The organism is Citricoccus sp. GCM10030269, assembly GCF_042665635.1.
GTDB lineage: Bacteria > Actinomycetota > Actinomycetes > Actinomycetales > Micrococcaceae > Citricoccus.
Map to the genome: position 1 here is coordinate 514,564 of NZ_JBHTCV010000002.1, position 55,275 is coordinate 569,838.

Sequence of the window (55,275 nt, forward strand, 5' to 3'; positions counted from 1 at the left end):
GCTGGTCTGCAGGGAGTCACAGAGCTGGGTGAGGGGTGCGATGTTCTCGTCGTGCAGGGTGTTCTGGCATTCGGTGACGTAGTCGGGATCTGACATTCGGCGCATGGGTGCTATCCCTTATTCGTCGGGTGGTGCTCTGGCCAACGTCTGCTGGCCTGCTACCTCCAGTCTACGAGTCACTCATGTGGTCTTGACCCGGACCGAGGACCACTCTTCGGACAGTGGAATGTTCGCGGTCAGTTTGTGGCCGCGGGCCTCGACGTCTTTCCAGATGGTGTCCCGGTTGATGTCAGACCGGCCGCCTTTGGGATAACCGATCCACAGCACCCGAGCGCCGAGCGCCGGCTCCATCCAATCGTCCAGCACACCGTCGAGGGACTTCTGGTCCTGGGCGAACAGCACGACGGCGGTGGCCTCGGTGATCTCGTCGGTGAGGGAAATTCCTTCTGGCAGGGGGTCCAGCAAGGCGTGCAGGCCTTGGTGACCGCCCCCGAGATACAAGACGTCAGACGGTTTGAGGAACAGTTTCTGGGCGGTCGTCTTCTTCGGTGTGGCGGGCTCGGCGGGTTGCGCTGGGGTCGTGGCCATGGGGCCATTCTGCCCGGTCTCGCGTCATGCTGGGAGGGGGACCTTGCAGCGTCCGGCCGACGGCTAGTCTTCTGCTGTCATCACGCGGAGGGGACCCGCACGGAGGACACGACCATCATGGTTCGTTCAGGGAAGAGATTGTCGGTGGCCACCAAGGTCATCGCCGGAGTAGCGACGGTAGCCGTCGTCGGTGGTGTCGCCGGGATCGCGGTAGCACAGTGGGGTGGTTCGGACGACGGCCGCGACCGGGCCACGGTGGTCAGAGTGATCGATGGCGACACTCTCGACGCGGAGGTCGATGGTGAAGTACAGCGCATTCGGCTGTTGAACGTGGATACGCCCGAGACGAAGCATCCGGAGAAGCCGGTTCAGTGCCTGGGTCCGGAGGCCACCGAGTTCCTCCAGAATCTGTTGGCACCGGGTGAGCAGATCGAGCTCGTGTACGACGTTGAACGCACTGATCGCTATGACCGGACCCTCGCGGGTGTCTACAAGGACGAGTCGTTGGTGAACGCCGATCTGGCGGAGGCCGGACTGGGCGTTGCGGTCGTCTATGAGCCGAACGACCGCTTCTATCCGGAAGTGCTTGAGGCGCAGGAGCGGGCCGTCGACGCCGGCGCGGGGCTTCACGACCCTGATCTTGGCTGCACGTTGCCTGCGTTGGCAGAAGCCCTCCCACCGTTGGAAGACCTGCCGGCCGGCATTCCGACGGATGCTGCTGGGGTCACTGCGGCGCTGTCGGCCGCTGCTCCGGTGATCGCTGCCGGCGAGGCATTGGAGGCGGCGTTGGGGCTGGTTGAGTCGGGCGACCACGTCGTCCTGTCCCGCGCTTATGGCGCTGTTGCGACCAAGCTGAGGCCCCGGGTTGACTCGGCGTTGCCTGCGGCGGTGGCGTACCAGAAGGACTTGACTTCCCAGAAGACGGAGATCGCCGAGGCCGAGCGCCGGGCCGCCGCTCAACGGGCGGAGGAGAAGAAGGCCGCCGAAGAACAGGCCGCGGCCGAGAAGAAGGCCGCTGAAGAACGAGCCGCTGCTGAGAGGCGTGCAGCTGAGGAAGCCGAGGAAAAGGCCGCCGAGGAGGCGCGGCGGGAAGCAGCCCAGCAGGAGGCAGCCCGGCAGGCAGAGATAGAGCGCCAAGCCCAGCAGCGGGAGCAACGCCAACGCAATAATTCCGGCGGGAACACCGGCCGCTCGCAGCAGCAGACAACGCCTCGCCAACCGGCCCGCCAGCCGGCATCGGGAGGGTATGGAACGGACGCTGACTTCCCGGGGTACACCGGTCCGCGCTGTTATGCCCCGGGTGGCCAGTCCTGGAAGCCCTGCTGAGCAACCGGGGTCGGGCCCGGAGCGGAGTCACGCGTCCTTGGAGGACGTCCCCTCACTGAGGCTCAGGCGCAGGACGCGACCGTCGGCTTCCAGTTTGTCGCGGGCGTCCTTCTTCTTCTGGACCGCCTTGATGTCGCGCGGGGGCAGCTGGATCATTTCCTCGGCCTCGATCCCGGCCTGCAACTGCCGGGCCCGCTCCACTTCGGCATCGACCTCTGCGCCGAGCAGCAGGACGATGTTGAAGATCCAGAGCACGAAGAGCAGCGCCATCACGGTGCCGATGGCCCCGTAGGAGCTGTAGCCGGCGAACTGCCGCAAGTAGATGGACAGGGCCACTCCCGCGATGGCGATGCCCACGATGGCCACGATGGACCCGACACCGATCCACGTGAACTTGGGCTCTTTCACATTCGGGGTGAAGTAATACAGCATCGCAATCATGGTGATCACCAGGGCCAGAATGAACGGCCACTTGACCCAGGCCCAGATCGGCAGGAAGGTCTGCGTCAGGAAGTTCAGGGTGCCGCCGAGACCCAAAGGATCGGCCAGCGGTCCCAGCGTCCCGGTGACCAGGGTTTCGTTCAGCGCCAGCGAGACGAGAATGAGCACCACGCCGAGCAGCATGCACAGGGTGGTGAGGAGCATGATCATGGTCTGCCGGACGAACCCGCGGCCCTCCTCAACCTCATAGACGGTGTTCAGACACCGGGAGAAGGCTTTGACGTACTTGGAGGAAGACCACAGTGCGATGGCGATACTGACGATCAGGGCGATCACCCCTCCGCTCGCCGAGCCCATCATCGTCTCGACGAGATTGATCACCAGTGGCTGGTAGTCGGCGGGGACGTATTGCTGCACAAGGTCGTCCACCAGCGTCGTTACGGTGTCGGCGTTGTTCGCCAAGACCAGCGTGATGATCGAGAAGATGGCCAGCAGCGCCGGAGCCAGGGACAACACCGTGTAGTACGTCAGCATGGCGGCCAGATCGGTGGCTCCGTCACTGCCGAACTCTTTCAGTGCCCTCTTGAAGGCGTACTTCCAGCTCTTGCCTGTCAGCTTGGGCGGATCATCCGGCTTCTCACCGTGATCCGGCGCCGGAGCGTCGGCCGCTTCGAGCGTGGCGTCGATGGGATCCTTGATGGGCACGGGGTGTCCTTTCGTCTCCTGGTCTCACACGTCATCTTGACCCCTTGGGGGCCGAGCGCAAAAGGTTCCAGCGCGAGAGCGTCGCCGGGAGTCAGCCTCGGATAGGGTTCGAAGTCATGATCAAGTACCTGGGATCCAAGCGCGTGCTGGTGCCCGTGCTGGGTGCCATGGCCACCGCGATCGGCGCCCGGTCCGCCGTCGACCTGTTCTCCGGCACCACGCGTGTGGCCCAGGAATTCAAGCGACGGGGTCTGTGGACCACGGCCTCGGACCGGGCCACCTACACCGGGGTGCTGGCTGAGTGCTACATCGCCACCGAGGCCCGGCAGATCGACCGTGCCCGACTTACCGAGATCTTGAGGGACCTGCAGTCCACGACGCCGGTGCGCGGCTACGTGACGCGCACGTTCTGCGAGCAAGCCCGGTATTTTCAACCCAAGAACGGGATGCGGATCGACGCCATCCGCCAGCGGATCGAGGACGAATACGTCGGCACCGCGTGGTACCCGATTCTGCTGACCTCGTTGTTGGAGGCCGCCGACCGGGTGGACTCGACCACGGGGATCCAGATGGCGTACCTGAAGTCCTGGGCGCCACGGTCCCGGCGGGATCTGAGCCTGCGTACGCCGGACCTGCTGGACGGACCCGGCGCGGTGGTGGTGGGGGATGTCATGCAGACCGTGGACACCCTGCCGGAGGCGGATCTCTACTACGTGGACCCGCCGTACAACCAACACCGGTACTTCGCGAACTATCACGTCTGGGAAACCCTCGTCCGGTGGGACGAGCCGGAGCACTACGGAGTGGCCTGCAAGCGCGTGGACGTCCGCGAGGACGATCATCGAAGCGTCTTCAACTCCAAACGCACCATGCCCGCTGCGCTCGCCGACGTGCTCGCCCGCATCCGCTCCGAGGTGGTGATCGTCTCCTACAGCGACGAGGCCTGGATCACACCGGAGCAGATGGAGGGATCTCTGCGCGAGGCCGGACACGAGTCGGTCGCTGTCCTCGGATTCGACTCCAAGCGATACGTCGGCGCGTCGATCGGCATTCACTCGCCGACCGGCGAGAAGGTGGGACGCATCTCCCATCTTCGCAATACCGAGCACCTCTTCATCGCGGGTCCGGCGGCCAAGGTCGAGGCGGCCAGCGCCGCCGTAGCCACCGCTTCGCCGCCCGCATCCCCGTCCGCGGCTTCCTCGCGAACTCTTTCTCGTCCCCTACCGGCACCACGACAGGAGAGATGACCGTGACCGTCTCCAACTACCCCACCCCCGAGCCCCACGTCTATGAGTTCGAACTCGGTCTGCGTTGGTCGGATCAGGACCTTCTGGGCCACCTGAACAACGCCAAGATCGTCACGCTGGCCGAGGAAGCGCGAGTACGGTTCCTCGCACACCTCACTGCCCAGCAGCATTCATCGGAAGGGGAGGCCCGGAGGGTGGTGGCTCGGCAAGTGATCGACTATCACGCTCAGGCCATGTACGCCCCCGCGATCACGATGCGAGTGGGGGTGTCCCGCAGCGGGACGAAGTCCTACACCCTGCGACATCAGGGCATCCAAGACGGGCAGGCGGTCTTCACCGTCGATGCCGTCCTGGTCACCTTGGGTGAGGACGGGCGCTCCCGAGCACTGACGGAGAACGAACGCGCCGAGTTGGCGGCATGGATGTGGCCGGAGGACTAGGCCTCCGGCCACATCTCAGCTTCGCCGTCAGTCGCCGCTCGGCGGTTCAGTAGCGGGGAAGGGTTCTTCCTCCAGCTCGGGGGCGAAGTCCTCGTCCTCGTGGTGAGCGGGGGTCTCCACCGGGTCGTCGGCGACCTCCGCACCGATCTGCACGTCTTCGTCCGAGAACTGGGGCTGTGGTTCGTCGAGGAGGACTTCTTCGGGCACTTCTGGGTCCACATGTTCCATGGTGACTCCTTCATCCGACGTCCGGGGATCCCAGTGTGGCAACCGCCGTCCGATCGGGCAAGCACACGGTGCTGCCCGGGATCAGGAGGGCGCGAAGGTCGGTTCCCGACTGGCCGGTGAGGTGGTCGGTGAGCCGGCCGTCGAGTGTGCTGGGGAACTGGCCGAGAGGAAGCGGCGGTACGCCGGCAGGGTGAGGAAGTCGGGGTATTCCTCGGCCAGCGCGGAGCTGGCGAAGACCTCGAGCGCGTCGTCGAATCGATCTCCCTCAGCGCGCTCGATGGCGGCGAACTCCTCCTCCATCAACTCCTGAACCCATTCCCGCGTCACGGTGCGCTGCGTGCCATCCTCGAGCGCCGCCGTCGAGCCGGCATTGATCCATTGCCAGATCTGGGACCGTGAGATCTCCGCGGTGGCCGCATCCTCCATGAGGTTGTGGATAGCCGCGGCACCGTGACCGCGCAACCACGACTCCACGTAGCGAAGGCCCACTTCGATGTTCATCCGAACACCCCGCTCGGTGATCGACCCGGGGGTCTGGGACACCGCCAACAGGGCGGCGGCGTCGGGAACCACATCCTCGCGCCGGTTGGCACGGATCTGGTTCTGCCGATCGTTCAGCACCTCGTCGAAGACCTCCATCGCCACTGGCACCAGGTCGGGGTGGGCGACCCACGAGCCGTCGAAACCGTCTGCGGCTTCGCGGGTCTTGTCCGCCCGCACCTTCTCCAGTGCCGCCGCATTGGCCTCGGGGTCCCGTCGGTTCGGAATGAACGCCGCCATCCCGCCGATCGCGGAGGCCCCGCGACGGTGGCACGCCCGGACCAGCTGATCGGTGTAGGCGCGCATCATCGGAGCTGTCATGGTGACCTCGGCCCGGTCCGGCAACACGAACTCCTCACCGCGGTCGCGGAAGTTCTTGATGATGGAGAAGATGTAGTCCCAGCGTCCGGCGTTGAGCCCGGCCGCGTGATTGCGCAGCTGGTACAGGATCTCCTCCATCTCGAAGGCCGCCGTGATGGTCTCGATCAGAACGGTGGCGCGCACGGTGCCCTGCGGGATGCCGAGGGCGTCCTGAGCCACCACGAACACGCAGTTCCACAGCCGGGCCTCGAGGTGATTCTCGAGCTTCGGAAGGTAGAAGTAGGGTCCACGGCCGCGGCGCAGCAGTTCCTTGGCATTGTGGAAGAAGTACAGCCCGAAATCCACCAGTGCCCCGGCCATGGGCTCACCGTCGACCACGAGGTGGTCTTCGTCCAGGTGCCAGCCGCGAGGGCGGACGATGATGGTCGGGCGGTCCACGAGCTGCACACCGCCCAGGGTGTACTCCTTGCCTTCCGGGGTGGTGAAGTCGATCCGTCGACGGATGGCGTCCCGCAGGTTCACCTGGCCGTTGAGCACGTTCTCCCACGACGGCGAGGAGGAGTCCTCGAAATCGGCGAGCCAGCACTTGGCCCCAGAATTCATGGCGTTGACGGTCATCTTCCGGTCGACGGGACCGGTGATCTCGACGCGCCGGTCCTTCAGTCCCGGAGCCAAGGGCGCCACTCGCCACGAATCATCTTCACGGATGGTGCGGGTCTCCGGCAGAAAGTCCGGCGTCCAGCCCTCGGAGATCCGCTGACGAGTCTCTTCACGCCGATCCAGCAACTCGAGCCGACGGCCATTGAAGCGCCGGTGCAGCGTGGCCAGAAAATCCAGTGCGTCGGGGGTGAGGATCTTCTCCTGGCGCGGCAGATGTGGTCCCGTGATGGTCACGCCGTTGAGGGAGATCGGTTGGTCGGTGGCATACATGGGGTCTCCTCGTCGTCGTTCAGCAGTGCGGTTGCCGGTCGATCAGAACTGACCGGCCTCAGTGGAACCCGTCAGCGCCAAGGTCGAGGCGTCGGGGTTGAGAGCGGTCGAGATGGCGTCGAAGTAGCCGGTGCCGACCTCGCGCTGGTGCTTGGTGGCCGTGTAGCCGGCGGATTCGGCGGCGAACTCGCGCTCCTGCAACTCCACGTACGCGGACATCTGGCGCTCGTGATACCCCTTGGCCAGATCGAACATGGAGTGGTTCAGCGCATGGAAACCGGCCAGGGTGATGAACTGGAAGGTGTAACCCATCGCGCCGAGCTCGCGCTGGAACTTCGCGATGGTGGCGTCGTCCAGGTTCTTTCTCCAGTTGAAGGACGGTGAGCAGTTGTAGGCGAGCACCTGGTCCGGGAACTCGGCCTTGACCGCCTCGGCGAACTGTCGGGCCAGGTCCAGGTCCGGGGTGCCGGTCTCCATCCAGATCAGGTCGGAGTACGGAGCGTAGGCCTTGGCCCGGGCGATGCACGGCTCAATGCCGTTGCGGACCTTGTAGAAGCCCTCGGCGGTGCGCTCGCCGGTGAGGAACTCCGTGTCCCGCTCGTCCACGTCGGAGGTGATCAGGGTGGCGGCTTCGGCATCGGTACGGGCGATGATGACCGAGGGAACACCGGCGACGTCGGCCGCCAGGCGCGCCGCGTTCAGGGTGCGGATGTGCTGACCGGTGGGGACGAGGACCTTACCGCCCAAGTGACCGCACTTCTTCTCGGAGGCCAGCTGGTCCTCCCAGTGCACTCCCGAAGCGCCCGCGGCGATCATGGACTTCATCAGCTCGTAGGCGTTGAGAGGGCCGCCGAAGCCGGCTTCGGCGTCGGCGACGATCGGGACCAGCCAGTCCTCCACGGTCTGGATGCCCTCCGCGAACTCGATCTGGTCGGCTCGCAGCAGAGCGTTGTTGATGCGGCGAACCACCTGGGGAACCGAGTTGGCCGGGTAGAGGGACTGATCGGGGTAGGTGTGACCGGAGAGGTTGGCGTCAGCGGCAACCTGCCAGCCGGAGAGGTAGATGGCGCGCAGTCCGGCCTTGACCTGCTGCACGGCCTGGTTGCCGGTCAGGGCGCCGAGGGAGTTGGTGTACGAGCCCTCAGCATGTTCGGAAGTCAGCTGGTTCCAAAGCTTCTCAGATCCGCGGCGAGCCAGGGTGTGCTCTTCCTGCACGCGGCCGCGAAGCTGCACGACGTCCTCGGCCGAGTAGGCACGCTCAGTGGTGGCCCACCGGGGATGGTGGTCCCAGTCGTGCTGGATCTGCTCGGCTGACGCCGGGGTGCGCGGGGTGTCCTGCTCGGTCATGGCGGTCTCCTTCGGGGTGTGCCGGCCACGTGCGGGCCGTGGTCCACGTGATGTCGTTCTGTTTCTCGAAGCCGGCTGCTTCGATGAATTCCAGTCTTGACGGGAAGGTGCCGCACTGACCCAGGGAAACGATGAAAAAATCTCCGAAGTCTGACATGTGTCAAACAGTGCGTAGTTTGCAACCAGATTGGGCACGTGCTGCGATTCCGATGCGAAAACTGTGAAGAAGTGCGAGTTCTCCGTTGAGGCGGCTCACCGCCGTCGCGTGGACGGTGTCCGCGGAGGCAACGGTGGCGGCACTCGCGCGCTTAGTGAATACCGGGTGGCACTAGTAAGTTGGAGCGCAGATCGTAGACCCTTCACGTTCGTCCACTGCCAAGGAGAGTTCTCCATGAAGATTGCCGTTCTGGCGAAGCAGGTCCCGGACACCTGGTCGGACCGGAAGATCGACCTGGAGACCGGGATGCTGGATCGGGACGCATCAGAACCGGTGCCGGACGAGATCAACGAGCGTGCCTTGGAGACCGCCCTGCAGTACAAGGACGGCCACCCGGACACTGAGATCGTGGTGATCTCCCTGGGATTGGAAGGCACCACGAAGACGTTGCGGAAGCTGTTGTCCATGGGCGCGGACTCTGCCGTGCTGATCACGGACCCGGCCATGGCCGGTTCGGACATGGTGCAGACCGCCCGGGTGCTGGCCGCTGGTGTGCGTCAGGCCGGCGGGGAGTTGGTGGTGGCCGGCAATGAGGCCACCGATGGCCGCGGCGGCATGGTCCCGGCCATGGTGGCGGAGATCCTCGGCTGGCCGATCTTGCCCGGACTGGACGAGGTCGCCATCGCTGACGGTTCCGTTTCCGGAACGGCAGAGGTCGACGGCGGCACGGTGAAACTGAGTGCCCCGCTGCCGGCAGCGGTGTCCGTGACGGAGAAAGCGGCGGAAGCGCGCTTCCCGAACTTCAAGGGCATCATGGCGGCCAAGAAGAAGCCGATGGAGACGTGGTCGCTGGCGGACTTGGGAATCGACGCGGGGCCGGAGGCGGCAGCCGTGCGTTCCGTGATGGTCTCGGCCACCGCGCGGCCTCCGAAGGAGGCTGGACCCAAGATCACCGATGACGGCACCGCAGCGGCTCAGCTGGCCGAGTACCTCACCTCTCATCGGCTGGTTTGACACTCTCGTCAGGCCCTTGACCGATCTTCAGACGCCCCTGCTGACGTGAAGGAAGACCCCATCATGGCAACCACCCCAGCCTCCGGAAAAGCCGGGAACGTCCTCGTGCTGATCGAGACGACGAGCGACGGGACGCCGAAGTCGACCGCCGCGGGACTGCTCGGAGCCGCTGCCATCATCGGCACGCCCGTGGCCGTGGCCGTCACGAGCCCCGGCCGGGCCGGTGCCCTGGCCGATGATCTGGCGGCCCTCGGCGCCACGCATGTCTACCTGGCCGAGGCCGAGAACGCCGGCACGGAGTTGGGAACGGCGCAGGTCGGAGCCTTGGCGGATGCGGTCAACACCTATGCTCCGTCCACGGTGCTCGTGGCGAACACCAACGATTCCAGGACCGTGGCCGGCCGGCTGGCGGTGGTGGCCGACGGCGCGGTGGCCGCGGACGCCGTCGGGCTCCTCTACGACGATGAGGGGCAAGAGGTGATTGTCAGGCATGCCGTCTTCGGTGGCGACTACACCACCGAGTCTGCGGTGGAGGGTGGTCTGATGATCGTGACCGTCCGACCCGGTGCCATCGATGACCGCGCCGAGCCCGTGAGCGATCCAGAGGTTGTCACGGCCGGGGTCACCACTCCCGCAGCCCCCGGTGCCCGGATCGACGAGGCCACTGATGTGCCCGCGGAAGCGGGACGCCCCGTGCTGCGGGGTGCCAAGGCCGTGGTGGCCGGCGGTCGTGGCCTGGGGTCCAAGGAGAACTTCTCCCTGGTGGAGGAGCTCGCCGATGCCCTCGGTGCGGCGGTCGGCGCATCCCGGGCCGCCGTCGACGCCGGCTACGTCCCGCATTCCTCGCAGGTCGGCCAGACGGGTATCTCGGTCGCTCCGGACCTCTACGTGGCCCTGGGCATCTCCGGAGCCATTCAGCACCGATCCGGGATGCAGACCTCCAAGGCCATCGTGGCCATCAACAAGGATGAGGATTCGCCGATCTTTGAGATCGCGGACTTCGGCATCGTCGGGGACGTCTTCACCGTGGTCCCACAGCTGATCGAGGAGCTCAGGGCCCGGCGCAGCTGACGGCGGTGACCGTTGTTTCCATGCACCCCCTGACGAAGGACGCCACAGCCCATGATGAGCGAGCAGAGCCCGGACGGCCCCCCGCGTCGGCGCCGCATGGGCGGATCCCCGTCGCCGGCATCCCCTCCACCGGCGTCTCAGGCTCCGGAATCCCAGCCGCCGGCCGAAGAACCCGCCGTCAAGAAGAAGCGAATGGGAGCGCCCGCGTCACCGCGAACCGAGCGCACCACGGAGACCCGCTCGCCTGACTCATCCACCGAGTCTGCGCCCTCAGCACCGGCCGGCAGGACGCGGATGTCCGGACAGCCGGGCCGGACGCGGATGGGTTCCGCGCCGACTCCACCCCCTACGCGGCCCCGGCAGAGAATGGCGGCCCCGGCCGCTCAGCCGGAGACGCCGACTGTCGCGGACCGGCACCAAACAGACCGGCACCACGCTGAGCAGCATCAGCCCGGCCAACAGGAGCCCGGCCCACAGGAGCCGAGCCCACGGCACAAGGTTCGGTGGAGGAAGCCGCTCGCCGTCATCGTGGGCCTGGTCGTCGCCGCCCTGGTCGTGGTGTTGGCGGCGAGGGGGCTCCGGACCCTGGAGGGTGTGCACGAGTTCATCGCCACGTATGACGGCCATTCTTCCCAGCCGGACGCGGCTCCGGCGGGCATCCCGGCGTGGTTGGGGTGGCAGCACTTCCTGAACACGTTCCTTCTGGTGCTGATCGTGCGTACAGGATGGCAGGTTCGCACGGAACGCAAGCCTCCGGGCCAGTGGACGGCTCGGCCGAACTCGTTCTTCTCGCCGAAGGGGAACAGCCCGAAAAAGGTGTCCCTGACGCAGTGGCTGCATCAAGGCCTGGACGTTCTCTGGGTCGTCAACGGGCTGATCTTCATCGTGCTGTTGTTCGCCACGGGGCAGTGGATGCGGATCGTGCCCACGGACTGGGACGTCTTCCCGCACATGGTCTCCACCGGCCTGCAGTACGCCTCCCTGGACTGGCCGACCGAGAACGGCTGGGTGCATTACAACGCGCTGCAGCTGGTGACCTACTTCCTGACCGTCTTTGTCGCCGCCCCGCTGGCGATCCTCTCCGGAATCCGCATCTCCACTTGGTGGCCGGAGCGAGCCCCCAGGCTCAACCGGTGGTATCCGGTCGAGTGGGCGCGAGCCGTGCACTTCCCGGTCATGATCTACTTCGTGGGCTTCACCGTCGTGCACGTCTTCCTGGTGTTCTTCACGGGAGCCCTGCGCAATCTCAACCACATGTACACCTCGCGAGACGTCGTGGACGGGTGGGGGCTGGTGATCTTCCTGGTCTCCCTGGTGGTCATCGCGGCCGCCTGGTTCCTGACCAAACCACTGTTTACCGCCCCGGTCGCCGCTCGCATGGGAACGGTGACCAGATAACCGGGAACCCGAAAGGACCGTATGAGCACCGAGACATCACCACCGGCGGACACCGCGACCTCCGAGACCGAACCGGAGGTCATCGTCCGGCGGGCGGGGCGGCTGGGACATCTGATCCTGAATCGGCCGAAGGCGTTGAACTCCCTCACCTGGAACATGGTCGTCACCGTCCGCGACACTCTGGAGGCCTGGCGCGACGACGACAGCGTCACCACCGTCCTCGTCTCAGGAGCGGGGGAGAAGGGACTGTGCGCCGGCGGTGACGTGGTCGAGGTCTACCGCTACGCTCTCGACGGCCGGCCGGAAGCCGCGGACAGCTTCTTCGGTGACGAATACACGATGAACGCGCTCATCGCCGACTACCCCAAGCCCTACGTGGCGTTCATGGACGGCATGGTCCTGGGCGGCGGCGTCGGGATCTCGGCCCACGGGTCTCATCGCATCGTCACCGAGCGGACGCGCCTGGGCATGCCGGAGACCGGCATCGGCTTCTTTCCCGACGTCGGCGGGGCCTGGCTGCTGTCCCGGGCGCCGGCCGGCTTCGGGATCCACCTCGCGCTGACCTCTGCGCACATCACCGGGGCGGACGCCGTCGCCCTGGGATTCGCGGACACGTGGATCCGGTCGGATCAGTTGCCGGATCTGGCCCGCGCATTGGAGACGACGGACGCGGATGCGGCCATCGACGCCGTCGCGTCCACGCCGGACCCGGCGCCTCTGCTGAAGCACGGTCGCTGGATCGAGAGCTGCTACGCCGAGCCGAGCGCCGAGTCGATCGTCGCCGCGTTGCAGTCCGATGGAGACGCGGCCGCCGCGGAGGCGGCCGCCCAGATCCGGGGAAAGTCACCGACGTCGGTCAAGATCGCGTTGGAGCACGTCCGGCGATCCTCTCAGCTGGTGTCCGTTCAGGAGGTGCTCGAGGTGGACGCCCGGCTGGCCTATCACCTGGTACGCGGCCACGACATGATCGAGGGGATCCGGGCTCAGCTGGTGGACAAGGACCGCAATCCGCAATGGGAGCCGCCCACGCTCGAGGAGGTCCGATCGGAAGACGTGGCCACCGTGTTCACTCCGAAGGAGCACTCATGACCGAACAGACCGAGTACGAGACCATCCTGACTGAGACGGACGGCCGCGTGGCCACCATCACCCTGAACAGGCCGGAGGCGCTCAACGCGCTCAACGCACGCCTCACCGAGGAACTGCTCGACGCGGCCACCGGCTTCGACTCCGATCCGGGCATCGGTGCCATCGTCCTGACCGGCTCCGAGAAGGCGTTCGCCGCCGGAGCGGACATCACGGAGATGGCTGCTCTGAGCTTCACCGAGGCGTACACCTCCGACCTGTTCGGCGCCTGGAGCCGCCTGTCAGAGGTGCGGACGCCGATGATCGCCGCGGTGGCCGGACACGCCCTGGGTGGCGGCTGCGAACTGGCCATGATCGCGGACATCATCATCGCTGCGGACAACGCCAGCTTCGGTCAGCCGGAGATCAAGCTCGGCATCATTCCGGGCATGGGCGGCTCCCAGCGGCTGATCCGCGCCATCGGCAAATCCAAGGCCATGGAGATGGTGCTGACGGGACGGACCATGAAAGCCGAGGAGGCCGAACGGGCTGGACTCGTGTCCCGGGTGGTGCCGGTGGCGGAGCTGCTGAGTGTGGCGACCGATCTGGCCGCGACCATCGCCGGGACGTCCAAGCCCATCAGCATGTTGGCGAAAGAGGCGGTGAATACCGCGCAGGAGTCCACTCTTCAGGAGGGGCTATTGCTGGAGCGTCGCCTGAATCATGCCTGCTTCGCGACGGAGGACCAGAGCGAGGGGATGGCCGCTTTTCTGGAGAAGCGTGCGCCTCGTTTCACCCACCACTGAGCAGGCCCGCGGAGAATAGACCATGCGGCCGCCGGAGCGCGGTAGAAACGCCAGCCGAATTGATTTCTATCTCACAAAATGAGAGAATAAATTGGTCAATTTCCTGGAGGTCGCCGTGATGGCCGGCTCCGGGATGGCGGTTCGGCGTCAGCAACAGGAAGGTCCATTCCACCCATGCGTCTGGTTCCCGGTCAGTTTGTAGTTCACCCCCACCACGGCCCCGCGATCGTCCTTGATCGCCAGGTTCGCCAGCTCAAGGGAGAGGACGTGGCCTACGTGGAACTGGAGGTTCAGGACAAGGGGCTACGGATCTCCGTTCCCGAGTCGATGGTCAAGGACATCGGCGTCCGGGACGTGAGCAGCCACACCCAGGTGCGCAAGCTGATGTCCCTGCTGGCCAAGCCGAGTGAGCACGTGGACGAGCAGTGGTCGCGCCGGCTCAAGGCCTTCCAGGAGAAGCTGGCCACCGGCGACCTGCCCCGGGCGGCTGAGGTCGTTCGTGATCTGCATCGGCGGCAGGCTGAGAAGGAACTCTCCATGGCTGAACGGACGCTGTACCGCGATGCCGTAGAAGTCCTGGCCGCCGAAGTGGCGATCGTGCTGGGCGTCTCTGTGGTCGAGGCCGAAGAGGTCATGGTCCAGGCGATGGAGGGCACGCCGCTGAAAGATCTCGGCCTGGATCGGGGCAAGGACGGCAAGCGAGACAAGCAGGCCGCCTGACACTGACCCGCGCGCTCATATCACGGGTAGGGACGTTCCGCAAAAGTAACAGAACGGTAACTATCTGTGAGGCTGCTCCAGGTGGCCTGAGCCGGCGTCGGGCATCCGCGCCAGCCATGGGCTGTAGCGGCGAAGTGCAGGGAACTCGGCCGCCGTGCTCAAGGGGCGCTGGACCGTGAATATCGCCGAGCCCGGCTTGAAATCAAAACTCATCCCGTTAGGTTTGACGGGATGGCAGATGATGCAGACACAGCACTGATCACACAACCGGCAACACCCGTACTCCGGCCTCCGCAGACAGCGGACGGAGCTGCCCTGTGGCAGATGACCAAGGACTCACAGGTTCTCGACCTGAACTCCTCTTACTACTATTTGCTGTGGTGCCGCGACTTCGCCGACACCACCGTGATTGCGGAGTTGGAGGGCCAGCCGGTGGGGTTCGTCACCGGGTACCTGCGGCCGGATGCTCCTGGAACCCTGATGGTGTGGCAGGTGGCGGTGACTGAGGCCGCGCGAGGCCACGGTCTGGCCTCCCGCATGCTGGACGAACTCATCTCCCGAACCTCCGCAGAGGCCCTCGAGACCACCATCACGGACGACAATGCGGCGTCGCAGCGTCTGTTCGCCAGTCTGGCCGAGCGATTCGGGGCCGACCACGAAATCACCCCGCTGATCACTGCCGAGATGTACCCCGACGGGCACGACACCGAATTCCTCCACCGCATCTCTCCGCTCGCGGAGTAGAGATCGGCCGAGAGATATCGGACCACGGCGGGAGAGCCGCACGCCTGCCGGCCGCGAGAGCGGCATCGACGTCAACGTCATCACCCACTCGCCACGATTCCTCACGACCACCCATGTCACGGACCTACCAAGACATGCCAAGAAAGGGATGAACCATGGATACCACCATCTTCTCCACGATCGAATCTGAGGTTCGCAGCTACAGCCGCGGATGGCCCGCCGTCTTCACTCAGGCCAAGGGCTCGACCCAGACCGCCGAGGACGGCACCGAGTACCTGGACTTCTTCTCCGGTGCCGGCGCACTGAACTATGGCCACAACCACCCGACCATGAAGGCCGCCCTCGCGGACTACATCGCCAGCGACGGCCCCGTGCACTCGCTGGACATGATGACCCCGGCCAAGCGTGATTTCCTGCAGACCTTCCAGGACGTCGTCCTGCAGCCGCGCGGGCTCGACTACAAAGTCATGTTCCCCGGTCCGACGGGCACGAACACCGTCGAGGCGGCCCTCAAGCTGGCCCGCAAGGTGACCGGCCGCCAGCACATCCTGTCCTTCACCAATGCCTTCCACGGCATGACCCTCGGCTCGCTGTCCGTCACCGGCAACTCGATGAAGCGCAAGGGTGCGGGCATTCCGCTCACCAACAGCTCCAAGATCCCGTACGACGACTACTTCAACGGCGAGACCGAAGACTTCATGTGGCTGGAGCGCGTCCTGGAGGATTCTGGCTCGGGCGTGGACAAGCCCGCCGCGATCATCGTCGAAACCGTTCAGGGTGAGGGCGGCCTGCGTGCGGCGCGGCTCGAGTGGCTCAAGGAGCTCTCCCAGCTGTGTGCCAAGCATGAGATCCTGCTGATCGTCGACGACGTCCAGGCCGGCTGCGGACGCACTGGCACCTTCTTCAGCTTCGAAGAGGCCGGTTTCACCCCGGACATCGTGTGCATCTCCAAGTCGATCTCCGGTTACGGCCTGCCGATGGCCCTGACCCTGTTCCGCCCGGAGCTGGATGTCTGGACCCCGGGTGAGCACAACGGCACGTTCCGCGGCAACAACCCGGCCTTCGTCACCGCCACGGCCGCCCTGAAGGAATTCTGGAGCGACGACTCCTTCCAGAAGGGGCAACTGGCCGAAGCGATCTCGATCGTGCAGGACGGCCTCGAGCAGATCAGCTCCGCCGTGGAGGGTTCCTCCGTGCGGGGTCGAGGCCTGCTGACCGGTCTGCACTTCGAGGACATCGAGGTGGCCGAAAAGGTGGCCGCTGAAGCGTTCCAGAACGGCATGCTGGTGGAGACGTCCGGCCCGGACGACGAGGTGCTCAAGCTGATGCCCGCGCTGACCACTCCGAAGGACGAACTGGAGCGCGGTTTGGGCATCATCGCCACCGCCGTCGCCACGGTCACCGGTACTGACGTCGAGTACCGGCCCGGCGACCGAGAACTCGTGGGATCCTAACCACCCACGTCGACTGAAAGGAATCAACCATGCTGGTCACCCATCTGAATGACCTGGACGACACCGAGCGCGACATCAAATCCGAGACCTGGCGATCGCGCCGGATGGTGCTGGCCGGAGAAGGCGTCGGCTTCTCCTTCCACGACACCGTGATCTACGCGGGCACCACCTCCACGTTCCACTACGCGAACCACATCGAGGCCGTGTACTGCGTGCAGGGTGAGGGAACCTTGACGAACGAGGTCACCGGTGAGGTGCACGAGATCAAGGACGGCACCATGTACCTGCTGGACGGTCATGAGAAGCACACCGTCCGCGCCACCACCGAGCTGCGGATGGCCTGCGTCTTCAACCCGCCGGTGACGGGTCGCGAGACTCACGACGAGAACGGCATCTACCAGCTCGTGCTCCAAGAGGGCTCGGATCGCAAGGTGCCGAAGAAGGCCAATGTCGAGACTCAGGCCATGGCCTGATCGACCCTTCTGACTGTTCCTCGGCAGCACATGTCGGGGTGTTAAGCCTCGTGGCCCGGGACCCCACCGCCGTATGCGGTGGGGTCCCGGGCCACGGTGGTGCTCAGCGCTGGGGCATAGTAGGGTCCAGACCGCGGCGAGGAAAACCGCCAAAAGCACTAAAGAAAAGAGAACCGCAGGATAGGAGGAGACCGATGACTGCAACGGCAGTGCAGAACAGAATCGACACCTACCCCACCCGGAACAATGGTGAGGTCAAGGTCATGCCCCGCGAGGACGCGGTGGTGTGGGGGACCGCGAATGACGGTCCCATGGACCAGGCGACCCTGGACGGCTACGACGCGAAGGGCTATCTGACGATCGACCGGTTGGTCAGCGACGAGGAAGTCGCCGAATTCCACCGGGAGCTGGAGCGCCTCTCGAAGGATCCGGATGTCCGCGCCGATGAGCGCTGCGTCATCGAGGCAAGCAGCCAGGAGGTCCGGTCGGTGTTCGACGTGCACCGGATCAGCCCGGTGTTCAAGAGGATCGCCAATGATCCCCGGGTGGTCGATCGGGCCCGTCAGTTGCTGGGCTCCGACGTCTACATCCACCAGTCCCGCGTGAACTTCAAGCCCGGCTTCGAGGGTAAGGAGTTCATGTGGCACTCCGATTTCGAGACTTGGCACGCGGAGGACGGCATGCCGCGGATGCGGGCCGTCAGCATCTCCATCTCGATGACGGACAACTACTCCTACAACGGGCCCCTGATGATCATGCCCGGCTCGCACCGGGAGTACATCTCCTGTGACGGGGCCACGCCCGAGGACAACTACAAGAAGTCTCTGGTCATGCAGGGCGCCGGCACGCCGAGCAAGGAGATCCTCAGCGACTTCTACGACCGGTACGGCATCGACGTGCTCGAAGGCCAGGCCGGCGGCGCGGTGATGTTCGACAGCAACTGCATGCACGCCTCGAACGGCAACGTCACGCCGTACCCGCGGTCGAACGTGTTCATCGTGTTCAACTCCGTGGAGAACACCATCGAGGAGCCCTTCTCCGCGCCGAAGCCCCGCCCGGAGTTCGCCGGTTCGACCGATTTCACCCCGGCCGGCCAGCGCTGACCGTCCCGGCTGAGGTCTAGCGCCGCACCTGACCCGAAGACAGCTTCCCGAAGCACCTTCCCGACGGCGGCGCTCATCGGCCCGGGTGCCCACCACGTGATGTGGTGGGCACCCGGGCCGAAGTCAGTTAACAGCGTGACGGTCCTGTTGACGACCGTCCCGGATCAGCGGGTCTGGTCCGGCTGGACGGTGGCCGCCTCCCGGACGAGAGTGGCGTCCTCCGGGTGCTCGGCCAGGTACTGCTGGTGAACCTCGTCCACGTGCAGGTCGGAGCCTTCGACGGACTTGGGCACCATCGACACCGCGATGAAGGAGACGATGGCCAGAGCGGCGATGTACACGCCGATGGTCCAGCCGGCGCCGGTTTCGTTCAGCAGCAGCTGGGCGATCATCGGGGCGAAGGCGCCGCCGATGATGGAGCCGAAGGCATAGCCGATCGAGACGCCGGAGTAGCGCACATTGGCCGGGAACATCTCGGCGTAGAGCGCCGACTGCGGACCGTAGGACGGGCCGAGGCCCATGGTGAGGATCACGATGGCCAGGGCGAACAAGGGCAGTGAGGCCGTGTCCATCAGGAACCACATGGGGATGGCCCAGAGGATGATGATCCCGTAGCCGATCTGGAACGTGCGGATCTTGCCGATCTTGTCCCCGAGGAAGCCGCCGAACATGGTGAACACCAACCAGCCGATGCCGCCCACGAACGTGGCCACCAGCGTCGCTTCGCGAGGCATGCCCAGGACTTCGGCGCCGTAGGAAGCGAAGAAGGCGATGACCAGATAGCCGGCGGCATTGTTCGCGGCGAAGATCAGGGCCGCCAGAATGACGCTCTTCTTGTGGGTCTTCAGGAGAACGCCCAGGGGTGCGGCAGACTCCTTCTTGCGCAGCTGCATCTCCTTGAACACCGGGGACTCGTCCACCACGCGGCGGATGAGGTAGCCGACGACGATCAGCACCACCGAGGACAGGAACGGGATGCGCCAACCCCAGGACAAGAAGGCCTCTTCACTCATCGAGCTGGTGAGGATCCACATGAAGCTGGTGGCCAACAGCATGCCGATCGGAACACCGATCTGCGGGTAGGAGCCGAAGGCGCTGCGCTTGTTCCGCGGGGCGTGCTCGACGGACATCAGGGCCGCGCCGCCCCATTCGCCTCCGGCGGAGAAGCCCTGGACCACGCGCAGGAAGACGAGAATGATCGGGGCCCACACGCCGATCGTGGCATAGGTGGGCAGCAGTCCGATGAGGGCGGTGGCGCCGCCCATGCCCACCAGGGTCATCACCAGCACCAACTTGCGGCCGTACTTGTCACCCAAGTGGCCGGCGACGACGGCGCCGAGGGGCCGGAAGAGGAAGCTGATGCCGAGGGAGGCCCACGAGACGACCTGGGCCAGACCCGGGTTCTCGTTGGAGAGTGGTCCGAAGAACAGCGGCGCCAGGACGAAGGCGGCCGCCTGAGCGTAGATGAAGAAGTCGTACCACTCGATGGTGGTACCCACGAGAGTTCCGGCCAGGACCTTGCGTTCCTCGGCCGTGCGTCCCCGGGGGGATGCCAGGGTGGCGTCTCGATCTGCCATGGTGTACTCCAGTTGATTGAGTGCGGGACGGACTGAGCGATCCTTGGTGACCGACCGTTCAGTCACCGAGAAGACTATAAGCCATGGCTGTGATCGGCACCACATGCGGGAGGTCGCCCGGGTTGCGTGGTCTCGGCGTGTGATTCGGCGTCCGGTGTCGCCGTGTGCCTCCGTGCTCGCCCACCCTGTTCTGCGGTTGACCCTGCGCCGACCGGGTGTGACCCTGTAAAGTGAACGATTGGTCGGTAATTCTGGCGTCGATGAAACGGAGTCCCCGTGAGCGAAGCATTCCTGGTCGGAGGTGCCCGCACCCCCGTGGGCCGGTACGGGGGTGCGCTGTCCTCGGTCCGCCCTGACGACTTGGCGGCACTGAGTGTCCGCGCGGCCGTCGAGCGTGCGGGGATCGATCCTGCCGAGGTGAACGAAGTCATCTACGGCAACGCCAACGGCGCCGGCGAGGAGAACCGCAACGTGGCCCGGATGGCCTGGCTGCTCAACGGCTATCCGGAGCATGTCTCCGGCATCACCGTCAATCGTCTGTGCGCCTCCGGCATGAGCGCCATCGAGATGGCCAGCTACATGATCCAGGCCGGTGCGGCGGACGTCGTGGTGGCCGGTGGGGTCGAATCCATGTCTCGGGCACCGTGGGTCATGGAGAAGCCGACGAAGCCCTTCGCCAAGCCCGGAGAGGTCGAGGACACCTCGATCGGCTGGCGGTTCACCAACCCCGCGTTCCTCTCCGGCGAATACTCCCGCGGCGGCAAGATGACCTATTCCATGCCGGAGACCGCGGAGGAGGTCGCCCGGGTCTACAACGTCTCGCGCGAGGACTGTGACGCCTTCGCCGCGCGCTCGCACGATCGGGCCCTCGCGGCGATCGATGCCGGCCGGTTCGCTTCGGAAATCGTCCCGGTGACCGTCACCGGTCGCAAGGGGGCAGAGACGGTCGTGGACACCGATGAAGGTCCGCGCCCGGGTACCACCACCGAGGTTCTCTCGGGGTTGCGACCCGTCGTCGACGGTGGATCGGTGGTGACGGCCGGCAACGCCTCGTCCCTCAACGACGGCGCCTCGGCGATCGTCGTCGCCTCCGCAGCTGCTGTGGAACGGCTCGGATTGTCACCACGGGCACGGGTGCTCGCCGGCGCCTCCGCGGGGCTGGCGCCGGAGATCATGGGGATGGGGCCCGTGCCCTCGACCCGTGCCGTGCTCGAGCGCACCGGTGTCGAGGTCGGCGACCTCGCCGCCGTCGAGCTCAACGAGGCCTTTGCCTCGCAGTCCCTGGCCAGCATGCGCGAGCTGGGCCTGGACGCCGGCATCGTCAACAACGACGGCGGCGCGATCGCCCTCGGCCACCCGCTCGGATCGTCCGGGTCCAGGATCGTGATCACCCTATTGGGTCGCCTTGAGCGGGAGGCCGGCTCAGGCGCCCGCGGTCTGGCGACGATGTGCGTCGGTGTGGGCCAGGGTGCGGCGCTGCTGGTGGAGGCCGTCTGATGGGCGAACTGTCGGACGAGAGAGTCACCACCCTGCTCCTGGACGAGCAGGCGGACCGGTTGGTGGTCCGGCTGCACCGTCCCGACGTGCGCAACGCCATCGATCAGACGATGGTCGATGAGCTGCATGCTGTCTGCGATCACCTCGAGCACCACCCGAAGGTGCTCATCCTCACCGGCACTCCCTCGGATCGGGAGACTGGAACGAAGGGCATCTTCGCCTCGGGAGCCGATATCGCCCAGCTCCGGGAGCGCCGCCGCGACGACGCCCTGGCCGGGATCAACTCCACGCTGTTCGAGCGCATCGCCAAGCTACCGATGCCCGTCATCGCCGCGCTGGACGGCTACGCGCTGGGAGGCGGGGCCGAACTGGCCTACGCCGCGGACTTCCGGATCGGCACCGAGGCGCTGCGCATGGGCAATCCGGAAGGCAATCTCGGGATCATGGCGGCGGCCGGGGCCTCCTGGCGCTTGAAGGAGCTGGTGGGCGAACCTCTCGCCAAGGAGATCCTGCTCGCCGGGAAGGTGCTGACCGGTGCCGAATGCCTCGCGGCCGGTCTCGTCACGCAGCTCGTGGAGGCAGAACGGCTAATGGAGGCCGCCCACGGACTGGCTGACCGCATCGCCGCGCAGGACCCCCTGGCCGTGCGCATCACCAAGTCGGTGTTCCACTCGCCGCGGGAGGCACACCCGCTCATCGACACCCTGGCGCAGGGGATGCTCTTCGAGTCCCCGGCCAAGTTCGAGCGTATGCAGGCGTTTCTCGACAAGCGCGAGAAGCGCGACCAGCCCGACAAGACCAACCAGACCGAAAAGTAGGCGTTCATGGAAGACAAACACCAGGCGTTCGACAAGGTACCGAGCAAGGTCGGCGTCCTCGGCGGCGGACGTATGGGCGCCGGCATCGCTCATGGCTTCCTGATCAAGGGCGCCGACGTCGTCGTGGTGGAGCGCGATGACGCCGCCGCCACGGCTGCGCGGGAACGGATCGAGAGATCGACCGCCACCTCGCATGAGCGCGGTGCGCTGGACCAAACCGTCGAGGCCGTTCTCGGACGCTTGACGGTGTCCACGGACCGGTCTGATTTCAGTGACCGCGAGCTCGTGGTCGAGGCCGTTCCGGAGGACTGGGGCCTGAAGACGTCGTCCTTGCAGTCCGTGGAGGCCCACCTGCCCGAGGGTGCCGTGTTGGCCTCCAACACCTCCAGCCTGTCGGTGACGGGGCTGTCCCAGGAACTGACGCGTCCGGAGAACTTCTTGGGCCTGCACTTCTTCAATCCGGTGCCGGCCTCCACCCTGGTGGAGGTCGTCGTGGGCGCCCGCACGGCGCCGGAGGTGGTGGAGGCCGCCCGCACCTGGACGGCAGGACTGGGCAAGACCGCCGTCGTGGTCAATGACGCACCCGGCTTCGCCTCCTCACGCCTCGGCGTGGCCATCGCCCTCGAGGCCATGCGGATGGTCGAGGAGGGGGTGGCCAGCGCCGAGGACATCGACAATGCGATGGTGCTGGGCTACAAGCACCCCACCGGGCCGCTGAAGACCACCGACATCGTCGGGTTGGACGTGCGCCTGGGTATCGCCGAGTACCTGGCGTCCACGCTCGGCGACCGGTTCGCCCCTCCACAGATCCTGCGGGACAAGGTCGCCGCCGGCGAGCTCGGCCGCAAGACCGGACAGGGCTTCTTCAGCTGGGACTGACCGAGTTGGGACTGACCGAAGTGGGATTGACTGAGGAAGCCGAGGAGGCCGTGGACACCATCGCCGCCGCCGCTGCAGCCAAGGGGTTCTGCAGTTCCCCGGCATAGGCCAGGGATCCTGCGGGGTCCGTCAGGTCGACCATCTGCCGGTTGTTGCGCAACTGCAGGCGGTTCAGGCAGGACAGCCGGAAGGTCGGCTCCAGCAGGCCCAATGCGTCGAAGCGTTCGGCCGTCTCGGGGTGCCGGGACCGGTAGTCGGTCAGGCGCCCGGCCACCACGGCCCAGAACTGTTCCTCGGTGACCAGGCCCTCGCGCTCGAGCAGTGGGGCCAGGAACCGCAGGAAGCAGTCCACGATGTCCGTCAGGATGGAGAGCCCGTGGTCCTCCGGAGCGACGTCGGCCCGGAGCCGTTCGACGCCCGGGGGCAGGTCCGTCCGGTCCCCGAGGACCGCGACCTCCTCTGCCAGGTCTTTGAGCAGCACCCGTTCGGGGGCGCCGTCACGCAGCACCAGGATCACGTTCTCCCCGTGCGGCATGAACACGAGGTCATGGCGTACCAGGCAGTGGACGATCGGCACGAGGTAGGCGTCCAGGTACCGCTCCAGCCACTCGGTGGCCGCCAGCCCGGAATGCCGGATATAGGCGGCGGCCAGGGAAGCGCCGTCGGCATCTGTGTGCAACAGGGACGCCATGGTGGCCAGTTGCTCTCCCGGGCCAACGCGCGTGGCCGGTGACTCACGCCAGAGGGCCGCGAGCATCTTCCGGTAGGGCGAATCCTGCTCGGTGGCCGCATGGAACAGCGGGTTGGCGTATCCCACGGCTGCGACCTCGCGCAGCAGTTGGACACGCCCCGGGTCCAGCTCGGGGTCCTCGGCGAACAGTCCCTGGAGCCAATCGTTGATCGCCGGCGTTGAGTCCATGTATTCGGCGGACAGCCCCCGCAGAAACCCCATGTTGAGGACGGACAGGGCCGTCTTGACGTAGTGGCGTTCCGGGGCTGAGCGGTTGAAGAACGTCCGGATGGACTGCTGCGGTTGGTACAGGTCCTCCGTGGCCCCCAGATGCACCAGGTGCCCCGTGGCCACGTCCGCGGCGAAGGTCACGGAGAGGCGGTGGCGCCACTGCCAGGGGTGCACCGGCAACGGCAGGAAGTCCGCGGCGTCCAGTCCGTTGTCCCGGCATACCTGCTCCAGCCGGGTGCGGAACGCGGCTCGCAGCTCGGTGCCGAGCTCGGCCTGGAGCAGCCCGTCCAGGTCCAGCCCGTCCACGGCGGTGAACCGGGTCCGGGACACGTGGGCCGCCACCCATTCCAGGGGCAGGGCCGAACCCGTTTCCGGGGCCAGCTCGAGATAGTCCTGCGAGCTCAGGCCCAGCCGGCCGTTGTTGGCCACGAAGCAGGGATGGCCTTTGGTCATCGCAGCCTCGGTCCGCTGGAAGTCGGCCACGGCGTCGCCTGTGCCGGTGGCCAGCTCCGCTGCGGTGGCCACCGAGTGGAGCTGCTTGTAGCAATGGGAAGCCAGGGTGCTGCCGATCTCCTCCAGGTACACCGGCAGTTGTGCTGCGGACAGGCCGAGCACGTCGCGGAAGGCCGTGACGAACCGCTGGACGTCCGGCACCGTTGGCGCCCAGCCGGCGTCGGGACCGGTCTGCTCCTCACAGCGCAGCGAGGCGGCGTCGATGTCCCAGTGGTCCAGGGCATAGCGCCGGGCCTGGAACCGGTAGCGCACTCCGGGACCGTCCAGGTGCCACGAGCCCTCCCTGAGTACGGGTTCGAGGAGACGCTCATGCGCGAACTCGGCGAGGGCCTTGGCCAAGAGGTGCCGGTTGGCGGTGGCCCAACGTGCCGGGGACACGTGGGCGACGGTCTCCGCAGGCCCACCCGTGGCGGTCGCGAAGTCCGCCCGGGTGCAGAAGGACAGCACGGCCGTCTTGGCCGGGACACCGTCCGCCGCGGGCAGCTCCAGCCGCTCCACGGGGCGGAACCCACACCGTGCATTGAGCGCTTGGATTGCGGTGTTCCGGGCATCCGGTTCGACCACGACGCGCAGCACCGCCGGATCCGCGAAGAGATGCGCCAGCGCGGCCTCCATCGCGGCGGCGCTGTAACCGGGCTCGCGACCAGTGGTGCGGCTCGCGGCCTCCGGCCCACCACGGCCCGGGGTGGTCGGGGCGTGGGCGTCCGCGGTGCCCGGCACCGGCAGGAGCAAATGCAGCCCCGCGTCCCCGTGCCGCCAGGCGTAGTGGCCGGCCAGCACGGAATGGGCCGGGTCATAGGTCTCGAGCAGGAAGGCCGGCGACCCGCCGCGGTGCTCGTCCAGGGCGATCAGCGCGTGGTGGTGCGGATCGGCGGCGATCCGCTCGTGCTCAACCCGGACCTGCTCCACGCTGGCTTCGGTCAGGCCCCAGAAGCGGGCTCGCTCGGTACTGACCCAGGAGTGCAAGAGTTCGGCATCGGCCGCCGGGACGACGGGGCGGAAAGAGAAGCGGGGGGTCATCGGAGGGCCTCCTGGAAGTCTGTGGAAAGGGTGGGGTCGAAGGTCGGGTGGCCACCCGGCGTCCCGAACTCTTGGAAGGCGATCCGTCGCTCCACCACGTAGTGCTCTCGTCCGCACAGGCGGTTGACGAGGACGGAGTTGCGGTAGGCGCCCATGCCCAGGTCCGGTGCCGTGAATCCGTGGGTGTGCAGTTCGGCGTTCTGGACGAACACGTCGCCGTGCACGCCGATGCCATATCCGCGGTCCACGTCCCAGCGACCGTCCGGCAGGCGGGACAGTCGTTCCTCGACGCCGGCCAGGAAGTCCGGCTGACGGTAGCCATAACCGGTGGCCAGGACGACGGCGTCGACCTCGGTCTCGTGGAGTCCGTCGTCGTCGCCGTGGCGCAGGGACAGCACCAAACGACCGCTGTGACCACCGGGTGCAGCTGACTCACCGGGCTTGGTGCTCTCCCGGACGCCCTCGAGTGCGGTGGCCGTCCGCAGCGTGGCCGGGGCGGGTCCGTGCACGCTGGCAGCGTAGAGACGGTCGTAGATGCTGTTCAGCAGCTCTGCGTTGACGCCCTTGTACAGACCCTGGTGCTCCGCGCCGAGTCGGTCCCGGACGGATTGGGGCAGAGCGGTGAAGTGGTCGATGTAGTCCGGGGAGGTCATCTCCAGGGTCGGCTTGGTGTACTCGAGCGGGAAGAAACGGGGGGACCGGGTCAGCCACTGCACGTGCCGGTGTTCACCGGCTCCGGTCAGCAGGTCGTCGAAGACCTCGGCGGCGCTCTGCCCGCTGCCCACGACGGCGATGCGCTGGGCCGCCAGCAGCCGCTCCCGGGCGGGGAGGTAGCCGGAGGAATGGACGACGCGCGGGTCGGAGCGCAACGTGCCGGGGACGGCGTCGGGCATCAGGGGTTCGGTGCCGGTGCCCAGGACGAGGTTCCGTGCGGCCAGGGTGGTCGGTCCTTCCGGGGTGAGTGCGGTGACGCGGTACGCCGTGCCGTCATGCTGGATGTCCGTCACGCGGTGCCCGTACCGGACGGGCAACTGCTCGGCGGCCCAGGCGAGGTACTTCGCATACTCGGAGCGCAGGGCGTAGAAGTCCTCACGGATGTAAAAGGGGTAGATCCGTCCGGCGTCCTTGAGGAAGGCCAGGAAGGACAGCGGATGGGTGGGTTCCGCGAGGGACACCAGGTCGGCCAGGAACGGCACCTGCAGACGCGTGCCCGCCAGCATCATCCCGGGATGCCATTGAGGACTGTCGCGACTCTCCAGGACCACGACGTCCACGCCGGCGGGCCCGGCCAAGGCGGCGAGACCCAGATTGAACGGCCCGGCGCCGATGGCGATGGCGTCGTGGACCACGGGGGCGCTCATGCGGTCACCTCCGTTCTCGCCACGGCACGACCATGCCGGACCACGGCCTCCAGGATGGCCTCGACGTCCGCCACAGTGGTGCGCGGATTGAGCAGGGTCAGCTTCAGGTGGCGGCGGCCGGTCACGGTGGTGGCCGCGACCATGGCCTCGCCGGAGCGGTACAGCGAGCGCCGGATGAGGTCCTGCAGCCGGTCGACGACGGAGGCGTCCACCCCGAGTTCTCGCGCGGGTTCGAAGCGGAACACCACGGTTCCGAGCTGGACCGGGGCGGCAAGCTCGAGCTCGTCGGTGTCCTCCACCAGCCGGCCCGCCTCGGCGGCCAAGTCCACGGTGGCATCGAAGAGCTCGCCGAGGACGTCGGAGCCCAGAGAGCGCAGCGTCACCCACAGCTTCAGGGCGTCGAAGCGCCGGGTGGTCTGCAGCGACCTGTCCACCTGGTTGGGGCTGTCCGGATCTTGGTCCGGGTTGAGGTACTCCGCGTGGTGCGTGATGTGGGCGAACCGGCTGCCCTCGGCCACCAGCAGCGCGCTGGAGCCGATGGGCTGGAAGAACGACTTGTGGAAGTCCACGGTCACGGAGTCGGCGCGCTCGATTCCCGCAAGCCAGTGCCGGCGTGTGCTAGAAGCGAGCAGTCCGCAGCCGTAGGCGGCGTCCACGTGGAACCAGGCGCCCTTGCTCCGGGCCGCCGAAGCCAGGTCGTCCAAGGGATCGATGGCCCCGAAGTCCGTGGTGCCCGCGGTTGCGACGACGGCCAGAGGGCGCAGCCCCCGCGCCGCATCCAGGGACATGGCCCGGTCCAGGGTCGCCGGGTCCATGCGGTGGTTCCGGTCCACCGGAATCGCCACGACGGCGTCCTCACCCAGGCCGAGGTGGACGGCGGACCGCACGATGCTGAAATGGCTGTCTCGGGAGGCATAGATGCGCCAGCCGGCCAGCCGCTCCGGAAGGGGGCCGTCGGCGGGGGAGACGGCCCGGTTGCGGGCCATCAGCAGGGCCTGCAGGTTCGACTGGGTGCCGCCGCTGGTGAAGATCCCATCCGCTGCTGGTCCCAGTCCGGCCAGATCTGCGGCCCAGCGCACCAGTCGCCGCTCGATCAGGGTGGCGCCGGCGGACTGGTCCCACGTGTCCATCGAGGTGTTGATGCTCGTGACCAGCGCCTCCGCGGCCACGGCCGGCAACGCCACGGGGCAGTTCAAGTGGGCGGCGTACCGGGGGTGGTGGAAGTACACCGCGTCGTCCAGATAGAGCGAGGATGCCTCCGCCAGAGCGGCCTCGGTCGAACCGAGCGGTGCCGCGAGGTCGACGCCGGAGGCGGACTCCTGAAGCTCCGACGGGTCCCGTCCCGACGTCGGTGATGGTGCCCTGACGATCGCCGCAGCGGCCAGCAATGCGGCGGTGCCCGTGTCCTGGACGAAACGGTACGCATTGTCGGCCGAGAGGAGGACGGAGTCCGCTGACGGCTGCCGCTGGGCGTGGACGTCCGGGGCCGGTGCCGGGCCGATCAGATCGGCCCCGGCTGCCGGTGCGGTCTGCACGGTGAAGCTGGGGGCTGTCATACTATCCCTTCGTTGGTGAGGTTAGCCTTACCTAACCAGCCCCTATTAAGCACAGACTGATGGGTCGAAATTCAACGGTACTTTTGGCCAGTGTTGTGCGGCCGCGAGGGCTGGTCGGTCCGCTGGTCCGCTCGGAAGATGTGCGCTGGGCCACGCTGCTGTTAGGGTGGTTACATTACTGACTGATCGTTCAGGAAGGTTCCAGTCGGATGACCACTCAGACAGCCATCTCCACCGTCCCCAGCTATGTCCTCGACCAGTGGTGGGCTCCCGCCGAGGACTCCCGGACCGCCGAGGTCCTCGACGCCAATACGGGCGAACCCCTCGCACGCTTCGGCGCCGAAGGGCTGGACCTGGGTGAAGTGCTGGCCCACGCCCGCAGTGTGGGCCAACGGGAGCTCGGCGCCCTGACGCTGCACGAGCGGGCCCTCAAGCTCAAGGAACTGGCGATAGTCCTCAACGACCGGCGAGAGGAACTCTATGAGCTCTCTCACCGGACCGGGGCGACCGTGGTGGACAACAAGGTGGACATCGACGGCGGCATCGGCGTGCTCTTCACCTATTCCTCCAAGGGACGCCGCGAGCTGCCGAACTCCAACGTCCTTCAGGACGGTCCCGCCGAGTCACTGTCCAAGGATGGATCGTTCATCGGCACCCACATCTACACGCGGCTGCCCGGCGCCGCCGTCCAGGTGAATGCCTTCAACTTCCCGGTCTGGGGCATGCTCGAGAAGTTCGCCCCCGCCTTCATCGCCGGCGTTCCCACGGTCGTCAAGCCGGCCACTCCCACGGGCTACGTGACGGAGGCCGCCGTGCGCATCATGGTCGAGTCCGGGATTCTCCCCGCCGGATCACTGCAGCTCGTCTCCGGCTCCGCCCGCGGAATGCTCGATGTCATGGACTACCGGGATCTGATGGCTTTCACCGGCTCGGCGTCCACCGCTCAGGCCCTGAGGACCCACCCCAACGTGGTGACCGGCGGCGTCCGATTCACCGCCGAGACCGATTCCCTCAATGCCGCCATCCTGGGTCCCGACGCCGTTGAGGGCACCCCGGAGTTCGAGGCGTTCGTCAAGGCCGTGGTCACCGAGATGACCGTGAAGGCCGGGCAGAAGTGCACCGCCATCCGGCGGACCATCGTTCCAGACAGCCAGCGCGACGCCGTCGCCCGGGCCATCTCCGACCGGCTCGCCCAGCGAGTGGTCATCGGAGACCCGCGCGCCGAAGGCGTCACGATGGGCGCTTTGGCCTCCCTTGAACAGTTGGACGGCGTGCGCGGCGCGGTGGAGGACCTCATCGCCGCCGGCGGCGAACTCGCCTACGGCACTCTCGATGCGCCGACGGTGCGGACCGCTGCCGGCGACGAGGCCGTCGTCGACCACGGGGCCTACTTGTCACCGATCCTTCTGACGTGGGCGAACGCCGAGTCGGACGTCCTGCACTCGCGTGAGGCCTTCGGTCCCGTGACCTCACTGCTCGGCTATACCGATGTGGCCGACGCCGTGCGTCTGGCCGCGCGCGGCTCCGGCTCCCTGGTGGCCACCGTGTGCACCAACGACCCGGACGTGGCTCGAGAGATGACCACCGGCATCGCCGGTCATCACGGGCGGGTGCACCTGCTCAACCGGGAGACCGCCAAGAGCTCCACGGGCCATGGCTCGCCGGTTCCGCACCTGGTGCACGGCGGACCCGGCCGTGCCGGCGGCGGAGAGGAACTGGGCGGTGTGCGCGCGATCAAGCATCACATGCAGCGCACCGCTCTGCAGGGTTCCCCGAATCTCGTGACCGCCGTGACCGGAGTGTGGCAGCCCGGGGCCGACCGTCGGCTGGCCGGATCGCCCGCCTACGGTGCCGACCCCAGTGCCGTGCACCCCTTCCGCAAGTCGCTGGCCGACCTGCGCGTCGGTGACGCTCTGGCCTCCGATCTCCGCCAGGTGACTGAGGAGGACATCTCCGCCTTCGCCGAATCCACGGGGGACACGTTCTACGCGCACGTCAACCCGCAGGCCGCCGAGGCCAATCCCTTCTTCCCCGGGATCGTCGCCCACGGTTACCTGCTGGTCTCGTGGGGCGCCGGGCTGTTCGTGGAGCCGGCGCCGGGTCCGGTCCTGGCGAACTACGGTCTCGAGAACCTGCGGTTCATCACGCCCGTGGCCGCCGGTGACTCCATCCGGATCACCCTGACCGCGAAGAAGATCACCCCCCGGGTCACCGATGAGTACGGCGAAGTGACCTGGGATGCGGTCATCCACAACCAGCACGACGAGATCGTCGCCACCTATGACGTGCTGACGCTGGTGGAGAAGCAGGACTCCCTCTACGCCGACTGGACGGACTGATCGGCCCGACCGGCACTGCCGACACGGCACTGCCCACACGGCACTGCCCACACGGCACTGCCAACACGGCCGGAACCGACCCGGCGTGCTCGGCCGCAGCTGACCGACTCGGTCAGCTGCGGCCCCGGAGGCCGTCGATGATCATCGCGATGGTGGTCTCCTCGACTTCCTCCGGGGTCGCCGGACCGTCGGGGCGATACCACTCGACGAGCGAATTGACCATGCCGAACATCAGGCGGGTGGTGGTCCGAGGCTCCACATCGTCGCGAACCTGTCCCTCAGCCTGGGCGGCGATCACCAGGTCGGTGACTTTGCGGTCGACGGTCCGCCGGCGCTCGAGGGCGTCACGCTCGATGTCCGTGTTGCCCCTGAGGCGTAGGAGCAGAGTGACGTAGGGCTGCCGTTCCAGCAGCACCCGGATGGTCGAGCGCAGGATGAACTCCAGGCGCTCGATGGTTCTGCCCGACTGGGCGCGTTCGTCCTGGTCGATGGCTTCCAAAGGGACCAGCGCCTGATCCAGGGCGAGGCGCAACAGGTCGCCCTTGGAGGGCACGTGGTGGTAGATCGCGGACTTGCTCACCCCGAGCTCTTCGGCCAGCATGCCCATCGAGGTGGCGTCGTAGCCATGACGGTTGAACACCGTCACCGCGACTTGGAGCACCGACTCCTGGTCATACCCGGGGCGGCCTCGCCGCGGTGCGGTGGACGCGGTGGCTGCGGTGGGCATGGTGGGCCTCCTGGTTCGATGGGCGGGCGCGGCGGGCTCGGACTACGGTTCCGGCTATGGGTTCCGCAGGTCGTGGATCCGCTTCAGCTTACCGACAGACCGTGGGAGGGTCTCCGGCTCCACCACATCGATCCGGCACGTGGAGCCCACGTGGATCTTGATGAGCTTCTGCAGTTCGTCCCCGGCCACGCGAGCCCGGTCGGAGGTGCAGTCATCGCGGCGTTCGATTTTGACCGCCAGCTCGTCCATCCGGTTCGGACGCGTGATCTCCAACTGGAAGTGCGGTGAGAGACCGGGGACCTGCAGGGCGAGTTCTTCGATGTGGCTGGGGAACAGATTCACGCCGCGCAGGATGATCATGTCATCCGAGCGGCCCGTGATGCGGCCGATGCGGCGGTGACCCGGGCGCGCCGTTCCCGGCAAGAGCCGGGTCAGGTCGTGAGTGCGGTAGCGGATGATCGGCAGAGCCTGTTTGGTCAGGGAGGTGAACACGAGCTCGCCGTGCTCGCCATCGCCCAGGGCTCTGGTCTCGTCGAAGGCATCGATCACCTCCGGGCGGAAGTGGTCCTCCCACACGTGGCAGCCGTCTTTGGTCACGCCGGATTCGCCGGCTACGCCCGGGCCCATGACCTCGGAGAGGCCGTAGATGTCACAGGCGTCGAGGTCGAACATCTCCTCCAGCTCATGGCGCATCTCCTCCGTCCACGGCTCCGCACCGAGCACGGCCACCTTGAGCGAGGTCTGGCGAGGATCCTGGCCAGCTCGCTGCATGGCGTCACCGATGGTCAGCAGGTAGGTCGGCGTGCACAGGATGGCGTCCGGCTGGAAATCCCGGATGAGCGTGATCTGCTTCTCGGTCTGACCGCCGGACATCGGGATCACCGTGGTGCCCAACCGCTCCGCGGCCGCGTGGGCGCCCAGGCCGCCGGTGAACAGGCCATAGCCGTAGGCGTTGTGCACCTTCCAGCCACGTTGCACACCGGACAGGCGCAGGCAGCGGGCCCCGAGCTTGGCCCAGTCGTCCAGGTCCTGCTGGGTGTAGCCCACCACCGTGGCCCGGCCGGTCGTGCCGGAGGAGGCGTGGATCCGCGCGACTTGTTCCTGGGGCACGGCGAACATGCCGAACGGATAGGACTGACGCAGGTCCTCCTTGTCCGTGAAGGGGAACTTGGCCAGGTCCTCGAGTTCCTTGAGGTCGCTCGGATGCACGCCGGCGGCATCGAACTTCTGCTGATACAGGGGAACCCGCTCGTAGGCGTAGGCGACGGTCTCTTTCAACCTCTGCAACTGGAGCGACTCGATCTGGTCGCGGCTCATGGTCTCTTCGGCGTCCAGGCCGGTGCTGGGCTCCGCTGCGGAAAGGGTCTCGGTCATCTCGTGTGCCTTTGCTGTGGTCGCGGGGGATCGTCGAGGGGCGTCAGCGTTTGGGGATGGTCCGGGACCGGCCGCGGAACTCGGCAACGACCTCCGTGCCGCCGTCCGGAAGGGACTGGAGCACTTGGATGTCGTAAAGCCCGCTGCGGCCGGACTGACTGCGCCGGTCGGCCACGGCCGTCAAGACGCGGCCGGGCAGACCCGGCTTGAGGAAGTTGATGTCGACGCCGGAGGCCACCGTGATGGTGTCCGGCGAACCCTCTGGAGGGTTGCAGGCCATGGCGAAAGCGGTGTCCGCCAGGGCGAAGACCATGCCGCCGTGGGCGATGCCGAACCCGTTGAGGTGGTCTTTCCGCACGACCATGGAGATGGTGGCGTGCCCCTCTCTGACGGCGTCGACCTCGATGCCCATCCACTGCGCCGCATAGTCCTGCGCGAGGATGGCGTGCTGCTCTCCGAGGTCGGTCGTCGAGACGGTTCCTGTCTCGCTCATGGTGCTCCGATCTTTATGTACTGAACGATCGTTAGGGAACAGTAAAATGTGAGCCAGGTCAAGTTCCAGCACTCTACTCCGCCCCGGGGTCCACCGTTGCCCAGCGTTCGCCGTTGCCGTGCCCCTGGGTTCACTGGTGCCGGAATGTTGACGAGGCGTGAGCCACATCATATACTGAACGAACGGTCGGTAAATACACCGGATGACGTCACGGTCAGGCGGCGTCGTCCGCCGGCCCCGAGTCACAGCTTCCAGAAGAGGTGGGCATGATGTCCGAACAGAACACCGTTGACGGGCGACTGGCCGCTGTCCAGACGTCCGAAGAAGATGCTCTCCAAGCATCTGCGGACGCGGAGGGTCAGCGCCGGTTCGATGCGATCATCGCCCAGGACTCGCGGATCGAGCCCCGGGACTGGATGCCGGCGGCCTACCGCAAGTCCCTGACCCGCCAGATGGGCCAGCATGCGCATTCGGAGATCATCGGGATGCAGCCGGAGGCCAACTGGATCACCCGCGCCCCCAGCCTGAAGCGCAAGGCCATTCTGATGGCCAAGGTCCAGGATGAGGCGGGCCACGGCCTGTACCTGTACTCGGCCACAGAGACCCTGGGCACGGACCGGGACACGCTCAACGATCAGTTGCTGACCGGTCGCGCCAAGTACTCCTCGATCTTCAACTATCCGGCCCGAACGTGGGCGGACATGGGTGCGATCGGCTGGCTCGTGGACGGGGCGGCCATCGCCAATCAGGTCCCGCTGTGCCGTGCCTCCTACGGGCCCTACGGACGCGCCATGGTGCGCATCTGCAAGGAGGAGTCCTTCCATCAGCGTCAGGGCTTCGAGATCCTGCTGCAGCTGTCTCGTGGCACCGAGGCGCAGAGGAAGATGGCCCAGGACGCGATCAACCGGTTCTACGCTCCGGCGCTGATGATGTTCGGCCCCTCGGATCATGACTCCCCGAACTCGAAGCAGTCGATGGCGTGGAACATCAAGCGATTCTCCAATGACGAGCTGCGCCAGCGCTTCGTCGGGATGATCGCCGAACAGGTCAAGGTCCTGGGCATGACGCTGCCCGATCCCGAGCTGCGGTATGACGAAGAGACCGGGACCTGGAAGCACATGGAGCTGGACTGGGACGAGTTCAACCGGGTGGTCAAGGGCGGGGGTCCCTGCAACGCCCAACGACTGGCCCGCCGTCGGGAAGCCCATGAAGAAGGCGCCTGGGTGCGCGAGGCCGCTGCCGCCTACGCGGCCAAGCAGCAGGCCGGCCTGTCCGGACATCCCGACCGCAACGACCAGAAGGTGGCCTGATCATGACTGAGGCTTCCAGCAATTCCGCGCCCACTGAGTCCACCCCCACTGGTTCCACCGTCTCGGCACGGGCCGCCTGGCCGTTGTGGGAGGTCTTCGTGCGGTCATCGCGCGGACTCTCCCATGTCCATGCCGGCTCGCTCCACGCCCCTGATGCGGAGATGGCCGTGCGCAATGCCCGCGATCTCTACACCCGCCGCAACGAGGGCGTCTCCCTCTGGGTGGTCCGGTCTGCAGACATCACGACGTCGGACCCGGACGCCAAGGACGCGATGTTCGAGTCGGCCAAGGGCAAGGATTACCGCCACGCCACGTACTACACGGAGAGCGAAGGGGTGAAGCACCTGTGAATACCCCGTCCGATCAGGCCACCGGTCCAGCAACAGACCCAGCAATAGACCACAGCCTGGACAGCTTCGGCGATGCCACCGCCTCCGCCACCCGGGTCACCCCCGGCAATGCGCTGCGGCCCGAGGACATCGCCCAGCGAGAGGACCGTCCGGCCAATGACGATGTGGCCGAGTATGCCCTGCGATTGGGCGACGACGCCCTGATCCTCGCCCAGCGCCTCTCGCACTGGATCTCCCGGGCGCCCGAGCTCGAAGAGGACGTGGCCCTCGGCAACATCGCCCTGGATCAGCTCGGTCACGCCCGCTCGTTCCTCACCTACGCCGGTAAGGCCTGGGACCGCAGTGAGGACGATCTGGCCTACTTCCGCGAAGAGGAGGACTTCCGGTCCCTGCATCTCGTGGAGCAGCCCAACGGTGACTTCGCCGAGACCACGGTGCGCGGACTGTTCGTGGCCGTCTACCAGCATCTGCTCTACAGCCGGCTGCTGGACTCGGCCGATGAGACGCTGGCCGCGATCGCCGCGAAGGCCCTCAAAGAAGTGGACTACCACCGCGAGCACGCCCAGCTGTGGACGCTGCGACTGGGCCAGGGAACGGAGGAGTCCGCGCGGCGCATGCGTTCGGCCCTCGAGAAGCTGTGGCCCTACACCGAAGAGCCGTTCCTGGACGACGCTCTGTACGAGCGGCTCGAGGGCGTCGCGCCCCGGCCGTCGTCGTTGCGCACGGAGTGGGAGCAGGAGGTGCGGACCGTCCTGACCGAGGCCGCGCTGCCGGTCCCGGAGATTCCCTTCGCCCTGTGCCGGGGCCGCCAAGGCGAGCATTCCGAACACCTCGGATACATCCTGGCTGAGATGCAGGTGCTGGCCCGCAAACATCCCGGCGCCAGCTGGTAGAAGTCGAGGAGGACCACCATGACAGCGATCACTGACCGTCGCGCCGCTCCGGACACCGAGCGGCTGCACGAGGTCGCGGCTCGGGTGACCGACCCGGAGATCCCGGTGTTGACCATTGCCGATCTCGGCATTCTCCGGGGCGTCTCCCTGGACGACGACGGCACCGTTGCCGTGACCATCACGCCCACCTACTCCGGTTGCCCGGCCATGGACGCCATCCAGGAGGATCTGGAACGGGAGTTCCGGGACGCCGGGTACTCCGCCGTCCGCGTGGACCTCGTCTTGTCACCGGCCTGGTCCACCGACCGCATCACGGACGAGGGCAAAGCCAAGCTCGAGGAATACGGCATCGCCCCGCCGACCGGCACCGGCCACCGGGGGACCGTCACCGTGGGCATGGCCGTCAAATGTCCGCACTGCCACTCGTTGAACACGAGAGAGCTGTCCCGCTTCGGTTCCACGTCCTGCAAGGCGTTGTACACGTGCCGGGACTGCCTGGAACCCTTCGACTACTTCAAGGTGCTCTCATGACCGTTGCCGAGACCGACGCCGCTCCCACGCGCCGCCGTGCTACCTTCCATTCGCTTCAGGTGGCGGGAGTGCGCCGGCTGACCGCCGATGCCATCGAGGTCACCTTCGCGGTGCCGGAAGAGTTGATCGACGAGTACGACTACCTCCCGGGTCAGTACGTCGCGCTGCGCAAGGAACTGCCCGGCGACGACGGGGAACTGCATGAGGTCCGCCGCAGCTATTCGATCTGCGCCGACCCGCGTCCGGGAGAGATCCGGGTCGCCATCAAACGGGACCTGGGCGGCCTCTTCTCCACGTGGGCCAACGAGCATCTGGCTGCCGGGGACACGATGGATGTCATGAGTCCCTCCGGCGCCTTCATCTCGAAGCACCAGATGACTCAGCTCAACCACCCGGAGTCGATCGACACCGACACGGAGCACACGTTCGTGGCCGTGGCGGCGGGTTCGGGCATCACCCCGTTGATGGCGATCGCCCGGACCGTGCTGGCCGCCAATGAGAAGGTCCAGTTCACGCTGATCTACTCCAACCGGGCCGCCATGGACGTCATGTTCCTCGAGGAACTGGCCGACCTGAAGGACCGCTATCCCGCTCGCTTCGCGCTGCATCACGTGCTCACCCGCGAGCAGCGGATCGCCCCGCTGCTGTCCGGACGCATCGACCGGGAGAAGCTCGCCACCCTGCTGAGCACGGTGATCCGGCCTGCCGAGGTGGACGAGTGGTTCCTGTGCGGGCCTTTCGAGCTGGTGCAGACGGTCCGTGATGAGCTGGCCGAACTCGGGGTGGACGACGAACGGGTCCGCTACGAACTGTTCACCACCGGGGACCCGCAGCAGGGCCGTCCGGACGGCAACCGCGGGCGTCCCGTCGTCGTCGACGAGGCCGGCGACAACGTCGAGATCTCCTTCACGCTCGACGGGCTCCAAGGCGAGGTCAAGTCTCCCAAGGGCCAGCGCGAGACGGTGCTCAACGCCGCCCTTCGGGTTCGGCAGGACGTGCCCTTCGCCTGCGCCGGCGGTGTGTGCGGCACGTGCCGGGCCAAGGTCGTCTCCGGGTCCGTGGAGATGGACGAGAACTTCGCCCTCGAACCCGATGAGATCGAGCAGGGCTACGTGCTCACCTGTCAGTCCCGGCCGACGTCGGACGCGCTCGTCGTCAATTACGACGCCTAGGAGGCACCCATGATCCAGCTGTCCATCACCGACGGTGTCGCCGAGGTGGTCCTCAACGCGCCGGAGAAGGTGAACGCGCTCGATGAAGACGCGCTCACCGAACTCAGCCAGGCTTACGACGACGCCGCTGCCGCCGCCTCGCGCGGCGAGGTGCGGGCCCTGCTGCTGCGCGGCGAGGGCCGCGGATTCTGCGCGGGCCGGGACATCTCCGGCGTCGTCCCGGCCGATGACGACGTCCTGGGGTACCTGGGCGAGCAGGTGACTCCGCTGCTGCGGACGATGAGCTCGTTCCCCGCGCCTACGTTCGCCGCGGTACAGGGCGCGTGCCTCGGTGTCGGGCTCGGGCTGGCCATCGCCACGGACGTGGTCTATGTGGCCGAGAACGCCAAGATCGGGTCACCGTTCGCCAATCTCGGGGCCACGCTCGACTCGGGTGGGCACTGGCTGTTCACGGAGCGGCTCGGAGCGCACCGGACCTTGGACCTGATCTACACCGCTGAACTGATCAGCGGCGCAGACGCCGTCGCCTCCGGCCTGTTCTCCCGGGCCATGCCGGCGGACACCTTGCTCGCAGACACTCGTGGCATCGTCGCGACGGTGGCCACCGGCGCCACCGAGGCGTTCCTGGCGTCCAAGGAGCTCGTCGCCCAGATCCGTGACCAGCGGGTGGGCCTGTGGGAGTCCCTGTCAGCGGAGAACCAGGCCCAAGCGGACCTGTGCGCCACCGACGACTACGCCGAGGGCTTCGCCGCCTTCCAACAGAAGCGCAAGCCCTTGTTCCACGGCCCTGGCGGCTCGGCGGCTGAGTGAACGGCTGATGGGCTGATCAGCGGGTGTCTAGGTCCTCGAAGATGACGAAGGTCTGGGTGTCCAGGACTCCCGGCAGCGGCTGGATGTGGTCGAAGACCACCCGGCGCAGATCCTGGTTGTCGCGCGCCCGGACGAGCAGGAGGACGTCGAAGTTCCCGCCGACGAGGCTGACGTGATAGATCTCCGGGATCGTGGAGAGCGCCTCGCGAACCTCGCGCCACCCGTGTTGGCGCAGCTTCAAGGTGACGTACGCCGAGGACCTCAGGCCGGCGAGCACGGGATCGATCACCGCGCTGTACCGGGTGATCACGCCGTCGTCCTGCAAGCGATTGATCCGGGCGTAGGCGTGTGCGCGGGAGATGTGCACCTTCTGTGCCAAGGCCGTCACGGATTGCCGCCCGTCCCTGGTGAGCTCGGCCAGGATGAGCTCATCCACCGCATCGATGCGGCCCGGCGTCGTGGCCATGTCGCCCCCAAGTCTCCTGCAGCAGGTTCGTTTCATCTCTCAATGTAGGCCTCTGAAGCCAAAGTATCTACAGTTGTGGCGAAAACGGGTACAGCCAGTAGACGTGGGTCAGTATTCGAGGTCAAATTGACCACGCGTGTGAGGTGAACAACAATCCGGAAGGTCACGATGAGCGACGACGCCTTGACCGGCATCACGGATGCCGCCCAGAACTTCGGCATCACGCCAGAGGACTACATGCTCCCGGCCCGGTCATTGATCCGGATGGTGGACCAGGACGGCAATCCGACCACCAGCGGCCCCGGACCGGAACCGGGTCACGACTATCCGGTCCCGGCCGATGAGGACCTGTTGTCGGCCTACCGCCGGTTGGTGATCGGCCGCCGCATCAACGACCAGAACTCAGCCCTGGTGCGCCAGGGCCGCATGGCGGTCTACCCCTCCAGCCACGGGCAGGAGGCGTGCCAGGTGGCCGTGGCCGAATGCCTGGAGGATGGCGACTGGCTGTTCCCGACGTACCGGGACACCGTGGCCGTGATCTCCCGTGGAGTTCCGCCCGTGGAGGCGATGACCGTCTTCCGCGGAGACTGGCACGGTGGCTACGACCCCACCGAACACCGGGTTGGCATTCAGTCCACCCCGCTGACCACTCAGCTGCTGCACGCCGTCGGGGCGGCTCACGCCGCGAGACTGCGCGGTGAGGACACCGTGGTGGTGGCACTGTGCGGCGACGGCGCCACGAGCGAGGGCGATTTCCACGAGGCGTTGAACTTCGCCGCCGTGTTCCAGCTGCCCGTGATCTTCTTCGTGCAGAACAACCAGTACGCCATCTCGGTGCCGCTCGCCCGCCAGACGGTCGCGCCGTCCCTGGCGCATAAGGCCGTCGGCTACGGCATGGCCGGTGAGCGCGTGGACGGCAACGATCTCGTGGCACTGCTCGCCGTGCTCGAGCGAGGCATGCGACTGGTCCGCGGCGGTGCGGGCCCGCTGCTGGTCGAGGCCCAGACCTACCGGATCCAGGCGCACACCAATGCCGACGACGCCACCCGGTACCGCGAAGACGCGGAAGTGCAGGAGTGGCTGGCCAAGGATCCCGTGAAGCGAATGCGTGCCTATCTGACGCATCAGGGCCTGCTGGACGACGAGCTGCAAGCCCGGACTGAGCAGGACGCTGAGCAGGTGGCGACAGAGTTGCGGGACGGGCTCAACCAGGACGTCACACCCGACCCCCAGCAGCTGTTCTCTCACGTCTACACCGTTCCCACGCCGCAATTGGCCGAACAGTCGGCGCAGTTGGCCGATGAGCTTGCCCGCGAGGAGGCATCATGAGCATCCGTGAGTCCGCAACGGACGCCCACAGCACTGGCACGACTGGTAGCACTGGCACCACCGAGACCGCCGACACGGAGATCGCCGTGGACGCGGCGAAGGAATCGTCCACGCGCGCCGGGGGAGCCGGCATTCCGCACGCTCGGCCCGACTCCCCGGCGGCACCGGTCACTGCTGGTCCGGTGACGATGGCCAAGGCGCTCAACGCGGCCCTGGCCGATGCGCTGGCAGCGGATTCCGGCGTCGCGGTGTTCGGGGAAGACGTGGGCACCCTGGGTGGCGTCTTCAGGATCACGGACGGACTGGCCGATCGCTTCGGGGCCGAGCGGTGTTTCGACACCCCGCTGGCGGAGTCCGGGATCGCCGGGATGGCCGTGGGCATGGCGATCAACGGCATGCGGCCGGTGGTCGAGATGCAGTTCGATGCCTTCGCCTATCCGGCCTTCGAGCAGATCGCCTCGCACGTGGCCAAGATGCGTAACCGCACGCGCGGCCGAGTGGCACTGCCGATCGTCATCCGCATCCCGTATGCCGGAGGGATCGGCGGCGTGGAGCACCACTGTGACTCGTCGGAGGCGTACTACGCACACACTCCCGGGTTGAAGGTCGTCACTCCCGCCACGGTGGCCGACGCGTATCTCCTGTTGCGTGCAGCCATCGACTCGGACGACCCGGTCGTCTTCATGGAACCCAAGAAGCTGTACTTCGCCAAGGACCAGGTGGACCTGGACGGCTTGAAGAAGCGCTACGAGTCCGGCACGGCTGAGATCTCTGAAACCTCTGGAACCGCTGAATCCTCTGACACGTCGGAGATGAGTGCCGGAGAAGCAGCGCGGTCCGCGCTGGAGTCCGGTGGGGCCGTCGTCGCCCGCGCCGGCACCGACGCGACGCTGATCGCCTACGGCCCCTCACTGCCCACGGCCCTGGCGGCTGCCGCGGCCGCCCAGGACGAGGGCCGTTCGCTCGAGGTGGTGGACGTGCGGACCATCGTGCCGTTCGACGACGCCACGGTGGCCGAATCCGTGCGGCGAACCGGCCGCGCCGTGGTGATCTCGGAAGAGACGGGCTTCGCCTCGGTGGCCAGCGAGATCGCCGTGCGTATTCAGCAGCGCTGCTTCCATTCGCTGGCCGCTCCCGTACTGCGCGTGACCGGCTTCGACATCCCCTATCCAGCCCCGAAGCTGGAGCACTACTTCCTGCCGTCGGTGGACCGCATCCTCGACGCCGTCGACGACCTGCAATGGGAGGACTGAGATGACCGTCCGCACGTTCTTGCTCCCCGATCTGGGGGAGGGCCTGACCGAAGCTGACATCGTCCGCTGGCTGGTGGACGCCGGAGACACCGTGATCGTGGACCAGCCGATCGTCGAGGTCGAGACGGCCAAGTCCCTCGTCGAGGTGCCCAGTCCGTTCGGTGGCACCGTGTCCACGCTCCATGCCGAGGCGGGCACCACCGTGGAGGTCGGGAAACCCCTGATCTCGGTGGACGACGGCTCGGTGGATAACGGTGCTGTGGACGACGGCGCGGCCGCCGATGGCTCCGGCCCTGAGGAAGCGGCCCTGTCCTACCGTGAGGAGGAGCGCGCCGGCGTGCAGCCGGAAGCCGCTGCGCAGGACAACGACGGCGGCGACGGCGGCTCCGGCAACGTCCTGATCGGCTACGGCACCCCCGGTGGCGCGAGCACCGGGCGGACCCGACGGCGGAAGAGTTCCGGTTCGGGGACGCCTGCGTCGCGTACACCCGTTGCATCCGAAGGCTCCGGCCGCTCCGCGCAGCAAGCACCGCGGGTGGTGAACCCCTTGGTGAGGAAACTCGCCCGCGACCGCGGCGTGGATCTGTCCACGGTGCAGGGTTCGGGCCCCGGCGGTTTGATCGTGCGTGCAGATGTCCTCGCCGCATCCGGAGACGGAACTGGAACCGCCACCGGCGTCGGGACAACTGTTGCGTCGGAGACCGCAGATTCCGCAGTTACCACGGATTCGTCTTCGGCAGCCTCAGGGGAACCGACCGGCGATCGGGACGCCCGGACGGGACTGGCGGTGGCCGGCGTCGAGAAGGTCACGGGGGTCCGTAAGGTGACGGCCGCGGCCATGGCGCGCTCGCGCCGGGAGATCCCGGAGGCGACGGTCTGGGTGGATGTGGACGTCACTCCGCTGATGGATCTGCGCGCCGCGATGAAGGCCCGGGGGGACCAGCAGGTTCCCGGATTGCTCGCCTTCGCCTCCCGATTCGCGCTCGCCGGTCTGTCCCGCTATCCGGAGTTAGCGATGCGCTTTGAGGAGGACGGCGAGGGCGGGCACCGGATCGTCTCCTTCGACGGCATCAACCTGGGGTTCGCGGTGCAGACCGACCGTGGCCTCGTGGTGCCGTCCGTCCGGGGAGCCCACCAGATGAGTGCGCGGACACTCGACACCGAGTTGCGCCGGCTCACCGAGCTGGCCCGGTCGGGCAAGGGCACCCCGCAGGATCTGTCCGGCGGGACGTTCACCATCAACAATTACGGCGTCTTCGGCACTGACGGCTCGGCGGCGATCATCAATCACCCCGAGGTGGCCATCCTCGGCCTGGGGCGCATCATCGACCGCCCGTGGGTGGTGGACGGCGAACTGGCCGTGCGCAAGATCATGCAGCTCTCCCTGGTCTTCGATCACCGCGTCTGTGACGGCGGAGTGGCCGGTGGCTTCCTGCGGTTCGTGGCAGACTGCTTCGAAAACCCGACGGGGTTGCTGGCAGAACTCTAGCGAGCCGAGGAGGTCCGTTGACCGCGACCATGACTGACGTCGTCGAACGACTCGACGAGGCCCTGCCGGGCAGGGTGGAGTCGAACCCCGATCGCCTGGCTGAGTACACCACTGACCGCTCTGGCCACCGCGGAGACGGGCTGCCGCTGGCGTGCGTCCGGGCCCGGAGTATTGAGGACGTCCAAACGGTCTGCCGCATCGCCACGGAGGCCGGGTGTCCCATCGTGACCCGCGGAGCCGGGTCCGGGCTGGCCGGCGGCGCCGTGGCCGGGGCCGGGGAGATCGTTCTGCTCCTGGACGAGATGAACCGCGTTCTGGAGGTCTCGGCGGAGAACCGGCTGGCCGTCGTCGAGCCCGGGATTCTCAATGGCAAGCTGAACTTGCTGCTGGCGGAGCGGGGCCTGTGGTGGCCGCCGGACCCGGCCAGCAAGGACTTCTCCACGGTGGGCGGCAATATCGCCATGAACGCCGGCGGACTGCTCTGTGCGAAGTACGGCGTCACGCGCGAGGCCGTGTTGGCGCTGAAGGTGGTTCTGGCGGATGGGACGCTGATGTCGCTGGGGCACCGTACTGTCAAGGGCGTCACCGGGTACGACCTGTGCGCCCTGATGATTGGTTCCGAGGGGACGCTCGGGATCATCGTGGAATGCACTGTGAAGCTGCAGGCGCTGCGGGCCGACGACGCGGTGACCATCGGCGCGTTCTTCGACACCGTGGACTCCGCCGCCACCGCAGTGTCCAACGTGGTCCGGCAGGGACTGGTCCCCTCCATGATGGAGCTGATGGACGGCCGGACGCTGGCGGCGATCGAGAGCCACAGCGGGCAGCGGCCGGAGGGGCCGGGGGACGCGTACCTCCTGGTTCAGTGCGATGGGGCCGATGCGGAGATCGTCGCCGGAGCCATCGCGGATATTGCCCGGAACGGCCGCGGCCTCGTGGAGATCACGCGCGATCCGGTGGAGTCAGCGCGACTGGTCGCGGTGCGGCGCAACGCCTTCCCCGCACTGGAATCCCTCGGCACGCTGCTGGTGGAGGACATCGCGGTGCCGCGGGATCGGTTGGCGGATGCCTTCGCCGCGATCCGGCGCATCGAACAGAAGTACGGCGTCACCATCCCGACGACGGCCCACGCCGGGGACGGGAATTTGCACCCGACGTTCGTGTACACCGAAGACGAGGTGCCCGCCCACATCTGGGAGGCGGCCGGCGAGGTGTTCTCGCTCGCGCTGGAGCTCGGCGGCACGCTCACCGGCGAGCACGGCGTGGGAGTGCTGAAGCGCGCCTGGCTTAAGGATGAACTCGGCGAGGAACAGTACGAGTTGTCGAAGCGACTCAAGCGGGTCTTCGACCCTCAGGGACTCCTCAATCCCGGCAAGGTGTTTCCGGCGGACTGAGTCGACGAACCGGACAATCTGTCAAAAAAGTGATGTGCCGTGCGATCGGACCCATCTTGGTTGGCGGTTTATACACAAAGTGACCCATCTTGACTATGATGGCGTGATGGTCGTCACCAAGTCTGCGGAGAGTGCCCACGCCTCATCGAGCGCCACCGCCCTGGATCCGGTGGTTCTGGGCCGCCGCCTGCGTCACCTGCGGAAGAAGGCTGGACTCACGCTGGAGCAGGCCGCCGAGGCTGTTGACGCCACCGGGTCCCATCTCTCGCTGATCGAGAACGGAAATCGCGAGCCCCGGCTCTCACTGTTGTCGAAGCTCGCCGGCCTGCACGGCACCACGGTGGAGGACTTGCTGGCCACGGAAGCACCGAGCCGTCGGGCGGCACTGGAGATCGCCGTCGAGAAAGCCCAGCGCAGCGAGCACTATGCCACCTTGGGACTGCCCAAGATCAAGATCTCCCCTCGCACTCCGACCGAGGTGCTCGAGGTCATCGCGGGGCTGGAGGCGGAACTGAACCGCCGCATGGACGAACAATCGGCGACTCCGGAGGAGGCCCGGCGGGCGAACGCGGAACTGCGCCAGGAGATGAAGGAGCGCAACAACTACTACCCGGAGTTGGAGCGCCAGGCGCAGGACCTGCTGGACGCCGTCGGGCATACCGGCGGTCCGCTCAGCCACCACGCGGCCGCGGACCTGGCCGACCATCTGGGCTTCACCGTCCGCTCGGTGTCCAATCTGCCGCATTCCACGCGATCGGTGACCGATCTGAAGAACCGACGCTTCTACCTCTCCCGCTCACGCAGCCCCGACCATGATCCGCGGTCGGTGCTGCTGCAGGCGATCGCGGCCTATGTTCTGGGGCATGGCGAGCCGGAGGACTACTCGGACTTCCTGCGCCAGCGCGTCTACACCAACTACTTCGCGGCGGCCCTGATGATGCCGCAGAAAGAGACCGTCAAGTTCCTGAAACACGCCAAGTCGTCTCGGGACCTGGCCATCGAAGACCTCCGCGACGCCTTCGGGGTGTCCTATGAGTCCGCTGCCCACCGCTTCACCAACCTCGCCACGGAGCACCTGGGCATCACCTGCCATTTCCAGAAGGTGCACGAGTCCGGGATCATCCACAAGGCGTACGAGAACGACGGCGTCTCGTTCCCTGCCGATCACACCGGCGCCATCGAAGGCCAGCCGGTGTGCCGGAACTGGACCTCACGAGAGGTGTTCGGCGTCGCGGACCGTTTCCGGGCCTTCAATCAGTACACGGACACCCCGGCCGGAACGTACTGGTGCACGGCCGTCGTCGAGGGCCATTCCTCCGGGTTCTACTCGCTGTCCATCGGAGTGCCCTTCGAGCACGCCCGCTGGTTCCGCGGGGCGGACACCACCTCGCGTTCGGTCTCCAAGTGCCCGGACCCCCACTGCTGCCGGCTGCCGTCCCCGGATCTGGAGGCCGAGTGGGGCGGCCACGCCTGGCCCGCGGCCCGTGCCAACGCGCACCTGCTGGCGGCCATGCCGTCGGGTGCGTTCCCCGGCGTGGACGAGGTGGAGGTCTTCGAGTTCCTGCGCTCGCAGGACGGATAGCCCGGGGCCTGCCGGTTAGTTGATGTCTTGAGTACCCCGGTCTTTGTCTTGAGCACCCCGGTCCTCGCCGCTGAAGCCAGGAGGGGCGGGCGCCTCGGCGCGACATTCTTGCTCTTCACGCTCTCGGATCCAGCCCGGTTTTAATCCCTCCGGCAACCAATACGAGGCCACGAGGGACACGATGAGGAAGACGCACGCGGCCGCGACGATGCTGGCTGGCAACGGATTCCCAGGGCTGTCTCTAAATGTCCCGGCGGTCTCTGGATTAACTTCGACCAGAACCATGGCAGCGGCACAGAGGAGGCTGCCGATCAGGATGGCAGGGCTCAGGACAAACCAGTATCGTCCGCCGATCAGCGGACGCACCCCTCGGATCCAGAGCACCGTGGTCCGGCCGGCATAGGCAGCCCACGAGAGCACCCCAAGGACCGTGGCGGTCAGGGCGAGGAGGGCGAGGGCGATCACGAAGTACGGTTCCATCAGCCGACCCATGCTATCCCGCAACCTGCGCGGCGCATACAGGCCATGGCGCCAAAGATGAGTTGTGGGATGGAGGGAGAAGCCTAGAGCATTCGGCCGCACGAGCCGGGCATTTGTGCGAAAATGGAGGACGGCCGAACTCACGGAAAGACTGCCGACTCGTGGACGGGTCCGGTGTGGTGGGCGGCCTTCGGACCGAAGGAAAGTGACGTATTCATGCAGTTGAGCCCCGGCAAGCTTGTTGTTCACCCCCACCACGGTCCAGCAGCGGTGACGAACCGCACGCAGCGCACCGTCAAGGGCGCGGAGGTGACCTACATCGAGCTCACCGTCCGCAGTAGCGGTCTGGTGGTGTCCATCCCGGAATCCCGGGTCGAAGAGGTCGGTATCCGCGAGGTGTACGACCGGGCTCATCTGCGCAAGCTGCTCGAGGTCGTGCAGGAGTCGAGTGGCGTCGAAGAGAAGCAGTGGTCACGTCGGATGAAAGCCAACCAGGAGAAGGTGGCTTCCGGCATGCTGGAGCAGATCGCCGAGGTGGTCCGTGACCTGGGCCGCCGTCGCGACACCAAGGGTCTGTCCATGGCCGAGAAGGACCTGTTCCGCAGCGCCCAGGTGCCGTTGGCCGCTGAGGTCGGCCTGGCACTCGGCATCACCGAGGATGAGGCGGTGGAGGTCATCGACGCCGTGGCCAACGGCGCATCCCTCGACGAGTTGGGCTTCGCCGAGGACGCCTCGGACTCTGAGCCCGCCATGGCCTGACGGAGGCTCTTAGGTCTCCGTGCCGCCCAGCCCGCCCAGATCGAAGAGGCGGACGACGACGGCGTGCTCAGACCCGGACAGTTCCCCGCCGTCCCGCAGGATCTCGGGGATGAAGACATCCGGTTCCGGGTGGCCCGTCACGTGCCGAAGGTAGGCCTCGTGGCGGTTGAGAGAGGCGACGGCCGCGTTCACGGAGGCCTGATCCACGACGACGGCATGGCTCGGTCTCTCATGACCGGCGACGAGCAGTGCGCTCGTGTGCCACGGCTGGAGCCCCTCCTCGGACAGCTCTTGGAAGACCCACGGGTTGTCGGCATCGCGGACGCCATCCACCACGGCCAGCCCCGCGGCACGGTGATCGGCCTGATTCAGACCGCCGTAGGCCTCGACATCGAAGTTCGCCGTGACGACGGCATCGGGCCGGACCTGGCGAACCACTCGGGCGATGTCTCGCCGCAAAGCCAGCCCATACTCGAGCATCCCATCAGGGTGGTTGAGGATGCGCAGATCGGAGACCCCGACCTCGGCACAGGCCTGGTGCTGTTCGTTCACGCGCAGCGGCCGGGTCACCTCAGGCGGCTCCGCCATGCCGGCCTCGCCGGCGGTGAGCAGTAGATAGGTGACCTCGATACCTCGGGCAGTCCACGTCGCGACGGCGGCCGATGTGCCGTATTCGAGGTCGTCGGGATGGGCGACGACGCACAGCACGCGGGACCATCCGCCGTCGGGAACGAGGGGCATGTTCGATGTTGCTTGAGCCATGGTTTCAGACCTTCCGGCCGGATCAGTGGTGCTCTTAGGGTGGCATAGCGACGCCTCACGCACGAGGCGGGTTGAGAAAACCATGACGGCAGGAGGCATCGTGAATGAGGCGGATAGGACGGAAGTCGGACGGCATGCAGACTCCCTGGCCGGGGATGACGGCTCGATGCCGCCACAGCAGCAGCAACCCCCGGGACTGACCGCCCCAATGGACCCCATGCCGGATCATGGCGAGTCCAGCTGGGTGGGGCGCGGACGGCTGGAAGGGCTGAAGGCGTTGATCACCGGGGGCGACTCGGGCATCGGTCGCGCCGTGGCTATCGCTTTCGCTCGCGAGGGCGCGGACGTGGCCATCAGCTATCTGCCGGACGAAGAGGAAGACGCCCAGGACACGGTCGGCTGGATCGAGAAGGCGGGCCGGAACGCGGTGGCTGTCCCCGGGGACCTGCGCGACGAGGACGAGTGCCAACGCATCGCCGACGAAGCCGTGTCCGGATTGGGCGGGCTGAACATCCTCGTCAACAATGCCGGGTACCACTGGGCCCGCGGGGAATCGGGCCTGGAGGGCCTGCGGACCCAGGACTTGGACCGGGCCGTGAAAACCAATCTGTACGGGACCCTGTGGCTGAGCCGGGCGTGCTTGCCTCACTTGTCCTCGGGGGACAGCATCATCATCACGACGTCGGTGCAGGCCTACCAGCCCTCCGAGACCATGATCGACTACGCCGCCACCAAGTCGGCGTTGAACAACGTCACCGTCAACTTGGCCGGCGAGCTGGGTTCCCGGGGCATCCGGGTGAACGCGGTGGCTCCGGGGCCGGTGTGGACGCCTCTGCAGCCGGCGACCAAGGAGCCGGAGGCGGTGTCCCATATGGGGCCCAGCACCCCGCTGGGCCGGATCGGTCAGCCGGCCGAACTTGCAGGGGCCTACGTCTTTCTGGCGAACCCGGCAGAGGCCAGCTATGTGTCGGGCTCGGTCCTAGGCGTCACGGGGGGCATGCCGGTGTTCTGATTCCCTCGGGAAGGCGCCCTGCTTGCTAGACTTCCCTGAGCCTGCGGGCGCCACTCCTCACCCCAGAACTGCAGGAATGCTATGACTGAACAGCGTACGGCCCGACGCATCTCCGTGCTGGGCATTATCGCGTTCGTCCTGCTCGCTGCACTGCTGTTGACCTTGGCCATCCTCAGTACAGTCAAGAGTGTGCGGACAGCCGAATCCTACGGGAACGTCGTCCGCATCGAAGACGGCCGGACCGTGGTGGTGAACATGGACGGCACTGAGGAGACGGTGACCTTGGCCGGCGTGGTGGCACCGCGTCTGCCTGCCGAAGGCCAAGAGGCCACCGCAGAGAACTGCCTGGCCGAGGAAGCTCAGGAGAATCTGGCCGGCATTCTGGAGCCCGGCGCCGTGGTTCAGCTCGAGTACCCGGATCAGTCGTCGGGTCCTGGCGGAACGAAGCTGGCGCTGATCCGGCACAGCGGCGAGGTGGTCAACATCGTTCAGACTGAGGCCGGCTTTGCCGTGCCGTCGCGCGACCAACCGTTGGAACAGTTGGGGACGGAACTTCAGGAAGCGCAGGACGCGGCCCGTGAAAACGAGACGGGACTGTATTCGCAATCGGTCCCCTGCACGTTGGCCGGACGCATTGAACCCGCGGTGACCGCCTTGCAGAATCTGCCCGGAGATCGCCCGTCGACGTCCGCCGAGGCCGACGATTTGATCGCTGAGGTGTCCGCTGCCGTGGAGCAGGGTGTGGCCGCGGACAAGGTCTTCAACACCATCGATCCGAACGGTAGTTCACTGACATCGCTGGCGTGGGGCGACCAGGCCCCCCGGTTGCAAGAGCGGCTGAACAGCTCGTTGTCGTCGGCTCAATCCGAGTTGAAGTCCTTGCAGTCCACCCGCAAAGTGCTGTTGACGCGCGAGCGAGAGGAAGCCGCCCGCCAACGGGAAGAGGCTCGTCAGGCTGAGCTGGAACGCCAGCGTCAAGAAGCCGCTCGCCAGGCCGAGCTGGAACGCCAGCGTCAGGAGGGGGCGCGGCAGGAGGCTCAGCGCCAAGCCGAGGAGCGGCAACGCCGGGCCGAGGAATCGGCGTCTCCATCGTCTTCACCGTCGTCGTCGAACCCGTCAACGTCCCCGTCGCCCTCGAAGTCTTCCTCATCTCCGTCGCCGAAGACGTCGAGCAGCTCACCGAAACCGGACCCGACGACTCCGAGCGAAGACGAATCGTCCTAGGGCTGCCATAGTGGCAGGCCGGCGACTCAGCCCAGGGAGAGTGTGACGAGGCCCAGCTGGGCTGCCCGGATGATGACCTGAACGCGGTCGCGCACTTCGAGTTTGTCCATGATCTTCGAGAGATTGGCTTTGACCGTGGACTCCGAGATGTGAAGTTCGTCGGCGATCTCGGGGTTGGACCGGCCGCGGGCCAGCAAGTGCAGGACGTCCAGTTCACGGGGTGTCAGGTCTGAGCCGTCCGGGTCGCCGGGGGAGAGCCGGGCGGTCCCGACGACGGGCCGGTCGTCTTCGATGGATGACAGCAGTTTGCGCGTCACCGCGGGGGAGAGGACCGACTCGCCCCGGTGCACGCTCCAGATGGCGCTGATGATCGTCTCCGGGTCGGCGTCCTTGAGTAGGTATCCGGCTGCGCCGGCGCGCAGCGCGGGCACCAGATACGGTTCCGAGGTGAAAGTCGTGATGGCCAGCACGCTGGTCTCAGGGAACTCCCTGGTGATGCGCTCAGTGGCCTCGACTCCGCCCATGACGGGCATCTGCATGTCCATCAGCACGACGTCCGGACGAGTGGCCCGGCATGATTCCACGGCTTCCTCGCCGTTGGCGGCAATGCCGACGCACTCCATGTCGGGGGAGTTTTCCACGAGAACCTTGAGCGCGCCGCTCATGAGGGGCTGGTCGTCAACGATGAGCACAGTGAGGTTCGGGTCCGCCATGCCGTCAGCGTAGTCGTTGGCCCTCGTCAGCGTGATCAGAGCGCGCTTCCTGGGAAAATCCTGGCAGTGACCTTTGAGGCTGGCCTACGTCGCGTCGGGCAGTGATAATGAATCCATGAAACGCACCCTCATGGCCTCTGCGGCCGCTGTGCTCGTCTCCTCCGCCCTCCTCGTTTCTCCGGCTGCTGCCGCAGGAACCTCTACCTCCGGTTCTGCGCTTTCCCCCGCACTTCAGTCCTCGTCCGTCACCAAGGGATCCACTGGTGGCATGTCCACCATGGGTGCCGGACAGGGGTCCCAAGTCATCTGGTGCAACTGGTGGGGGTTTTTCTGCTGAACTTGATTCATGAGTGACACCACGCCGGCTGGTCCTCAGGGACCAGCCGGTTTCTGGTCTGCGCGGCCCCTGGGGCGCATTCTGCTGGCTGTAGTCACCGCCTTTATGACCGTCTCCCTCGTCTCGGATCTGGTGGCCGGGACGGCGATCAATCAATCATTCGATTCGGCGAACACCTTGGTGAGTCTTCTGATCACCCTGGCGTTCTATGTGCTTTGGGTCCGTTCGACCTTCGCCTTCGTTGCACTGATTCCGAGCTTGATCGCCAGTCACCTTCTCGATTCGTTCAGCTGGAGCACCTTTGCGTTGCCCGTGATGCTGGGAGTGGTCGCGGCGACGGCCAATCGTCTCTTCAGCTACGTGGCTCTCGGTATCGCGGTTCTCTGGACATGCCTGATCCGATGGACGTCGCCGGACAATGCGGCGGCCATCTGGATTGCGCTGATTTTCATTGGCCTGGCGTGGGGTACCGGCAACTTTGTGTGGATCATGCTGGACCGCCGGCAACAGGATCAAGTGAGAGTGGCTGAGGCCACGCGCCGGGCCGCACTGGCTGCCCAGGAAGAGCGCCGGTCCCTGGCCAGGGATCTGCATGACATCGTGGCCCACAATCTGACCATCATCTCGATGCAGGCGCGTGCCGCAAAGTACGCCGGAACAGACGCCTCTGCTCGGGAGGCCGTGGATGTCATCGGCGATTCCGCGGGAGAGGCTTTGGTCGACTTGCGCCGCATGCTGTCATTGCTCCAGGCCGAGGGGCTGGTGGCAGGGGACCAAGAGGCCGCCCAGCGTGAGCTGGGAGAGGGAGCCTCGGCTCTGGATCTCGAACATGGAGCCGTCAAATTCGGTCGCATGCTGGAAAGTCTCGGTGTGCTGACCACAGTGGAAACGGACGGTTTGGGCGACGGGGTCCCCCAGAGTGTGGAGACGGCGCTCTATCGAGTCCTTCAGGAAGCCGTCACCAATGTGGCCAAGCATGCCGAAGAGGGCGGTGAATGCCGGATCTGCATCCGCGCCCATGGCGGTCAACTGGAACTGGCCGTCGAGAACACCGTGGCGTCACCAGGATCGCCCGGCCGTATCAGGTGGAACTCGTCGGGCAGCGGGCTCATCGGCATGCGAGACCGAGTGGATGCTTTCGGGGGCACCCTGTCGTCGGGCAATGAGGGCGGCTGGTGGAAGGTCCACGCCCAAGTTCCCCTGCATGGAGCCCACGCCTGAATGTGACTTGCATCACATTGTCGACCAAAAGAATAGCCAAAGGTCCAATAGCGGCTCCGAAGGCGCGCCGGTTAACCTGAAAGGGCCCCATGAGACGGTGCACACGGATCGGACGGTGGAATCAGCCCGGGGGGATACGGGCCCACCAATCCAATATCCGCTGAGAGGCGGTGGCTTAGCCACCGCCTCTCAGGTGTTTAACGAGGCTAAGGTGACAAGAATGAACGCCCCGTCTGGCGTGCTCGCTGGGCAGACAGCACGCACGCGCACTTCTTGGATCCCCATCGTCGCCGCCGGCGTTGCCGCAGCAATGCACGTCTGGAAACTGCCGGAGGCCTTGTCCTACATCCAGCAGGACCTCGGCATGACCCTCATCGAATCGGGCGTACTGCTGGGAATCGTCCAAGTGGGGTCCATGCTCCTCGGCCTGGGCATCTCCCTGTTCTCCGAGGTTCTGGGTCTGCGCCGTACCCTGCTCATTGGCCTGAGCCTGTTGGCGACGGGATCGCTCGCCGGGGCGTTCGCGGACACCACGGCCTTCCTCATGGCCACCAGAGCGGTGGAGGGGGTGGGGTTCCTCATGGCGACCGTCGTCGCCCCGCCGCTGATCCGGCTCATCACTCACCCGGCCAAGACCAACATCGCCATGGGATGGTGGGGCTCCTTCCAGGGGTTGGCGACCTTCGTCGCCGTCCTGGCCTCGACATTTCTGTTGACCGGTGTCAGCTGGCACGTGTGGTGGATCGTCATGGCCGTGGTCACGGCTGCCACCATCCCCCTGATCCTGTTCTTCGTGCCGCCACCGCCGGCGGGCCGCGATGCGAACGTGAGGCTCGCCGTGGGACGGGTGGGGGCCACACTGCGAACCTTGACCCCGTGGATCGGCGGACTGGTCTTCGCCTGCTACACCCTGCAATGGGGTTCGGTGATCAGCTTCCTGCCAACCATCTTCGATGACGCCGGGGTCGGCGGTCTCTGGCCGGGCATCGCCACCGCCGTGGTCGGCGGGGTGAACGGCGTGGGCAACATCCTGACCGGCAGGCTGCATCAGCGGGGGATCCCGATGCGCAGGTTGGTCATGATCGGACTGGCCACCATGGGCATCACCTCGGTGATCACCTTCGCTCCGGATTGGTCGACCGTTCCGGGCGGGCTGGCTGTCCAGATCGTGGCCGTGGCGGTGTTCTCCGGAGGCGGTGCCCTGATTCCCGCCACGCTGAACAGAATCGCGGTGGACATCGCGCCGCCCAACGGCTCGGGGGCGGCCGTGATGGGATTGATGGTCCAGATCTACAACGGGGCGAACTTCGTGGGCCCGATCCTCTTGGCCACCATCGCCACCGCCGTCGGCAGCTGGCACTACTCCTGGGTCATGACCCTCGCTGCCACAGTGATCGGATTACTCCTGGCCTGGCGGTTCCTCTCGAACCGTCGGCTGGGTATCGACTTTCAGCACCGCGGCTGATCAGTCACAACCGTCCGGTCCGCAGGCGGGCGCCTCTGAGGCGGGCTGAACCATATTCAGGGGCCGGGAGTCAGCCCATGCCTGCTCGAGTGCTTGGGCGAAGACCTCGGTCGGCTGCGCACCGGAAACACCATAGGTGCGGCCCAGCACGAAGAAGGGCACACCGGACACACCGAGCGCTCGGGCCTCGGCCAGGTCTTGCTTGACGGCGGCTTCCCAACTGGCCTCCGTGAGGGCCTGGCGGACGTGGTCCTCCGTGAGTCCTGCGGCGAGGCCCAACTCGACCAGGACGCCGTCGTCGCCGATGTTCTTGCCGTCCTCGAAGTGTGCGCGGAACAGCTGCTCCTCGAGCTCATGAGTTGAGGCCAGGGAAAGGGCCTTCGCGCGTTGGATGACTCGATGGGCCTTCCACGAGTTGGCGACCACGAGGGCATCGAAATCGTAGGTCAGACCGACTGATGCGGCCTGTTCGGAGACGTGGCCGAGCATGCCGGCCACCTGTTCCCGCGAGAAGCCCTTCGACTCCACGAGATAGTCGATCTCGCTGCGGTCATCATGCTCGGGCAGTGTCGGGTCGAGCTGGTAACTCTTCCACTCGACCTCCACCTGCTCTCGGTGCTCGAAGGCGGAGAGGGCCTGTTCGAATCGACGCTTGCCGATGAAACACCACGGGCAGGCGATGTCAGAGAAAATCTCAATCTTCACGTCAGAGCCAACCCCGGCGCGGCCCCGAGTATTCCGATACTGAGCATTCCCAGTATTCGCGGTACTCCGAATACTCCGGCGGAGCCTCAGGCGTCCCGCAGGCCGCCCTGCCACAAGGCGTCGAAGGGAGTGTTCCCCGCCACGCGCTGCTTGATGCCGGCCGTGACGAAGTCCTTGGCCCGCCGGGCGGCGTCGAGCGGGGTGGCACCCTTGGCGAGCTCGGCGGTGACGGCGGCGGCCAGTGAGCAGCCCGCGCCCGAGACTCCGTGATCGCCGACCTTCGGCACCGAGAGGACCTCCAGCGTCTCGCCGTCGTAGAAGACGTCCACGGCGTCCGGGCCGTCCAGCTTCATGCCGCCCTTGGCCAGGACCACGGCACCGGAGATCTCATGAATACGCTGCGCGGCCTGCTGGAGATCCTCGACGGTCTCGATCGTCAGCCCCGAGAGCTGTTCGGCCTCGAAGTGATTCGGCGTGGTGAAGGTCGCCAGGGGCAGCAGTTCAGCGGAGAGCGCCCGGTCGGTGTCCAGGGCATGGCCGGGCTCTTGCCCCTTGCAGATCAGTACCGGATCGAGCACCACGTGGTCCCAGTCCTGATTCTTCAGGGCGGTGGCCACCGTGGAGATGGTGTCCGGGGACCCCATCATGCCCAGCTTGGTGGTCTTCAGCGTCCCAGCGTAGTCGGCCTGGATGGCTTCCAACTGAGCGGCGATCACCTCTGGCTGCACGGGGACGAAGCGGTGGTTCCAGTCGTCCTTCGGGTCGAAGGAGACGATGCACGTCAA

The 55,275-nt window shown here is 66.6% G+C and carries 53 protein-coding genes (2 of these 53 cut by a window edge); 34 read left to right on the forward strand and 19 right to left on the reverse strand.

Going from position 1 to position 55,275, the window contains the following annotated elements; genetic code table 11:
* On the reverse strand, positions 1-105 hold the start of the coding sequence (locus tag ACFQQD_RS05450) for a hypothetical protein (protein WP_378087028.1). Its footprint begins 534 nt before the window's first position; 105 of the gene's 639 nt are visible here — the first part of the coding sequence; it begins with the start codon at positions 103-105; its stop codon lies beyond the left edge, outside the window.
* A gap of 75 nt (positions 106-180) precedes the next feature.
* Complete coding sequence (locus tag ACFQQD_RS05455) at positions 181-588, reverse strand: DUF3052 domain-containing protein (protein WP_378087030.1); 408 nt, start codon at positions 586-588, stop codon at positions 181-183.
* A 117-nt stretch (positions 589-705) separates the two neighbouring features.
* On the opposite strand from ACFQQD_RS05455, the gene ACFQQD_RS05460 reads away from it, so the two are divergent.
* Positions 706-1,914 carry a thermonuclease family protein gene (locus tag ACFQQD_RS05460; protein ID WP_378087032.1) on the forward strand — a complete coding sequence of 403 codons (1,209 nt, stop codon included), beginning with the start codon at positions 706-708 and terminating at the stop codon, positions 1,912-1,914.
* A gap of 27 nt (positions 1,915-1,941) precedes the next feature.
* Here the strand turns inward: ACFQQD_RS05460 and ACFQQD_RS05465 are convergent, their stop codons facing one another.
* Positions 1,942-3,060, reverse strand: coding sequence for a YihY/virulence factor BrkB family protein (locus ACFQQD_RS05465; protein ID WP_378087034.1), 1,119 nt, complete (start codon positions 3,058-3,060; stop codon positions 1,942-1,944).
* A gap of 116 nt (positions 3,061-3,176) precedes the next feature.
* On the opposite strand from ACFQQD_RS05465, the gene ACFQQD_RS05470 reads away from it, so the two are divergent.
* Positions 3,177-4,307: a DNA adenine methylase gene (locus ACFQQD_RS05470; protein ID WP_378087036.1), complete on the forward strand. Its 1,131-nt coding sequence runs from the start codon at positions 3,177-3,179 to the stop codon at positions 4,305-4,307.
* Complete coding sequence (locus ACFQQD_RS05475; protein WP_378087038.1) at positions 4,304-4,747, forward strand: acyl-CoA thioesterase; 444 nt, start codon at positions 4,304-4,306, stop codon at positions 4,745-4,747. The genes ACFQQD_RS05470 and ACFQQD_RS05475 overlap by 4 nt, the downstream gene beginning before the upstream one ends.
* Positions 4,748-4,774: 27 nt before the next feature.
* Here the strand turns inward: ACFQQD_RS05475 and ACFQQD_RS05480 are convergent, their stop codons facing one another.
* The 3 genes from ACFQQD_RS05480 to aceA form a co-directional block, all read right to left on the reverse strand.
* Positions 4,775-4,975, reverse strand: coding sequence for a hypothetical protein (locus tag ACFQQD_RS05480; RefSeq protein WP_378087040.1), 201 nt, complete (start codon positions 4,973-4,975; stop codon positions 4,775-4,777).
* An 81-nt stretch (positions 4,976-5,056) separates the two neighbouring features.
* Positions 5,057-6,766: a malate synthase A gene (gene aceB, locus ACFQQD_RS05485; protein WP_378087042.1), complete on the reverse strand. Its 1,710-nt coding sequence runs from the start codon at positions 6,764-6,766 to the stop codon at positions 5,057-5,059.
* Between the two features lie 42 nt (positions 6,767-6,808).
* Positions 6,809-8,113 (reverse strand): isocitrate lyase, encoded by a 1,305-nt coding sequence (aceA, locus tag ACFQQD_RS05490; RefSeq protein WP_378087044.1) that lies wholly within the window; start codon positions 8,111-8,113, stop codon positions 6,809-6,811.
* 391 nt (positions 8,114-8,504) lie between these two features.
* Here aceA and ACFQQD_RS05495 point away from each other — a divergent pair, with 391 nt between their 5' ends.
* The 10 genes from ACFQQD_RS05495 (at position 8,505) to thpD (ending at position 18,118) form a co-directional block, all read left to right on the forward strand.
* Entirely contained in the window at positions 8,505-9,284 is a 780-nt protein-coding gene (locus tag ACFQQD_RS05495; RefSeq protein WP_378087046.1) for an electron transfer flavoprotein subunit beta/FixA family protein, read from the forward strand.
* 63 nt (positions 9,285-9,347) lie between these two features.
* Positions 9,348-10,355, forward strand: a complete 1,008-nt coding sequence (locus ACFQQD_RS05500; protein WP_378087048.1) for an electron transfer flavoprotein subunit alpha/FixB family protein — start codon at positions 9,348-9,350, stop codon at positions 10,353-10,355.
* A 525-nt stretch (positions 10,356-10,880) separates the two neighbouring features.
* The gene (locus ACFQQD_RS05505) at positions 10,881-11,753 is read left to right on the forward strand and encodes a cytochrome b/b6 domain-containing protein (RefSeq protein ID WP_378087532.1); all 873 of its coding nucleotides are present in this window, start codon (positions 10,881-10,883) and stop codon (positions 11,751-11,753) included.
* Positions 11,754-11,774: 21 nt separating this feature from the next.
* Positions 11,775-12,842 carry an enoyl-CoA hydratase/isomerase family protein gene (locus ACFQQD_RS05510; protein ID WP_378087050.1) on the forward strand — a complete coding sequence of 356 codons (1,068 nt, stop codon included), beginning with the start codon at positions 11,775-11,777 and terminating at the stop codon, positions 12,840-12,842.
* The gene (locus tag ACFQQD_RS05515) at positions 12,839-13,624 is read left to right on the forward strand and encodes an enoyl-CoA hydratase (protein WP_378087052.1); all 786 of its coding nucleotides are present in this window, start codon (positions 12,839-12,841) and stop codon (positions 13,622-13,624) included. Before ACFQQD_RS05510 ends, ACFQQD_RS05515 begins: the two co-directional genes overlap by 4 nt.
* A gap of 174 nt (positions 13,625-13,798) precedes the next feature.
* Entirely contained in the window at positions 13,799-14,344 is a 546-nt protein-coding gene (locus ACFQQD_RS05520; protein WP_378087054.1) for a CarD family transcriptional regulator, read from the forward strand.
* 324 nt (positions 14,345-14,668) lie between these two features.
* Positions 14,669-15,088 (forward strand): diaminobutyrate acetyltransferase, encoded by a 420-nt coding sequence (gene ectA / locus ACFQQD_RS05525; protein ID WP_378087056.1) that lies wholly within the window; start codon positions 14,669-14,671, stop codon positions 15,086-15,088.
* A gap of 155 nt (positions 15,089-15,243) precedes the next feature.
* Positions 15,244-16,542 carry a diaminobutyrate--2-oxoglutarate transaminase gene (gene ectB / locus ACFQQD_RS05530; RefSeq protein ID WP_378087058.1) on the forward strand — a complete coding sequence of 433 codons (1,299 nt, stop codon included), beginning with the start codon at positions 15,244-15,246 and terminating at the stop codon, positions 16,540-16,542.
* A gap of 29 nt (positions 16,543-16,571) precedes the next feature.
* Positions 16,572-17,015, forward strand: coding sequence for an ectoine synthase (locus ACFQQD_RS05535; protein ID WP_378087060.1), 444 nt, complete (start codon positions 16,572-16,574; stop codon positions 17,013-17,015).
* 194 nt (positions 17,016-17,209) lie between these two features.
* Complete coding sequence (thpD, locus tag ACFQQD_RS05540) at positions 17,210-18,118, forward strand: ectoine hydroxylase (protein ID WP_378087062.1); 909 nt, start codon at positions 17,210-17,212, stop codon at positions 18,116-18,118.
* A gap of 164 nt (positions 18,119-18,282) precedes the next feature.
* On the opposite strand, the gene ACFQQD_RS05545 is transcribed toward thpD, so the two are convergent.
* Positions 18,283-19,695 carry an MFS transporter gene (locus ACFQQD_RS05545; protein ID WP_378087534.1) on the reverse strand — a complete coding sequence of 471 codons (1,413 nt, stop codon included), beginning with the start codon at positions 19,693-19,695 and terminating at the stop codon, positions 18,283-18,285.
* Positions 19,696-19,971: 276 nt separating this feature from the next.
* Here ACFQQD_RS05545 and ACFQQD_RS05550 point away from each other — a divergent pair, with 276 nt between their 5' ends.
* The 3 genes from ACFQQD_RS05550 to ACFQQD_RS05560 are packed head-to-tail and all read left to right on the forward strand — an operon-like array spanning position 19,972 to position 22,889.
* Entirely contained in the window at positions 19,972-21,192 is a 1,221-nt protein-coding gene (locus ACFQQD_RS05550; protein WP_378087064.1) for an acetyl-CoA C-acyltransferase, read from the forward strand.
* The gene (locus tag ACFQQD_RS05555) at positions 21,192-22,010 is read left to right on the forward strand and encodes an enoyl-CoA hydratase/isomerase family protein (protein WP_378087066.1); all 819 of its coding nucleotides are present in this window, start codon (positions 21,192-21,194) and stop codon (positions 22,008-22,010) included. The genes ACFQQD_RS05550 and ACFQQD_RS05555 overlap by 1 nt, the downstream gene beginning before the upstream one ends.
* Positions 22,011-22,016: 6 nt before the next feature.
* Entirely contained in the window at positions 22,017-22,889 is an 873-nt protein-coding gene (locus ACFQQD_RS05560; protein WP_378087068.1) for a 3-hydroxyacyl-CoA dehydrogenase family protein, read from the forward strand.
* Here ACFQQD_RS05560 and ACFQQD_RS05565 read toward each other — a convergent pair.
* The 3 genes from ACFQQD_RS05565 to ACFQQD_RS05575 are packed head-to-tail and all read right to left on the reverse strand — an operon-like array spanning position 22,876 to position 28,300.
* Positions 22,876-25,383 (reverse strand): GNAT family N-acetyltransferase, encoded by a 2,508-nt coding sequence (locus ACFQQD_RS05565; RefSeq protein WP_378087070.1) that lies wholly within the window; start codon positions 25,381-25,383, stop codon positions 22,876-22,878. The two genes, ACFQQD_RS05560 and ACFQQD_RS05565, sit on opposite strands and share 14 nt — an antisense overlap.
* The gene (locus tag ACFQQD_RS05570) at positions 25,380-26,744 is read right to left on the reverse strand and encodes a lysine N(6)-hydroxylase/L-ornithine N(5)-oxygenase family protein (protein ID WP_378087072.1); all 1,365 of its coding nucleotides are present in this window, start codon (positions 26,742-26,744) and stop codon (positions 25,380-25,382) included. The genes ACFQQD_RS05565 and ACFQQD_RS05570 overlap by 4 nt, the downstream gene beginning before the upstream one ends.
* A complete protein-coding gene (locus tag ACFQQD_RS05575) occupies positions 26,741-28,300 on the reverse strand; it encodes a pyridoxal phosphate-dependent decarboxylase family protein (protein WP_378087074.1) in 1,560 nt (519 codons plus the stop codon). The genes ACFQQD_RS05570 and ACFQQD_RS05575 overlap by 4 nt, the downstream gene beginning before the upstream one ends.
* A gap of 209 nt (positions 28,301-28,509) precedes the next feature.
* Between ACFQQD_RS05575 and paaZ the strand changes: the two genes are divergently transcribed.
* Positions 28,510-30,639 carry a phenylacetic acid degradation bifunctional protein PaaZ gene (paaZ, locus tag ACFQQD_RS05580; RefSeq protein ID WP_378087076.1) on the forward strand — a complete coding sequence of 710 codons (2,130 nt, stop codon included), beginning with the start codon at positions 28,510-28,512 and terminating at the stop codon, positions 30,637-30,639.
* 112 nt (positions 30,640-30,751) lie between these two features.
* Here paaZ and ACFQQD_RS05585 read toward each other — a convergent pair whose 3' ends face one another.
* Genes ACFQQD_RS05585 through paaI form a run of 3 tightly spaced genes read right to left on the reverse strand, consistent with a single transcriptional unit; the run spans position 30,752 to position 33,233 of the window.
* Entirely contained in the window at positions 30,752-31,366 is a 615-nt protein-coding gene (locus tag ACFQQD_RS05585; protein ID WP_378087078.1) for a TetR/AcrR family transcriptional regulator, read from the reverse strand.
* Positions 31,367-31,420: 54 nt separating this feature from the next.
* Entirely contained in the window at positions 31,421-32,740 is a 1,320-nt protein-coding gene (locus tag ACFQQD_RS05590) for a phenylacetate--CoA ligase family protein (RefSeq protein ID WP_378087080.1), read from the reverse strand.
* Between the two features lie 43 nt (positions 32,741-32,783).
* Positions 32,784-33,233 carry a hydroxyphenylacetyl-CoA thioesterase PaaI gene (paaI, locus tag ACFQQD_RS05595; protein ID WP_378087082.1) on the reverse strand — a complete coding sequence of 150 codons (450 nt, stop codon included), beginning with the start codon at positions 33,231-33,233 and terminating at the stop codon, positions 32,784-32,786.
* Positions 33,234-33,502: 269 nt separating this feature from the next.
* On the opposite strand from paaI, the gene paaA reads away from it, so the two are divergent.
* The 6 genes from paaA to ACFQQD_RS05625 are packed head-to-tail and all read left to right on the forward strand — an operon-like array spanning position 33,503 to position 38,299.
* Positions 33,503-34,543, forward strand: a complete 1,041-nt coding sequence (gene paaA, locus ACFQQD_RS05600; RefSeq protein WP_378087536.1) for a 1,2-phenylacetyl-CoA epoxidase subunit PaaA — start codon at positions 33,503-33,505, stop codon at positions 34,541-34,543.
* A gap of 2 nt (positions 34,544-34,545) precedes the next feature.
* The gene (gene paaB / locus ACFQQD_RS05605; protein ID WP_378087084.1) at positions 34,546-34,893 is read left to right on the forward strand and encodes a 1,2-phenylacetyl-CoA epoxidase subunit PaaB; all 348 of its coding nucleotides are present in this window, start codon (positions 34,546-34,548) and stop codon (positions 34,891-34,893) included.
* Positions 34,890-35,786, forward strand: a complete 897-nt coding sequence (gene paaC / locus ACFQQD_RS05610; RefSeq protein WP_378087087.1) for a 1,2-phenylacetyl-CoA epoxidase subunit PaaC — start codon at positions 34,890-34,892, stop codon at positions 35,784-35,786. Before paaB ends, paaC begins: the two co-directional genes overlap by 4 nt.
* An 18-nt stretch (positions 35,787-35,804) precedes the next feature.
* A complete protein-coding gene (paaD, locus tag ACFQQD_RS05615) occupies positions 35,805-36,317 on the forward strand; it encodes a 1,2-phenylacetyl-CoA epoxidase subunit PaaD (RefSeq protein WP_378087089.1) in 513 nt (170 codons plus the stop codon).
* The gene (gene paaE, locus ACFQQD_RS05620; RefSeq protein WP_378087091.1) at positions 36,314-37,489 is read left to right on the forward strand and encodes a 1,2-phenylacetyl-CoA epoxidase subunit PaaE; all 1,176 of its coding nucleotides are present in this window, start codon (positions 36,314-36,316) and stop codon (positions 37,487-37,489) included. The genes paaD and paaE overlap by 4 nt, the downstream gene beginning before the upstream one ends.
* A 9-nt stretch (positions 37,490-37,498) precedes the next feature.
* On the forward strand, positions 37,499-38,299 hold the full coding sequence (locus tag ACFQQD_RS05625; RefSeq protein WP_378087093.1) for an enoyl-CoA hydratase/isomerase family protein: 801 nt from the start codon (positions 37,499-37,501) through the stop codon (positions 38,297-38,299).
* A gap of 16 nt (positions 38,300-38,315) precedes the next feature.
* On the opposite strand, the gene ACFQQD_RS05630 is transcribed toward ACFQQD_RS05625, so the two are convergent.
* The gene (locus ACFQQD_RS05630) at positions 38,316-38,765 is read right to left on the reverse strand and encodes an Lrp/AsnC family transcriptional regulator (RefSeq protein WP_378087095.1); all 450 of its coding nucleotides are present in this window, start codon (positions 38,763-38,765) and stop codon (positions 38,316-38,318) included.
* 168 nt (positions 38,766-38,933) lie between these two features.
* Here ACFQQD_RS05630 and ACFQQD_RS05635 point away from each other — a divergent pair, with 168 nt between their 5' ends.
* The 5 genes from ACFQQD_RS05635 to ACFQQD_RS05655 all read left to right on the forward strand — a co-directional run bounded on the left by ACFQQD_RS05635 (position 38,934) and on the right by ACFQQD_RS05655 (position 45,812).
* Positions 38,934-40,094: a thiamine pyrophosphate-dependent dehydrogenase E1 component subunit alpha gene (locus ACFQQD_RS05635; protein WP_378087097.1), complete on the forward strand. Its 1,161-nt coding sequence runs from the start codon at positions 38,934-38,936 to the stop codon at positions 40,092-40,094.
* Positions 40,095-40,282: 188 nt separating this feature from the next.
* The gene (locus ACFQQD_RS05640; protein WP_378087538.1) at positions 40,283-41,347 is read left to right on the forward strand and encodes an alpha-ketoacid dehydrogenase subunit beta; all 1,065 of its coding nucleotides are present in this window, start codon (positions 40,283-40,285) and stop codon (positions 41,345-41,347) included.
* 1 nt (position 41,348) lies between these two features.
* Positions 41,349-42,836: a dihydrolipoamide acetyltransferase family protein gene (locus ACFQQD_RS05645; RefSeq protein WP_378087099.1), complete on the forward strand. Its 1,488-nt coding sequence runs from the start codon at positions 41,349-41,351 to the stop codon at positions 42,834-42,836.
* Between the two features lie 29 nt (positions 42,837-42,865).
* Positions 42,866-44,230, forward strand: a complete 1,365-nt coding sequence (locus ACFQQD_RS05650) for an FAD-binding oxidoreductase (protein ID WP_378087101.1) — start codon at positions 42,866-42,868, stop codon at positions 44,228-44,230.
* A 106-nt stretch (positions 44,231-44,336) separates the two neighbouring features.
* Complete coding sequence (locus tag ACFQQD_RS05655) at positions 44,337-45,812, forward strand: helix-turn-helix domain-containing protein (protein ID WP_378087103.1); 1,476 nt, start codon at positions 44,337-44,339, stop codon at positions 45,810-45,812.
* Positions 45,813-45,827: 15 nt separating this feature from the next.
* On the opposite strand, the gene ACFQQD_RS05660 is transcribed toward ACFQQD_RS05655, so the two are convergent.
* Complete coding sequence (locus tag ACFQQD_RS05660; RefSeq protein WP_378087105.1) at positions 45,828-46,292, reverse strand: hypothetical protein; 465 nt, start codon at positions 46,290-46,292, stop codon at positions 45,828-45,830.
* A 216-nt stretch (positions 46,293-46,508) separates the two neighbouring features.
* Here ACFQQD_RS05660 and ACFQQD_RS05665 point away from each other — a divergent pair, with 216 nt between their 5' ends.
* Positions 46,509-47,051, forward strand: a complete 543-nt coding sequence (locus ACFQQD_RS05665; RefSeq protein WP_378087107.1) for a CarD family transcriptional regulator — start codon at positions 46,509-46,511, stop codon at positions 47,049-47,051.
* A gap of 9 nt (positions 47,052-47,060) precedes the next feature.
* Here ACFQQD_RS05665 and ACFQQD_RS05670 read toward each other — a convergent pair whose 3' ends face one another.
* A complete protein-coding gene (locus tag ACFQQD_RS05670) occupies positions 47,061-47,813 on the reverse strand; it encodes a PIG-L deacetylase family protein (protein WP_378087109.1) in 753 nt (250 codons plus the stop codon).
* An 82-nt stretch (positions 47,814-47,895) separates the two neighbouring features.
* Between ACFQQD_RS05670 and ACFQQD_RS05675 the strand changes: the two genes are divergently transcribed.
* Both ACFQQD_RS05675 and ACFQQD_RS05680 read left to right on the forward strand, forming a co-directional pair.
* The gene (locus ACFQQD_RS05675) at positions 47,896-48,825 is read left to right on the forward strand and encodes an SDR family oxidoreductase (protein ID WP_378087111.1); all 930 of its coding nucleotides are present in this window, start codon (positions 47,896-47,898) and stop codon (positions 48,823-48,825) included.
* 81 nt (positions 48,826-48,906) lie between these two features.
* Positions 48,907-50,049 (forward strand): hypothetical protein, encoded by a 1,143-nt coding sequence (locus ACFQQD_RS05680; protein WP_378087113.1) that lies wholly within the window; start codon positions 48,907-48,909, stop codon positions 50,047-50,049.
* 26 nt (positions 50,050-50,075) lie between these two features.
* Here ACFQQD_RS05680 and ACFQQD_RS05685 read toward each other — a convergent pair whose 3' ends face one another.
* A complete protein-coding gene (locus tag ACFQQD_RS05685; RefSeq protein ID WP_378087115.1) occupies positions 50,076-50,762 on the reverse strand; it encodes a response regulator in 687 nt (228 codons plus the stop codon).
* 115 nt (positions 50,763-50,877) lie between these two features.
* On the opposite strand from ACFQQD_RS05685, the gene ACFQQD_RS05690 reads away from it, so the two are divergent.
* The 3 genes from ACFQQD_RS05690 (at position 50,878) to ACFQQD_RS05700 (ending at position 53,785) form a co-directional block, all read left to right on the forward strand.
* Positions 50,878-51,099 (forward strand): hypothetical protein, encoded by a 222-nt coding sequence (locus ACFQQD_RS05690; RefSeq protein WP_378087118.1) that lies wholly within the window; start codon positions 50,878-50,880, stop codon positions 51,097-51,099.
* Positions 51,100-51,108: 9 nt separating this feature from the next.
* Entirely contained in the window at positions 51,109-52,320 is a 1,212-nt protein-coding gene (locus tag ACFQQD_RS05695; RefSeq protein WP_378087120.1) for a histidine kinase, read from the forward strand.
* A 220-nt stretch (positions 52,321-52,540) separates the two neighbouring features.
* A complete protein-coding gene (locus ACFQQD_RS05700) occupies positions 52,541-53,785 on the forward strand; it encodes a CynX/NimT family MFS transporter (RefSeq protein WP_378087122.1) in 1,245 nt (414 codons plus the stop codon).
* Here ACFQQD_RS05700 and ACFQQD_RS05705 read toward each other — a convergent pair whose 3' ends face one another.
* On the reverse strand, positions 53,786-54,490 hold the full coding sequence (locus ACFQQD_RS05705; RefSeq protein ID WP_378087124.1) for a DsbA family protein: 705 nt from the start codon (positions 54,488-54,490) through the stop codon (positions 53,786-53,788).
* Positions 54,491-54,576: 86 nt separating this feature from the next.
* Positions 54,577-55,275 carry the 3' portion of a bifunctional hydroxymethylpyrimidine kinase/phosphomethylpyrimidine kinase gene (thiD, locus tag ACFQQD_RS05710; protein ID WP_378087127.1) on the reverse strand. Its footprint extends 147 nt past the window's final position, so the window shows 699 of its 846 coding nt (coding positions 148-846); the start codon falls outside the window, past its right edge; it ends in the stop codon at positions 54,577-54,579.

Bases quoted from the DNA above. Each gene is read 5' to 3' on its own strand.
- ACFQQD_RS05455 (WP_378087030.1), bottom strand. From the start codon at position 588: ATGGCCACGACCCCAGCGCAACCCGCCGAGCCCGCCACACCGAAGAAG.
- ACFQQD_RS05460 (WP_378087032.1), top strand. From the start codon at position 706: ATGGTTCGTTCAGGGAAGAGATTGTCGGTGGCCACCAAGGTCATCGCC.
- ACFQQD_RS05470 (WP_378087036.1), top strand. From the start codon at position 3,177: ATGATCAAGTACCTGGGATCCAAGCGCGTGCTGGTGCCCGTGCTGGGT.
- ACFQQD_RS05475 (WP_378087038.1), top strand. From the start codon at position 4,304: ATGACCGTGACCGTCTCCAACTACCCCACCCCCGAGCCCCACGTCTAT.
- ACFQQD_RS05480 (WP_378087040.1), bottom strand. From the start codon at position 4,975: ATGGAACATGTGGACCCAGAAGTGCCCGAAGAAGTCCTCCTCGACGAA.
- aceB (WP_378087042.1), bottom strand. From the start codon at position 6,766: ATGTATGCCACCGACCAACCGATCTCCCTCAACGGCGTGACCATCACG.
- aceA (WP_378087044.1), bottom strand. From the start codon at position 8,113: ATGACCGAGCAGGACACCCCGCGCACCCCGGCGTCAGCCGAGCAGATC.
- ACFQQD_RS05495 (WP_378087046.1), top strand. From the start codon at position 8,505: ATGAAGATTGCCGTTCTGGCGAAGCAGGTCCCGGACACCTGGTCGGAC.
- ACFQQD_RS05500 (WP_378087048.1), top strand. From the start codon at position 9,348: ATGGCAACCACCCCAGCCTCCGGAAAAGCCGGGAACGTCCTCGTGCTG.
- ACFQQD_RS05510 (WP_378087050.1), top strand. From the start codon at position 11,775: ATGAGCACCGAGACATCACCACCGGCGGACACCGCGACCTCCGAGACC.
- ACFQQD_RS05515 (WP_378087052.1), top strand. From the start codon at position 12,839: ATGACCGAACAGACCGAGTACGAGACCATCCTGACTGAGACGGACGGC.
- ACFQQD_RS05520 (WP_378087054.1), top strand. From the start codon at position 13,799: ATGCGTCTGGTTCCCGGTCAGTTTGTAGTTCACCCCCACCACGGCCCC.
- ectA (WP_378087056.1), top strand. From the start codon at position 14,669: ATGACCAAGGACTCACAGGTTCTCGACCTGAACTCCTCTTACTACTAT.
- ectB (WP_378087058.1), top strand. From the start codon at position 15,244: ATGGATACCACCATCTTCTCCACGATCGAATCTGAGGTTCGCAGCTAC.
- ACFQQD_RS05535 (WP_378087060.1), top strand. From the start codon at position 16,572: ATGCTGGTCACCCATCTGAATGACCTGGACGACACCGAGCGCGACATC.
- thpD (WP_378087062.1), top strand. From the start codon at position 17,210: ATGACTGCAACGGCAGTGCAGAACAGAATCGACACCTACCCCACCCGG.
- ACFQQD_RS05545 (WP_378087534.1), bottom strand. From the start codon at position 19,695: ATGGCAGATCGAGACGCCACCCTGGCATCCCCCCGGGGACGCACGGCC.
- ACFQQD_RS05555 (WP_378087066.1), top strand. From the start codon at position 21,192: ATGGGCGAACTGTCGGACGAGAGAGTCACCACCCTGCTCCTGGACGAG.
- ACFQQD_RS05560 (WP_378087068.1), top strand. From the start codon at position 22,017: ATGGAAGACAAACACCAGGCGTTCGACAAGGTACCGAGCAAGGTCGGC.
- ACFQQD_RS05565 (WP_378087070.1), bottom strand. From the start codon at position 25,383: ATGACCCCCCGCTTCTCTTTCCGCCCCGTCGTCCCGGCGGCCGATGCC.
- ACFQQD_RS05570 (WP_378087072.1), bottom strand. From the start codon at position 26,744: ATGAGCGCCCCCGTGGTCCACGACGCCATCGCCATCGGCGCCGGGCCG.
- ACFQQD_RS05575 (WP_378087074.1), bottom strand. From the start codon at position 28,300: ATGACAGCCCCCAGCTTCACCGTGCAGACCGCACCGGCAGCCGGGGCC.
- paaZ (WP_378087076.1), top strand. From the start codon at position 28,510: ATGACCACTCAGACAGCCATCTCCACCGTCCCCAGCTATGTCCTCGAC.
- ACFQQD_RS05585 (WP_378087078.1), bottom strand. From the start codon at position 31,366: ATGCCCACCGCAGCCACCGCGTCCACCGCACCGCGGCGAGGCCGCCCC.
- ACFQQD_RS05590 (WP_378087080.1), bottom strand. From the start codon at position 32,740: ATGACCGAGACCCTTTCCGCAGCGGAGCCCAGCACCGGCCTGGACGCC.
- paaI (WP_378087082.1), bottom strand. From the start codon at position 33,233: ATGAGCGAGACAGGAACCGTCTCGACGACCGACCTCGGAGAGCAGCAC.
- paaA (WP_378087536.1), top strand. From the start codon at position 33,503: ATGTCCGAACAGAACACCGTTGACGGGCGACTGGCCGCTGTCCAGACG.
- paaB (WP_378087084.1), top strand. From the start codon at position 34,546: ATGACTGAGGCTTCCAGCAATTCCGCGCCCACTGAGTCCACCCCCACT.
- paaD (WP_378087089.1), top strand. From the start codon at position 35,805: ATGACAGCGATCACTGACCGTCGCGCCGCTCCGGACACCGAGCGGCTG.
- paaE (WP_378087091.1), top strand. From the start codon at position 36,314: ATGACCGTTGCCGAGACCGACGCCGCTCCCACGCGCCGCCGTGCTACC.
- ACFQQD_RS05625 (WP_378087093.1), top strand. From the start codon at position 37,499: ATGATCCAGCTGTCCATCACCGACGGTGTCGCCGAGGTGGTCCTCAAC.
- ACFQQD_RS05630 (WP_378087095.1), bottom strand. From the start codon at position 38,765: ATGGCCACGACGCCGGGCCGCATCGATGCGGTGGATGAGCTCATCCTG.
- ACFQQD_RS05635 (WP_378087097.1), top strand. From the start codon at position 38,934: ATGAGCGACGACGCCTTGACCGGCATCACGGATGCCGCCCAGAACTTC.
- ACFQQD_RS05640 (WP_378087538.1), top strand. From the start codon at position 40,283: ATGGCCAAGGCGCTCAACGCGGCCCTGGCCGATGCGCTGGCAGCGGAT.
- ACFQQD_RS05645 (WP_378087099.1), top strand. From the start codon at position 41,349: ATGACCGTCCGCACGTTCTTGCTCCCCGATCTGGGGGAGGGCCTGACC.
- ACFQQD_RS05650 (WP_378087101.1), top strand. From the start codon at position 42,866: ATGACTGACGTCGTCGAACGACTCGACGAGGCCCTGCCGGGCAGGGTG.
- ACFQQD_RS05655 (WP_378087103.1), top strand. From the start codon at position 44,337: ATGGTCGTCACCAAGTCTGCGGAGAGTGCCCACGCCTCATCGAGCGCC.
- ACFQQD_RS05660 (WP_378087105.1), bottom strand. From the start codon at position 46,292: ATGGAACCGTACTTCGTGATCGCCCTCGCCCTCCTCGCCCTGACCGCC.
- ACFQQD_RS05665 (WP_378087107.1), top strand. From the start codon at position 46,509: ATGCAGTTGAGCCCCGGCAAGCTTGTTGTTCACCCCCACCACGGTCCA.
- ACFQQD_RS05670 (WP_378087109.1), bottom strand. From the start codon at position 47,813: ATGGCTCAAGCAACATCGAACATGCCCCTCGTTCCCGACGGCGGATGG.
- ACFQQD_RS05675 (WP_378087111.1), top strand. From the start codon at position 47,896: ATGACGGCAGGAGGCATCGTGAATGAGGCGGATAGGACGGAAGTCGGA.
- ACFQQD_RS05680 (WP_378087113.1), top strand. From the start codon at position 48,907: ATGACTGAACAGCGTACGGCCCGACGCATCTCCGTGCTGGGCATTATC.
- ACFQQD_RS05685 (WP_378087115.1), bottom strand. From the start codon at position 50,762: ATGGCGGACCCGAACCTCACTGTGCTCATCGTTGACGACCAGCCCCTC.
- ACFQQD_RS05690 (WP_378087118.1), top strand. From the start codon at position 50,878: ATGAAACGCACCCTCATGGCCTCTGCGGCCGCTGTGCTCGTCTCCTCC.
- ACFQQD_RS05695 (WP_378087120.1), top strand. From the start codon at position 51,109: ATGAGTGACACCACGCCGGCTGGTCCTCAGGGACCAGCCGGTTTCTGG.
- ACFQQD_RS05700 (WP_378087122.1), top strand. From the start codon at position 52,541: ATGAACGCCCCGTCTGGCGTGCTCGCTGGGCAGACAGCACGCACGCGC.